Below are 57671 nucleotides of genomic sequence, written 5' to 3'. Positions count from 1 at the left end.
GGGCGCTGAGAAGCAGTAACAGGAAAAATGCAACCAGATAACGCATAAAGGCAGTCTATGGTTGGCCTGTCAGCGAGTCAAGGCGACCCGGGCAGATGTTATCTGGGCGTGATAAATCACTCGATACCAATAGAACCCGTTGGCTAAATAGTGCCCAGTTTGTGTTAGAATACGCCAGCGCCCGGGGCCGCTGCCACTGGGTGAAAACCAATAACTCTAACGATGTACGAGTGTTTCATGTCACCGATCGATGAAGAACCTTTGCCCAGCGGCACCCTGACCCTGCAGACTCTGGCCATGCCCGGGGATACCAACCCCCAGGGAGATGTTTACGCCGGCTGGCTGATGTCGCAAATGGATCTCGCCGGTGCCATTCTTGCACAGACCATTGCCCGCGGCCGGGTGACCACGGTGGCCACGGGCAATATGGTGTTTTTACGGCCGGTGCCGGTGGGTTCCACCGTCAGTTGCTATGCCGAGGCGATGGAAGTGGGGCGCTCGTCGATCCGCACCATGGTGGAGGTCTGGCTGACCCGGGTGGATTCCGGTGAGCAGGTGAAGGTGACAGAGGGGGAGTTTATATTTGTGGCTATTGATGACCATGGCCATACCCGGCCCCTTCCAAACTAGCGCCTCGCCTCTGCTTTGGGGGCGGTATGGCGTCCAGCCCTTCCGCCCGCTTTATCCAGCGACCCCTGCGTTTGCTAATCCTCCGCTGAGTCCTCCCCCGAAATGGCGCGGGTCTGGTAATAGGCTTCCTCGCTGATCTGGTGATAGGGGACCACCTGGGACTGGAATTCCTGCAGGGCCTTATAGATACGCGCGAACTCCGGGTCTTCCGCCGCAGTTTCGTCCAGGATCTGGGCATTGACGTTTTTCAGGTGCGCGATCACATCGTCGGGCAGACGGCGTAGCTGCACGCCGTGCTTTTCCACCAGCTCCCTCAGTGCGCGGTTGTTGCGCGCGGTATATTCATCCAGCATATCCTGGTTTGCGTCCCGGGCCGCAGTGCGAACTATTTCCTGCAGATCCGCCGGCAGTTTTTCAAAGGCGCTTTTATTGACGATAAATTCGAGGATAGAGCCCGGCTCGTGCCAGCCCGGGTAGTAATAATATTTGGCAATCTGGTGAAAGCCGAACGCCAGGTCGTTGTAGGGCCCAACCCATTCGGTGGCGTCAATCACACCGGTTTGCAGGGCGGTGTACAGCTCTCCGCCGGGGATGGTGACAGCGGTACCACCGGCGCGGTTCAGAACCTCGCCGCCGATGCCGGGGATGCGCATCTTGAGGCCCTGCAGGTCCTCGACGGAATTGATCTCCTTGTTGAACCAGCCGGCCATTTGCACCCCGGTGGAACCGCCGGCCATGGGGATCAGGTTGAATGGGGCGTAGATTTCCTCCCACAGCTCCAGCCCCCCACCATAGTGCAGCCAGCCGTTCATTTCCTGGGCGTTCAGGCCGAAGGGTACGGCGGTAAAAAACTGCGCTGCGGGCAGCTTGCCCTTCCAGTAGTAAGCGGCGCCGTGGCCCATCTGCGCGGCGCCCTCGGAAACCGCCCCAAATACGCCCAGCGCGGGAACCAGCTCCCCGGCGCCGTAGACTTTTACTTTCAGCCGCCCGCCGGACATGGCCTCTACTGTTTGCGCGAAACGCTCAGGTGCGCTGCCCAGGCCGGGGAAATTCTTTGGCCAGGTAGTGACGAGTTTCCAGCTAAAGGTCTCGCTGCCAGCCTCCCCTCCCAGCCGCTGAACCGGGCCCTGGGATGCGCGGGAAAGCACCAATGCGCCAAAGGTGGCCACCAGCAGGGCGAGGAGTGTGAGGATAACCAGGGGATACCAGTAAGTTCGTTTCATAATATTCAGATCGCAGACGACTTCTGTTCAGGCCAGTGTCATTCTTTTTCGGTGTACCGGGCAGGCGGGCGATGGCTGCAGGTCCAGGGCTTTCGCCGGCCGGGACGATAATAAATAAATCAACGCCGGCAGATTACGATATAAAGCGACATTCGTACACTGCTGTCGAAGCCGGATACCACTGCTGACAGATATCGGGGTTCCAGAATGCCACCATCAAGCGGCCGCAACCCCCGGTCCGACATTCTCCACAGAGGCTCCTGCCGTTCAGAGGATGGGGTATAGCGAGGCCTGGCTGCTGCGTGGGACCTGGGATTCGCAGTATTGGGTCGTTGTGGACCAGTGGTTGTATACCCCCGGTTAATACGTCCATAGAGGCCACACCCAATATCATTTTTAGGGATAGCGCTGTTGTCGACTCGGGGGGGAATCGTTTCCGTCACCTCTGCTATTGATTGTGTGGCCACAGGTATGGCGAAGGGGCGGTCAGTGGATGTCCAGGGAAGCACTAGCAGGTTGTTGAAAAAGGCATCCTGCCTGTTTCAAAACACGAAAAATGTGATTTTCACTTTTCTCCCAAAATCAACGACTTAGGCGTCGTTGATTTGCCGGAACATCCATATTCCGGTACCAGGCGTCGAAATTCTTTGAATTTCAACAGCCTGCTAGTCGTCAAATAAAGTGAGCCTGCCGAGCCAAATAAAACTTATGTGTACGGATACGCAAAAGCATATATAAATAAACCAAAAAATATCTCGATTAATAAAAAGAATTTCGGGAGGAGCAATATGATTAAACAGGTGCCGATTTTAACCGCCGTAGGCGCACTACAGTCAGGTTAATAACAGGATTCAGTAAAATTTCATTTGAGCCATAGTCAAAATTCCCTATAAGGTTGCAATGCTGTTTGAGGTACTACCATTCAACTAAAAAAGGGGTGTTACTATGAAATTCTTAGCAAAAGTATTGCTTGCCTCAGCTGCAGTTTGTTTTTCATCCATGAGTTCGGCCGACCCTATTCAAGATTTATCCATGAATTTGTATCAGGCGGGTTGGTATCCGAATTTTATCCAGGGCATAGGGCCTTTAACCTGTGTGAGAACCTGCGATATATGGGTTAACTCACGACCCGAGCGGGAAAATAGCAGCATCGTGGACCCGGACAGCCAGCAGGCAGCGGTATGTAAGATTACACGGGATGTCAGTATTATTGTCGAGGGTGTCAATGACCCCACATCCCATTGGATTTATGGCAATCAGTTTGATTCTGAGGCGGTATGTCATGTGGCCCATAGGGCCAATTGGGTGGAGCGCAGTGAATATTATATGTGCCTGTGTGTGCGCCCAAGTACATTGCCTCAACCGCTATAACACACGAAAGTTCAGTTCGTAGTATTGGGCTAAGTGTAGTCGATTCATCTATCAAACGATGACAATAGGGATAGGCTGGCAACGTTGCTTTTATTGGGTTGCCAGCCTGATCAATTGGCATAAAAGTACCCAGATCATACTCATGCATATTTATCTGCTTAGGTTAAAGTTTGAGTGCGGTCTGGAATCTGATTGGCGCCAGAGAGTTAGTCTGGCCTGTGAATGATCAGTTGGTCTTATGGCGCCGATAGCTTTATCAATATGTCAGGATTTGCGAAATCCGCTAGTCAGAAAATAACGATCACTCTAGTGAAATAAAAAAGATAATTTGCACAAATTTGACGAAAGTCAATCTAGGTGGAATTCCTTTGATAAGCTGGTTTGTCAATAAAGATGGCAGCGTGTACTGCTATTTTAAATCGTATCAGAAAAACTTCTGTTTCTTTAAAAAACAGTATAAAAAATCCCACGCCTAGAAAATATTTTTATAAATAAATTTTGTTTGGTTGTTCGCTGGTTAAAATAAATCGCGTAGAGCTAATTGGCTGTGTAATCTTATCCAGATTGCCAACAATGTCCCATATTTGTGCAAGTTTTTTGTTGAATTAGCTTTGTGCCATTCAGTAAGGTGGTGGGGCTGTTTGAGGTACCTCAATTACTATTCAGTAAAAAAGGAACTTTATCCATGAAATATATAATAAATGTAGTAATTGCCTCAGCGATGGCTTTTTTTTCACTGGGCAGTGTGGCCGATCCTATTCAGGATCTTTCGATGAATGCCTATAGGGCGGGCTGGTATCCCAACTTTTTCCAGGGCGGAGGCCCGTTGACTTGTGCGCAAACCTGTGAGGCATGGGTTGGTACGCGCGCCGAGCGGGAAAGAAGCACTAACGTGGATCCCGATAGCTTCGAAGCCGCTGTATGTAAAATTACCAACGATGACGTGATTATCATCGATCCGGTTAATGACATTACGTCGCACTGGATATATGGCAATCAGTTTGATGATGAACCGAGGTGTTATGCGGCCCACCGCGCTCTCTGGGTGGAGACCAGGTCACGCTATATGTGTTTGTGCGCGCGCCCTATCAATATAACCCCCGGTGATCCAATACCACTGGGCTGATCCTTCCACTAAGCAGGTCCAGGGACCTGTAGGGCACAGGGAGGTGCCGAGCCGGCGGTTGCACTACCGCTGCTGATCTGGCACAACAGAAGTGCTTTCCCATCAGCCAGCACAGGCTTGAATCTGCCCGCAACCAATTCGGTGTTATAGCTCAGCCGTCTTTTTTGTAGTGGAAGTCGAAGTGAATGCCAAGAAGCGGCGATACCCTAGCAGGTTGTTGAAAAAGGCATCCTGCCTGTTTCAAAACACGAAAAGCGAAAAATGTGATTTTCACTTTTCTCCCAAAATCGACGACGTAGGCGTCGCCGATTTTGCCGGAAGATCCATATTCCGGTAGCAGGCGTCGAAATTCTTCGAATTTCAGCAATCTACTAGACTTAGCCTTTCCGCAAAATCTCCCTTTATTAAACCTGCAAGCGAACAGCTGGCTCCTCTTGAATACCTGTATTGCGAGAGCTTGTGCCTGCCTTTGATACAAGATTCAGACAGCCAGTTTGTTGTGGAATTAATATGAGTTGTTAACGGGTCAACTGGTAGTTGATTGCCTGACGGATAGGCCTGAAATTGTTGCTGATACGCAAAACCGCCTTGCGCAGTAATTTGGCCGGTGCCCGATTATTGGTAAACAGGTTCACGATCAGGTTGGTGCCACGGTAGATCGGCCGTGACTCGAGGCGGTGTTGAAGCTGGAAGAGTCCCAGGGCTTTGTTCAGAGGTTTTCCATCAACCAAGCCGCTTAGCCTGGCCAGTTGCGCGGCCAAGGTGTTGGCACTGGCAATCCCCAAATTAAAGCCGTGGGCAGTCACCGGGTGCATTCCAACCGCAGCGTCGCCCACCAATGCCAGTCTCTGTGCGTAAAAGCGCCGGGCGTACACGGCCACCAGCGGATAGCAGAAACGCGGGCTGGCGCTGGTTACACTGCCCAGAATGCCACTGCTGGCGCGCGTCACATAATTGGCAAATTCCTCGTCGGACAATGCCATCACCCCCTGGGCGCTATCGCTGGCTACTGTTACCACTGCCGATGACTCCTGGGGCTGCGCCAACGGCAACAGTGCCAGGGTAGCGCCATAGCCGAAACACTCCTGTGCGATCCCCCTGTGGGGCAGGCTGGTGTGGATGCGTCCGACGATGGCACTGCGCCCGAAGTCATGCATCTCGGCGCCGATCCCGGCCATACGGCGGACTTCGGAGAAGCGGCTGTCGGAGGCAACCACCAGGGAGGCACTTACAGTTTGCTCGTCTTGCAGGGACAGGTGACGGCAGTCCCCATCCAGTTCCATATGGGTTACGGTGGAGTCGGCACAAATCTGGATGCCCTGCTGCTCGCTCACCACCTGGTGGAGCGCGCGGCGGATTGCCGAATTGGCGACAATGTAACCCAGGGGTTTGTCGGCACTACCACGATCATCACTGAATTTCAGGCAGTAGGGTGAAGCCCCGTCGGTCACATGAGCGGACTGGAGAGGACCGATTTCACCGGTGCTCAAATGCTGCCAGGCGCCCAGGCTTTGCAGCAGGCGCACGGATTTATGAGTCAGCGCTATTTCCCGTCCATCGTCCTCCGGCACCGCCAGGCACTCTCCGGGCTGGCGGTCTAGCACCCTGACCCGAAAACCCAGCCGGGCGGCGAAAGCGGCGCAGGCCAGGCCCGCAGGGCCGGCTCCCACTATGGCGATGTCGGTTTTAGACATACTGACCTCTTTAGGTTGTTTACGGCTGGCGGATCTCAGCCCCGCCCCTGCCGCAACCACTCCTGGATTCGGACCCGATGCGGCTCTGGAGTTATGGTGCTCAATGGACTCCGCGTGCGCGCACCACCTGGTAATTGCGGCGGAAGTACTGTACAGGGACGCTCCATACATGCACCAGGCGGCTGAAGGGGAACAGCAGGAACAGGGTCATGCCCAGCAGGATATGCAGCTTGTAGATGATATTGACATCGGCGATGGCTGCGGCAGCGGAGACACCGTCAAAAGTGACGATGGACTGGGCCCAGGCCATCAGCTTGAGCATCTCGGCACCGTCCATATGGCCGGCGGAAACCGGGATACTGATCAGGCCAAGGATTAACTGGGCGTAGAGCATCAGCAAGATGGTGAGGTCCATTTTAGAAGTGGTGGCGCGCACCCGCGGGTTGGTGAGACGGCGTTTGATCAGGATGGTGAGACCGATAAAACAGATCACCCCGAAGAAACCGCCGATACCCATTGCCATCATCTGCTTGGTGGAAGCCTCGATGCCGAGGAAGTGCCACACCGCTTTGGGCGTGAGCAGGCCGACAAAATGTCCCAGGAGGATAGCAATCACCCCGATATGAAACAGGTAACTGCCGATGCGCAATTGTTTACGCTCCAATAACTGACTGGAGCCGGTGCGCCAGGTGTACTGGTCGCGGTCGTAGCGGATCAGGCTTCCCACCAGGAACACTGTGAGGGCGATAAACGGATAGATGGCGAAGAGCAGCGTATTCAAATAATGCATAGTGTTACTCCTGTGGTGCAGGCTGGGCAGGATTCTGCGCGGTATCTTTGGAGGGGGCCCAGGTGAGGGGCTGGCCATCGCGCAGCTGCGCAGCGCTGGGCCGCGTTATGGACTGGTCGCATTTACCGGTAAAGCTGACCACTTCTTCCTCCCAGATTTTGTCCAGCGCTTGTGGGGTGTCGTCGCGTTCCTCATCGGCAACCTCTTGTTGGAGGGCCGACAAGTCGACAGATACCCCGGCCATCTGCAGCAGTGCATCCATCAGCAGGTGATAGGGACTCTCGCGTTTGGACAGACGCGCGCTGAGCAGGGCGATCACATGGGTGATGTCGTGGACCCATTCATAGGCGCCTTCGCCCTGGGTGGCACAGAATTCCAGATAGATAGGCAAATAATCCGGCAGCTCGCGCTGGCTCAGTGCCAGGCCGGCGGCCCGGTAGCGTTCCAGCAGATCCACCATGGCCTGGCCGCGATCGCGGGATTCGCCGTGAATATGTTCGAACAAGTGCAGGGACACAGCGCGTCCGCGCTCGAACAGACCGTCGTACTCGCTCTGCCAGTCCAGCGCATCCATACACTCGTAGTGGGAGATAAACGCAAGCAGCCTGTCGCGTAGAGGCGCATCCAGTTCGTCGGACTCTGCCACCCAGTTGGTGAGTTCATTCAGGTTGCGCACCAGTTCGTCGGACGGATAGTCCAGCAGCCGCGAAATCACATTTAACACTTTCATCGGTTTTCTCCCCCGCCTCAATCGATTAGCTTGGCCGGGATCACTTCACGCACCGTCTGCTTTTTGCCACCAAAGATATTGGTGCTGTCGTTGCCGGTGCTGCAGCCGTTGCCGAAACTGAAGCCGCAAGCGGATTTGATATCGTAGGCGTTTTCGGCGTAGGCCTTGTGGCTGGTGGGTACCACGAAGCGGTCCTCGTAGTTGGCCAGGGCCATATAGCGGTACATCTCTTCTACCTGGGCTACGGTCAGGTCAGCCTCTTCCAGCAGTTCGCGTTCCTGTATGCCATCCACATGGATGCCGCGCATATAGGCGCGCATCACAATCATGCGCTCCAGGGCGCGGGCCACTGGCTTCTCATCCCCGGCGGTAAGCAGGTTGGCCAGATACTGCAGCGGAATACGCAGGGTGGAGAGATCCGGGATCTCGGCACCGCGGCCCACGGTAACCGTCTCCACCTGGCCGGCCTGCACTGCGTTCTGGATTGGTGACAATGGCGGCACATACCAGACCATGGGCAATGTGCGGTACTCCGGGTGCAGCGGCAGGGCGATCTGCCAGTCGATGGCCATCTTGTACACCGGGGAGTTCTGCGCAGCTTCGAGCCAGGCTTCGGGGATACCCTCGGCGCGGGCAGCTTCCTGGACCTTGGGATCGCTGGGGTCGAGGAAAATATCGCACTGGGCCTGGTAGAGGGCTTTTTCGTCTTCTACCGCAGCGGCTTCTTCGATGCGGTCGGCGTCATAGAGCAGCACCCCCAGGTAGCGAATACGGCCCACACAGGTTTCGGAACAGATGGTGGGCTGGCCCGCCTCTATCCGCGGGTAGCAGAAGATACACTTCTCAGATTTACCGGTTTTCCAGTTGTAGTAGATTTTTTTGTAAGGGCAGGCGGACACACACATGCGCCAGCCGCGGCACTTGTCCTGGTCGATCAGGACAATGCCGTCCTCCTCACGCTTGTAGATGGCGCCGCTTGGGCAGCCCGCCACACAGGCGGGGTTGAGGCAGTGCTCGCAAAGCCGCGGCAGGTACATCATAAAGGTGTTTTCGAACTCACCGTAGATATTGGCCTGCACCTGCTCGAAGTTTTTGTCCTTTTTGCGCTTGTCGAATTCGGTACCGAGAATCTCCTCCCAGTTGGGACCCCATTCGATCTTCTCCATGCGCTCGCCGCTGATCAGCGAACGTGGGCGGGCCACCGGCTGGTGCTTCTGCTCCGGCGCCTTGTGCAATGTCTGGTAGTCGAAGTCGAAGGGCTCGTAGTAGTCGTCGATTTCCGGCATATCCGGGTTGGCAAAAATATTTGCCAGTACCCGGTGCTTGCTGCCGATCTTCGGCTGCAACTTGCCGTTTTTCTTGCGCTCCCAGCCGCCGTTCCACTTGTCCTGGTTTTCCCATTCCTTGGGATAGCCGACACCGGGTTTGGTCTCGACGTTATTGAACCAGGCGTACTCGACCCCCTCGCGGGAGGTCCAGACGTTTTTACAGGTCACCGAGCAGGTGTGGCAGCCGATACATTTATCGAGGTTCAGCACCATGCCGATCTGGGCTCTAACTTTCATTGCTACACCTCCTCTCGCGCCGGCGCTTTGGCATCTTCGCCATCCAGCCAGTCCACCTTGTTCATTTTTCTCACCACCACAAACTCATCCCGGTTACAGCCCACGGTGCCGTAGTAGTTAAAACCGTAGGACTGCTGGGCATAGCCGCCGATCATATGGGTGGGTTTCATCACCGCACGGGTTACGGAGTTGTGGATACCGCCGCGGGTGCCGGTGGTTTCCGCTCCCGGTGTATTCACGATGCGCTCCTGGGCGTGGTACATCATGGCCATGCCGTCCGGCACCCGCTGGGACACCACCGCGCGGGCGGCAATGGCGCCGTTGACGTTGAAGATTTCGATCCAGTCGTTGTCTTCAATAGCCGCTTGCTTGGCGTCGTTCTCACTCATCCACACGATGGGTCCTCCGCGGGACAGGGTGAGCATCAGCAGGTTGTCGGAGTAGGTGCTGTGGATGCCCCACTTCTGGTGCGGGGTGATCCAGTTCAGCAGGATCTCCTTGTTGCCATTCGGCTTCTGGTTCAGCACCGGCTGTACGGTTTTCAGGTTGATGGGCGGCTTGTACACACACATGGTCTCACCGAAGTCGCGCATCCACTCGTGATCCTGGTAGAACTGCTGGCGGCCGGTGATGGTGCGCCAGGGGATCAGCTCGTGCACATTGGTGTAGCCGGCGTTGTAGCTCACATGCTCATCTTCCAGGCCGGACCAGGTGGGCGAGGAAATGATCTTGCGGGGCTGCGCCACGATATCGGCGAAGCGGATCTTCTCGTCTTCCTTGGGCTTGGCCAGGTGAGTGTGATCGAGGCCGGTAATCTTGCCCAGGGCTTCCCAGGCCTTCACCGCCACCTGGCCGTTGGTTTCGGGGGCCAGTGACAGAATCATTTCGGCGGCATCCACGGCGCTGTCGATACGAGCGCGGCCGTCGCGGCTTGAATCCTCAGACCAGGTTCGGTTGAGCTTCTTGAGGAAGTCCACCTCGTCATCGGTATTCCAGCTGATACCCTTGCCGCCATTACCGAGTTTTTCCAGCAGCGGGCCGATAGAGGTAAAGCGGTTGTAAGTGTTGGGATAGTCCCGCTCCACCTCGATCATGCTCGGCGCGGTAACGCCGGGGATCAGGTCACACTCGCCCTTCCACCAGGCCTTCACCCCAAAGGGCTGGGCGATTTCGGTGGGGGTATCGTGGTGGATTGGCAGGGTCACCAAGTCCTTCTCCACCCCCAGGTGGCCGTCGGTCAGTTCGGAGAATTTCTTCGCCACACCTTTGAAGATGTCCCAGTCGCTGCGCGCTTCCCAGGCCGGGTCCACTGCTTTGGTGAGCGGGTGGATAAAGGGGTGCATGTCGGAGGTATTGAGATCGTCCTTCTCGTACCAGGTAGCCGTTGGCAGCACAATGTCGGAGTAGAGACAGGTGGTGGACATACGGAAGTCCAGTGTCACCAGCAGGTCCACCTTGCCCTCACTGGGGGTGTCATGCCAGGCCACATCTTTCGGCTTCTTGCCGCCGGCTTCGCCCAGGTCCTTACCCATCAGGCCGTGCTTGGTGCCGAGCAGGTGGCGCAGCATATACTCGTGGCCCTTACCGGAGGAACCCAGCAGGTTGGAGCGCCAGATAAACAGATTGCGCGGATAGTTCTGCGGGTTATCCGGGTCCTGGTTGGCGAACTTGAGCGCGCCGCGCTTGAGCTGCTGCACCGTGTAATCCTTGGCGGACATACCCACAGCGGTGGCATCTTTGGTCAGCTGCAGAGGGTTCATACCCAGCTGCGGCGCTGAGGGCAGCCAGCCCATACGCTCGGCGCGGCTGTTGTAATCGATAATAGAAGCCTGCCATTTGCTCTTGTCGGCCAATGGCGAAACCACTTCGTCCATCTCCAACTTCTCGTAGCGCCATTGGCTGGCGTGGTTGTAGAAGAAGGAGGTGCCGTTCATATGGCGCGGCGGACGCTGCCAGTCGAGGCCGAAAGCGAGGGGGGTCCAGCCGGTTTGCGGGCGCAGTTTTTCCTGCCCCACATAGTGGGCCCAGCCACCGCCGCTCTGGCCGATACAACCGCACATCATCAACATATTGATGAGGCCACGGTAGTTCATATCCATGTGGTACCAGTGGTTGAGGGCGGCACCCACAATCACCATGGAGCGTCCACGGGTTTTGTCAGCGGTGTTGGCGAACTCGCGCGCTACCTGGATGACATTCTCGCGACGACAGCCGGTCACCTTTTCCTGCCAGGCGGGTGTGTAGGGCTTGTCTTCGTCGTAGCTGTGAGCGCAGTTGGGGTCGTCGAGACCGTGCTCTACGCCGTAGTTGGCCAGGGTCAGATCGTAGACGCTAGCGACTTTGAGTACCTCGCCGTCTTTGTTCTGCACAAACTTCACCGGCACCTTGTAGTCGATCACATCGCTGTGGTCGGTGTGCTGGAAATAGTCGTGCTCGTGGGTCTGGCCACCAAAGTATGGGAAGGCCACCTGGGCGATCTCATCGGCGCAGTCTTTCAGGCTGAGTTTCAACTCCACTTCTTCGCCACTGAGTCCATCGCGCTGTTCGATATTCCATTTTCCCTGCTCGCCCCAGCGGTAACCTACGGAACCCTGGGGGGAAACCAGTTGGCCATCGCAATTGACGGCGATAGTCTTCCATTCCGGATTGTTGTCCTGGCCGAGGTCATCCGCCAGGTCGGAGGCGCGCAGGAAGCGGCCCTGTGTCAGCTTGCCGTTGTGCTCTTCCAGGGTCACCAGCATCGGCATATCGGTGGTGGTGCGCACATACTCGGTGAAGTAGGCGCTGGGCTTGTCGACGTGGAATTCTTTCAGGATCACATGGCCGAAGGCCATGGCCAGGGCCGCATCGGTACCCTGGCGCGGTGCCAGCCAGGTGTCGCCAAACTTGGAGCACTCGGAGTAGTCGGAGGTGATTACGCAGGTCTTGGCACCCTTGTATCGCACCTCGCTGAGGAAGTGCGCATCCGGGGTACGGGTCTGGGGCACATTGGAACCCCACACGATCAGGTAGTTGGAGTTGTACCAGTCGGCGGATTCGGGCACGTCGGTCTGCTCGCCCCAAATCTGCGGAGAGGCGGGCGGCAGGTCGCAGTACCAATCGTAGAAACTCAGGCAATTGCCACCGATCAATGACAGATAGCGGGCACCGGCGGCGTAGGAGACCATGGACATGGCGGGAATCGGCGAGAAGCCGGTTACCCGGTCGGGTCCGTATTGCTTGGTGGTGTAGACGTTGGCAGCGGCGATCAGCTCATTGGCTTCATCCCATTTGATCCGCACAAAGCCACCCATTCCCCGGCGCTCTTTGTAGGACCTGGCCTTGGCCGGGTCCTCCACAATGCTGGCCCAGGCTTCTACCGGATCACTGTGCCTTAACTTGGCTTCGCGCCAGAGTTTTACCAGGCGTTTGCGGATCTTCGGGTACTTGAGGCGGTTGGCCGAGTACATGTACCAGGAGTAGCTGGCACCGCGCGGGCAGCCTCGGGGCTCGTGGTTGGGCAGGTCTGGGCGGGTGCGCGGATAATCGGTCTGCTGGGTTTCCCAAGTGACCAGGCCGTCTTTCACATAAATTTTCCAGCTGCAGGAACCGGTACAGTTCACCCCGTGGGTGGAGCGCACTATCTTGTCAAACTGCCAGCGGCGGCGGTAGCCATCTTCCCAGCTGCGGTCATCGTCGGTTTTTTCACCGTGTTCCCCGGAAAAGGGCTCTTTGTGTTTTTTCAGGTATTTCAGTTGGTCCAGGAAATGGCTCATGCGGTACTCCCAGGGCATCGAAATGCGGTTAAAGCATCGGTTTGGGGGGAATATAAAAGGCCCCCCGGAGGGGATCACCTGACCAAAAAGGGGTAGAAATGCGGCCAACTACCCCCGAGGAGGTAGTGAAAGTGGGTTGGTGGACGACCGGTATTGTGTTGGGAGCCACTATTGGCAAGAGCGGCGATCAAAAAACAGCCTAAAGGTCGATTTTTGTGCGAAACTGGCGGTCTTTGGTGGTACTCACTACTTTGAACCGCTGCGGGCGGCACAATAGGAATCTCCGACCACAGCCGCCCGGGAGCAGAGTGAAGCGGATATGCTGAACCGAATCCGACAATCCATCGTCTACCGCATCGGCACGCTTATGCTGCTCACCGTGCTGGTGGCCCTGAGTTCCATGATGGCCTCGTATATTATTTCCGATGCCGCCGGGAATGACGCCGCTGTGGTGAACCTGGCCGGCTCCCTGCGCGCCATGAGCTACCGGCTGGCAGCTACCGCACCTTCCGGCGACATACAGGCCACCGATGAGCTGGCGGACGAGGTGGCACAGCGCCTGGCAAGGGTGCTGAGCATTTCCGATTTCAGTACCGGCGACAATCTGCGCGCAGCGCGTCACTACAACAAGGTGATGCATAGCTGGGAGGAAGAAATACGGCCGCTGCTGCACTCGGTCGCGGGCGGCCACACCGATATGGACTCCCTGCAACTGGCCAGCCGCCTGGAACCCTTTATTGACGACGTAAACACCCTGGTGTTCGACTACCAGACTATCGCCGAAGAGAAGATCAATTTGCTCCGCCTGGTACAGGTGGCTTCCCTCTTCGCCATAGTGGCATTGGTGTACCTGTCCCTGTATATACTCCACCGCTCGGTGGAACAGCCCCTCAAGCAACTCACCAACCGTTCCCTGAGTATTGCCCAGGGAGATTTCAATCAGCACCGACTGGAAATCGACAGCAAGGACGAGCTGGGCGTGCTGGCACGCACCATCAACTATATGAGTGACGAGATCCACGCTACCCAGCGGGACCTGGCCCACCGGGTCGAACTGAAGACCGCGCAACTGCAAAAGAGCCACGAGGCGCTGGACTTCCAGTACCGACTCGCGCGGCGTATCGGCGAAGGGCCCCTGGCCGGGGCGGAATTGGAGCAGTGGCTGAAGGAGTTCGCGAGTGTGGCCGATCTGGACAACCTGGACCTGTGTCTGATGACCCCGGAGGGCGAGTCCCCTTACGAGCATCTGGTGCAGGGGCACGGCAGCAGCCAGTGCACAGGTAGTGATTGCACCTCGTGTGTAAGCCACTGTGGCGCTTCTGATGATGGTGAATTCCGCGTCTACCGCTTTCCCCTGGAAGTGGACAGGCGCAACTACGGCGTGCTGATGTGTACTCTGCCGAGTGGCAACAGTCTGGACGATGAACAACAGCAGCGCCTGGGCACTTTCTCCGACAGTGTTACCGCCGCCATCGCCATTAACGAGCGCGAGGCCCAGGAAAGGCGCGTTGCCCTGCTGGATGAGCGCGCCATTATCGCGCGGGAACTGCACGATTCTCTGGCGCAGTCTCTCTCCTACCTGAAAATCCAGGTAACCCGGCTCAACCGCGCCAACCGCCGCGAGCAAGTGGACAGGGTTGCAGTGGAGGAAATCATCGCGGAACTGAAACAGGGTCTGGATGCCTCCTACCGCCAGTTGCGCGAGCTGCTCACCACCTTCCGCCTGCAGATAGGCCCCGGTGGCCTGCGCGATATCCTGGAGCAATCCATCCTCGCCTATCGCGAACAGCACCCGCAAATTACTGTCCTGCTGGACTATCACCTGGACGAGGTGCCCCTCACCCCCCACGAGGAAATCCACCTGCTGCAACTGGTGCGCGAAGCCTCGCAAAATGCGGTCTATCACTCCCAGGGGAACATGGTGCAGATCAGCCTGACCCAGGCCGAAGACCAGTCCCTGAATGTCCGCATCCGCGACAATGGCATCGGTATCAGCAGTGCGCCGGAAAAGCGTAACCACTTCGGCATGTCTATCATGCAGGAACGTGCCAGCAACCTGAGCGGTGAGTTGGAAATCTGCCGGCGCGCTGAAGGTGGCACTGAGGTGCGGTTCAATTTTATTCCTCACTATGCCCGCGAGCGGGAGCTGGTGTGGCGGCAGCAGGGCCAACTCAGTTAGTGTCAACAGGCCCTAAGACTTTTCGTTGCGCAATATCAGCTCCAACGACACCTTGGCAGCGTCGGAGCTTTGGCAAAAGCCCTTTTCGGATTTCCGGTCATCTGGAGCAACCTATACGGCTGGCTGCGGTCAGAGTTTTGAGCCCCTTCTCATGTTGACGTCCCAAGACCACAGTCTAGGGCATAGCTAAATTTTCGTTAGATTTCAATTTCTGCATTTCTAGAGGCCACGCCCACACCTCCGGCTTTGAGTTTTTTGATTACTTTCCCCTCTCTCGACAAAACCACCTTTATACAGCTGGGAGAAGCTGGCTGCATTGAGTACCCCTGCTCAATATAGAATATTTCTTTATTCAATTTCATTTGGTCATGCAGAAAACATGCAAGAGGGCCCGCGGCCATACCTGTGGCTGACTCCTCTTTAATGCCGTAATGCGGCGCAAACATCCGTGTACTCGCATCCCTGTTGCTGCTATTGGTTTCCAGGCTAAAAATATAGAAACCAATGAGGTTGTATTTTTCAGACATCTCTGCAATCTTTGTGTAAGATGGAGTGAGGCTCTGTAAGTCTTTGAGCGTTTTTGTTCCTAAAATTAAAAAAGAATTCCCTGTGCTTACAATGGCAGGAGGTGAGATTGTGCGACTCTCATTTATACCTAAAATTTGGCATATGTCGGATATGTTGGGAGCTGTGTCAGCATATTTTGGTTTCGCTTGCTCCATATAAACGAAATCTCCCAACACCTCTATAGCTCTGTTTCCATCAATTGTTTCTTTAGAGGTCTGTTGGTTTTTCACCAGGCCAAGCTGAGATAGAAGGCTAAATGTTGCGATGGTTGCATGCCCACAATGGGCTATTTGTTTATGCGGTGTATAAAAATCAAGTTTAAAATCAGCGCTATCTGATTTTGAAACAAAAGCGGTTTCAGAGAGACCTACTTGGCGGGCTAGCTCAAGTTTCTGCTTGCCAGACAGTCGGTCAGCATCGAGAACCACGCCAGCAGGATTGCCTCCTTTTCTGCCATCCACAAAAGCATTCACGATTATAACCTTTACTTTCATTTATCCACTCCTGTCAATAAGATGAAAATAAGGTTAGCAATCTAGACTATGCTCTATGTCAAGCGCTTTTAAGTCTAAAAATTTTGTTTTCTGTAACTGCTATGTAGTGTTCAATATTCTCTTGCTGTGCAAGCAGGTGTTTCAAGTGTTCTTTCAGGAGCGCTACACAGGCAGCGTTTTCATTTGCATAGAAAGCTTTTGTGTACTCTTTAATTTTATTCAAAGACATCCCTGAGCTTTTCATGCAAGAGATCCAGTTCAGTATCTCCAAATCCCTGGAGTCATAGGTTCTGTGGCCACTCGTATCCTTGGCAGGTTTTTTGATTAAACCTTGTTTTTCATAATATCTGATCGTATGAATACCCAGGCCTGTCTTGCTGCTCACTGTCCCTATTTTCATTATGATCTCACCTTCGGATTAGCACCATGCTCATAGCGAGCGCTTGATCCTAAACAACCCGTTTGGCAAAGGTTACTGTGGCTTTATTTAGATTTTCTTGTCCACGCTGCTTCCCAGGGCCTGATCGTATTAGTTATTGTACCCATTATTGGCGCGAAAAATGTTTTTCAATATAGGCTCTGACACTATTGCTTGCCTTGGTGCTAGCAATCCAGCAGATCGCACAGAGAAGGCGGCATTATAGGGTTGCTGGTCGGCGGAAGCCCGTGACAACCAACCAGCTGCCCCATACAGTTGCGCCAGGGTTTTCAGAATGACTACCTTAGCGGGCGTGGAAGCCCGCTTCGGTAATGGAGCAATTCCATCTTCGACTAAGTCGAACAGCACCCGCAGGCCATCAGCTTGCAGGATTATCCTCTGGCGAGGTGCCTCTCCCAACGCAAGGAAGTCCATTTGCCGCAGTTATTGCGGGCCTCACGGTAACCACCAATCATCCCGATTAGTGAAAAAACACATTGAACAGCAGGCCGGCGAGAATCGCCATACCAAAGATCACCAGCAGGAAGGCCACGATCATGGGTTTGCGGAACAGCGACTTCAGCAGAATCACTTCGGTCAGGCTGGCGCCGGCGCTACCGATGATCAGCGCCATCACGGCTCCCATTCCCATACCTTTTGCCAGCAGCGCCGCGGACAGGGGAATCACCGCTTCCGCGCGTATGTACAGCGGCACACCGATCACCGCGGCCAGGGGCACCGCCAGCGGGTTGTCCGCCCCGGCGTATTTGGCGATCAGCTCGGCGGGCATAAAACCGTAGGTAAAGGCGCCGATGGAAATCCCCAGCAGCAGGTAGGGCATTACCCCCTTGAACTGGCTCCAGGTCTCGGCCCAGACCCGCGCCCAGCGGTTGTCCGGTGCGGCGATCGCGGCGGCACCGCCGCCACAGGCAGTGGCTGAGCCGGTTGTGTCCCTACCCTCACCACAGCTCGACACGGGTGCGGCACTATCCGCTGCGCCATTGGCGCCGCCACAACCGGTGGCAGTTTTGCCGTTCAATAACTCCGGGCGTATATAGCGGGCGAAGCGCATTTTCTCCAGCAGGTAACCGGCGGTTACGGAAACCGTCAGGGCGATGGCTGCATAAGCCAGCGTGACGTTTAGACCGAAGGTGGCCAGGAACAGCCCGATGATAATGGGGTTCAGCAGCGGCGAGGTGAACAGGAAGGTGACCGTGGGTCCAAATCCGGCACGGGCCTTCAGCAAGCCGGTCAGCATGGGAATGGTGGAGCAACTGCAAAAGGGGGTTACACCACCGAGCAGGGCAGCGGAGAAGTAGCCCCTGCCGTTCTTGGAACTCAGGATCGACTGGATTTTACCCGCGGGCAACAGCTCCTGGATTACACCGACAATAAAGCTGATCACCAGAAACAGCGCGGTCAGTTCGACCCCCAGAAGGGCGAACATTCCCAGCGCTTCCTCCAGCATCGCAAGGGTCTCGGGAGACATGACAATACCTCGATATTTCTAGACTAATGGAAATATATTATCGCAGTCTTTTTGCCGATGCAAGATACTTCTGGTAATGTCGAAATATACCGATTGACCGGGGATTCCCTATGCAGGCCGAAACCGTCGCCACACGCTTCGCGGAGCTGGGCCATATCACCCGCCTGGAGATATTCCGTTTGCTGGTCAGGGGCGGGCGGCAGGGGATACCCGTGGGTGAGATTCAGGCGGCCCTGGGCGTGCCTGGCTCCACCCTATCCCACCATATCAACCGGCTGGTATCTGTGGGCCTGGTGGAGCAGCGGCGGGAGGGGCGAACCCTGTATTGTGTGCCCCAGTACCAGGCCCTGTTCGGACTGATTGAGTTTCTGCAGGAGGAGTGCTGTGTGGATGAAAGGCCCGGGCGGGACCAGTGAGTCGCGGTGCTTTGTCCCCACGGGCAGACACCTCCCCGGCCCTCTGGTTCGCGGCTCAGCGCCGCTCCACCCGACTACCCACAATGAACCCGGCTGCTCGCTTGTGGCAGTAATGACGGCCGCTTATATTGGCGGTTGTTTTTTGCGAGTCGGCAACCGCCGGCCGCACTGAGCTGACTCCGCTGCAACCGGGGGGAGAGCCGTTTGGACTGGTTGAAAACACTGCACGTTACCCTGGCCGGGGCGTCCTTTGCAGGCTTTCTGCTGCGCACCGGTGGCGCGCTGGCAGCGGCTGCCTGGGTACGGGCGCGGTTCGCACGCACTGTGCCCCACCTGCTGGATACGGCACTTTTTATCTCGGCGCTGGCGCTGCTTGCCCGCCTGCACTGGCTTCCACTGCAGCAGCCGTGGCTGCTGGCAAAGCTGGGCGCATTGGTGGGATATATTATCTTTGGGGTTATCACTCTGCGCGCCGCCACCAACAACCGGGTGCGGCTGCTGGCGGCGCTCGCCGCCTGTGGCTGTTTCCTGTATATGCTGGGGGCGGCAATAACCAAATCGCCCTGGCCGTTTAGCTGAAGCGTCGCTATGGCCAGGCCGTTGCGCAGGCGCAAACCGGACAGGGTCAGTGCCATGCGCGCCCTTATCGGCAGGGCCCGCAGTAGCTTCCCCTTCTCCCTCCCCGCGGCGCAGCTGTGCGCCGGACCCTGCCGTGGCTGTGCGAAAAAACTTCTGGAATTTATCGATCTGGAGCTGTGGCACTGGGAGCAGCGCCTGGCTGCGGGCGAGGTGCCGAGCTTCGGTGACCTGGCCGCGCTGGGCAAGTGCTGCCGCCGCGTCCAGGCGGCGCTGGCGGCGAACGGTTTGCTGACACTGTCACCCGGGGCCGGTGAAAATGTGGCGGCCGGCTGACCGCTCAGGTCAAAGCTCAGCCCGGATGGCCGTCCGGGCGCGCCCGAAACAGCATTGGGGTGTAATAGCGCAGAAACAGGGCGTAACCCAGCACCCAGGCCGCCACCGCCAGGAGGAAACCCGCCGGGGCCGGGGCCCAGAAGATGCGCGCCAGGGCCGAGATCACCAGGGCGGCGAATGCGACCGGCATCAGGGCCGGTGCCGACAGCTTGTGGCCTGTGTGGCCCAGGCTGACGCGGCTGATCATGGACAGAATCAGGCCGCCGATGCCACCCACTGCGAAAGCGTGTATTGCTGCACTCTGGGTACCGGGCCCCACCCCGCTCCAGGCCGAAGCGGCGAGAAAAAAGCCCAGTATCACCAGCCAGTAACTGACCTGCAGTGACCACACCAGTGGTTCGCGCCAGATCTCGCGGCAATACCAGCGGTATGCGCGCACCAGTTGCAGTAGCCCCAGCACCAATGCCAGCAGCGCCCAGACTGGCTTGGGCAGACCGCCGGCCACCGCAAGTAGCAGGAGCACCATTGCCAACTGTGTGCCCGTCTCGACCACCGCCAGCTTGTCCGCCTGCACCACTTGGAAGCGCCGCGCGGTAAAGAAGGGGATCACCCGTCCCCCGATCACCAGGATAATTCCCGTCACCAGCAGCAGGGTTAACAGGGCCGCGTGTCCCTGCCGGGCCGGCAGCAGCCAGTGGTAGGCGGCCAGTCCGGCAAAAGCCAGCAGGGCCGGCAGCACAAACAGGTTGCGCCACTGTCTGACGCGTAAAACCCGCCCTCCCAGCATGACCGCCGCAAGCAGGAAAAAAGTGCTCTCCGCCACCACCGGCATCCAGATGGGCACTGGTGCAAACAGGTAGCCCAGCCGCGCTAGCAGCCACAGAGCCACCAGCAGAATCAGCTGGGTGCCCCGGGGGGAGGGAATGCCGGTCCAGGTCTGCATGGCGGTGCCGAGAAACCCCACCACCACTGCGGCGGCAAAGCCGAACAGCATTTCATGCGCATGCCATGTGATGCCGCCGCGCAGTGCCGGCAGATGCCAGCCGGAGAGTTGTGCCTGCCATACGATCAGCGCGAAGATACTCCACGCGGCGGCACTCCAGAAAAACGGTCGAAACGGCATACGCCAGATCGGCGCTATGGCCTCTTCGCGACCGCGATCAAGGATTTGCATCATTCCTGTCCTCTCTCTGGCCCGGAAAAACAAACGGAGAGGCAGAGCCTCCCCGAAAACGCCCTGGGCTGCAAGCTGCACCGGTCACGGATTGTAGAATTCCCCGTTGCGGCGCAGGTAGTACCAGTAGTTGATCACCAGGCACAGAGCGTAAAAGACCGCAAAGCCCACCAGCGCATACTCGGGGGTAGTGGCCTTGATCTGTTCGCCGAACACCTTGGGGATATAAAAGGCACCATAGGCGGCCACCGCGGAGGTCCATCCCAGTACCGGGCCCGCCTGTTCCTTCGGAAAGACCATGGCGATGGTGCGGAAAGTCGAGCCGTTGCCGATACCGGTGGCCGCGAACAGCACCAGGAACAACAGGAAGAAGGGCAGGAAAAACTCTTCCGGAGTGGCTGAGTTGTAAGCCGCCTTCATGTAGTAGGCCGCAGCCAGAGCGCTCACCACCATGGCTATGGCGCATACCTGGGTGACCAGGGCACCGCCGATGCGGTCGGCGATCCAGCCACCTACCGGGCGGATGAGGGCGCCGATAAAGGGGCCCATCCAGGCGTACATCAACGCGCTGGGACCATTATCGTTGATGGTATCGTGGGTCATGACACCATCCACCATCACGTGGCTGTATCCGAAGATCACCTTGATGGCCAGCGGGAAAGCTGCCGCAAAGCCGATGAAGCTGCCGAAAGTCATGGTGTAGATGACGCTCATGGCCCAGGTGTGTTTATTGTTGAAAATACGGTACTGGCGATTGAGGCTGGATCGGATGTCGCCGGGGATCAGCTTGAGGCCGAATACTGTGGCCGCTATCACCAGCACCAGTACGATTTCCTTGGGCACTCCCCAGCCGGAACCGTTGGCCGCCTGCGGCAGCAACAGCCACAAACCGACAATAGCAGTGACGAAGCCAATACCCAGCATCAGGGTCATCTTGACCATGGACATCAGCGCATTGCCCACGTCCGGGGAGACTTCCTCGGTGCGCAGATTGTTCATCCCCAGCCAGCCCACCACCGCCAGCGGGACAAGCAACAGCAGCCATACAAAACCGGCGTTCTGAATCCAGGCATCGGAGCCCGCCGGCACCTTGCCGATCAGGGAGCCGGAACTGCTCACCAGAGTCATGGGATCACCGCCGGCCGCGCCAAAGGCACCGAAGGTCATAAACAGAGGTACCAGGATCTGCATGGTGGTTACGCCGAAGTTGCCCAGACCCGCATTCAGGCCAAGCGCCAGCCCCTGTTTTTCCTTGGGAAAAAAGAAACTGATGTTGGACATGGAGCTGGCGAAGTTGCCGCCGCCGATACCGGACAGCAGCGCCAGCAGTTGGAAAACCCACAGCGGAGTCTCTTTGTTTTGCAGCGCAATACCGGCGCCCAGAGCGGGAATCATCAGCAGCGCGGTGGTGAATACGATGGTGTTGCGGCCGCCGAACAGGCGAATGAAAAAACTGCTGGGAATACGCAGTGTCGCGCCGGTCAGGCCGGCAATTGCCATCAGTGTGAACAGACCTGCCTTGGCGAAGGGAAAGCCGAGGTTCAGCATCTGGACCGTGATAATGCCCCAGTAAAGCCATACGGCGAAGCCGCACAGCAGGCTCGGAATAGAGATCCACAGATTGCGGTTAGCAATTTTTTTGCCCCTGGACTGCCAGAAGCGGCTGTCTTCAGGGCTCCATTCGTATATGTCGGACACAGTGGCCACTCCTGTCGAAAGTTTTTGTGCTGCCACTATGATCCGCCTTCGGCCACCCCTCAATTACCATCAGTAAGTAACCCTTTTTGCCCTAGTCGACTGCGGCTTAATCCTTTGTGGGTAGGCACGAATACGGGTTGCCTGTGGTAAAGTCATCAGTCGAATCGATTAACCCGGCGCTCGAATCAACTGTCGGGTTACCAGCACAGGTTTTGCAGGTACCGCCATGTCCCAAGCCGCAACTGTCATGATGGTTGATGACCATCCGCTGTTTCGCAAAGGTCTGAAGCAATTGTTCGCCATGGAGCCCTGTCTGGAACTGGTCGCGGAGGCCAGTAGTGGCGAAGAGGCACTGGAGCTGGCCGGGCGCTACGAGCCCGACATCATCTTGCTGGATCTGAATATGCGCGGTATGGATGGTCTCGACACACTCCGCGCCATGCGCGCCGCCGACATCACCTCGCGCATAGTGATGCTGACGGTGTCCGACAATAATGCCGACGTGGTGTCCTGTATCCGCGCCGGTGCCGATGGCTATCTGCTCAAGGACATGGAACCCGAGGACATTCTCGACCAGGTCATAGAGGCCACCCACGGCAGACTCGCCATCAGCCAAAGGCTCACTGAAATTCTGGCTTCGGCGCTGCGCAAGCCGGATAACTCCGGTGCCGATGCCCTTTCCACCCTCACCAGCCGCGAATACCAGATACTGCAATTAATTGCCGATGGTCTCAGCAACAAATTGATCGCCCGCGAATTGGGCATCAGCGATGCCACGGTGAAAGTGCACGTAAAACACCTGTTGAAAAAACTCGGTATGCGCTCCCGGGTGGAAGCGGCCGTATGGATGGTCAACCAGAAACGGCCCGAATCCGATTGACCGGGGAGCAACCGATGGCAGATTGCTGTAGCCAAACGGGCCTGATGCCAATTGAGTCCGCCCGCGCCAGACTGCTGGACTCGCTGACTGCTGTCGACGGAACCGAAACGGTGCCGCTGGACCGGGCCCCGGGCCGTATCCTGACCCGACCCATTCAATCTGCCGTCGACCTGCCCCCCGGTGACAACTCGGCGATGGACGGCTATGCGGTGCAGTATGCGGATCTCAGCCATCGCAAACCCCTGGAGCTGATTGGCCGCGCCTTTGCCGGTGAACCCTACGCCGGCAGGGTCAATCCCGGAACCTGTGTGCGCATCATGACCGGCGCGCTGGTGCCGGCTGGCGCCGATACCATTGTGATGCAGGAGCAGGTGGAGGCCGACGCCGAATCGATTTTTGTGAGCGGTGAGGTTCGCCAGGGCGATCACATCCGTCGCCGCGGCGAGGATGTGGGTCGGGGCCAGGAACTACTGGCCGCCGGCACACGCATATCCGTAGCCCATGTCGCCCTGCTGGCCGCCGCCGGTATCGGCGCCGTCGAGGTAAGGCGCAGGCCGGTAATCGCGCTCCTCTCCACCGGCGATGAGTTGTGTCAACCGGGAGAAACCCTGGCTGAGGGGCATATTTACGACAGCAACCGTATCGCTTTGAGGGCGGCGCTGGCGGAAATGGGCCTGGAGGTTCTGGACCTGGGTATAGTGCCGGACGACAGGCCGGCCATAGGTGCCGCCTTGGAGCGCGCGGCCCGGGAGGCCGACGCCGTCATCACCTCCGGCGGTGTATCCGTGGGCCAGGCGGACTATACCCGGGAACTGTTGCAGGAGCTGGGCCAGATCGATTTCTGGAAAGTGGCGATGAAACCCGGCAAACCCTTTGCCTTCGGGCACCTGATGGGCAAACCCCTGTTCGGCTTGCCGGGCAATCCGGTATCGGCGCTGGTCACCTTTTACCAGCTGGTTGTGCCCGCCCTGACCCTGATGCAGGGTGGCCGCTGGAAGGGCCCCGCGACCCTGGCCGCCAAATTGCTCAAGCCGCTGAAGAAAAAGCCCGGGCGCACGGACTTCCAGCGCGGCAGCTTTCACAGCGACGCCTGCGGAAGCCTGCTGGTGGAACCGGTGGCAACCCAGGGCAGCCACATACTCTCAGGGCTGGCCGCCGCTAACTGCTTTATCGTGCTGGGCCGGGACAGCGGCAATGCGGAAGCCGGCGAAATTGTCTCCATCGAACCCTTTCGGGCGCCGCTGGGCTGAATCCCGGCAGTCGGTCAAGGTATAGGCGCCTTTTTCTTCCATTCTCCCACCAAAGAAACTGCCCTTTTCAGCCATAGACGTGTCCAGGGACTAAACTGCTTGCGCATCAAGTTTGATCCGCATTATGAACACAGAGCTTGTAATCGGCGGTATTGCCGTCGCACCCGGTGAGAGCCGACAAATAGACCTGCCGGTGGTGCATCTGTATACCGGTACAGGCATGGCCATCCCGGTTTACGTGCAGCGGGGAAAGAAGCCCGGGCCGACAATTTTTGTCTGCGCCGCCCTTCACGGCGATGAACTCAACGGCATCGAAATAGTCAGCCGGTTGATCGGCAGTCGCGGTTTGAAATCGCTGCGCGGCACCCTGATTGCCGTGCCGGTGGTCAATGTCTACGGCGTGTTGGAGCAGTCCCGCTATCTGCCCGACCGTCGCGACCTGAATCGCTCCTTTCCCGGTTCGGCCAAAGGCTCCCTGGCGGCGCGTATGGCCCACGTATTCCTGCAGGAGATAGTGTCCAAGTGTGACTATGGTATCGACCTGCACACAGGTGCCGAGCACCGCAGCAACCTGCCGCAGATCCGCGCCAATCTCGATGATGAAAAAACCAATGCCATGGCGCGCGCATTCGGCGTGCCGGTACTGCTCAACTCCACTTTGCGCGATGGCTCCCTGCGACAGGCGGCGGCCGACCTGGGTACCTGTATCCTGCTGTATGAAGCCGGCGAAGCATTGCGCTTCGACGAATTGAGTATCCGCGCCGGCGTCAAAGGGATAATGAATGTGCTGCGGCATTTGGACATGCTGCCCCCGGGGCGCGGCAAGCGCGTGGTCGAACCCTTCGCCGCCCGGAGCAGTGGCTGGTTGCGCGCCACCGACAGCGGTATCGTCAAACACCGAAAAGCACTCGGGGATCATGTTATCCGGGGAGAGCTTTTGGCTACCATCACCAATCTCTACGGTCAGGAGATCAACCGGGTCGTCTGCAACACCGATGGCATCATTATCGGGCGGCAGACTATACCCCTGGTCCAGGAGGGCGAGGCCATGTACCACATCGCCTACTTTCACGAGCCCCACGAAGTGGCCGAAAACCTAGAAATACTGCAGGACAGCTTACTGCCCGATGCGAACTTCTAATGACATCCAGCCGGGCATCTACACTGCCAGGCCAACAAGGGGTCGCGAAGTTCGGGGTTGTTCTGGACTAGGACCAGCTCGGTTAATGTCAACAGGTCCTAGCCAAAACCTCTAGCGGCAGAGGACAGGGGCCACCGGCATAGCGTCTACTCAACTAAAAAGATGCTTGAGGCGCCAATTATGCTACAGAGTTCCTCCAATAGGGTGACGTGGCGCACCTTTACTTGTACCCTTCCCTGGTATGTGAGTTTCTTTTAAATAGTTTGAATTAATCGAATATTCGGCGTTTTATCCCTTGGAAGAATCGAATAATTAAATGCGTCGCTTTGCACTGGGGTTACATACAAGTGCGCCCTCCAGTTTCAAAAAGTAAAAAGAGTCATTGACCTTGGCACGGATTCCTAAATCAATACTCAGCCCGATTGGATTGCTGGTACTTTTCACCCTTAGCCAGAATACACTAGGTTCCCAGACAATCACCGCTGATGCTGAACATTGCATGGCGCAGGAATCAAAAAGTGGACTCACCCTTATAGAGGGCACAACGGAAAATACCTCTGAGCTTTGCTTCACTCGTTTTAACGAGTTGTCCGCCGGGTTAGCGCAAATAATCCCTGTGCACATTTCAGCGGTTCCGCTACGTAATGGGCGTGAGCAACGCATACTGAATATCCCCCGCCAGCAGTTGAAAACCAAGCAGTTCCTCAAGCAGAGGCCGCTGCTGATCTTTTCGGCTCCTCACGAGCGATACGCATTGGCACAGCTTTGTCATGAATTAATCCGCGCAGGATTCGAACTGCCCAAAATATTGATTGGCGAGCGCCCCAATCGATTTGCACAAGTTGACCATGCCCCTGTTAAAGCAGAAGACTTTCTAGTGGAGCTGAGCCATTTTGGGGCCATAACCATCGCTTCTAATGAGGAAATTGCACAAGCGCTGGCCGAACTTGGTATCCCCGCCATTCAGGGCGAAATTAATTCGACTGAGGCAATGATGGCGCGCAGTGCCCATACCAACTATTCGCTAAATGGGTATCTGCCAGTTTTTTTAGTGACCGAATCCGCTCGGGAGCAGGGGGTACAATCCCAATTGCGACAATCCCTGCCCGATGAAGCCTTTGTAGTGGCTGGTGGAGTCAGTGCCATCAGAGGCGCACTTAAGAATAGCGCAGCTGGTGCTGTTAAACGAATGAGCCCTGAGGAGATGCCTGGCTGTGCTGGTTAAGAAAAAGCTCGTTTCTCAGCTAGCAGTATCCACTGTTGCCATGCTGTTGCTGATTGTTGGAGCTGTGTGGCTATTTGGGCCGGTTCCAGAGGTAAAGGGAAATTACGATATCGCGAAGACCATTCGCTATAGTTTCCAGGTAACCAATAACTCCAGTCAACATATTGATGCCGCGAGTTTCAGCGTATTTGCCCCGGTAAAGCAGAATGCCTTCCAAATGACGAGGATGCTAAGGGCAAACCTGCCTTTTACATTGGACACAGACCAGTCCGGTAACCAGGCGCTGGTATTCGAATTAAAGGATCTCGCTCCCTTTGCGAGTCAGGTAGTGAACATCACGGCTCAGGTCAATCTGGCCAGTACACCGCAGCCCTTTGGACCGAACCCAGATTCGTTGTTGGGGGAAGAAGAGGGTATTGAAACCAGCGCACCGGAAATCAATGTATTGGTGGAAAGGTTAGCCGGGCAACCGGAGCAAATTAACAGCTGGCTGTACAGCAATATTACTGATATCGGGTATGTGATGGAAGACAGAGGTGCCCGCTATGCGGTGACGGAAAAGCGGGGGGACTGCACTGAGTTCGCTTCGGCCTTTGTCGCTCTGGCCCGTGCTTCCAATATCCCCGCTAGAATGATTGGCGGCTTTACCGTCAGCCATTCGGGTCGCCTGCGGGCGGAAAACTATCATAATTGGGCGGAATTTCGGCGGCATGAGCGCTGGAATATCGCGGACCCACAAAATAATAATTTCGATTCGAATTATGGGTCCTATATCGCTTTTTATAACTTTGACCAACACTCACGTCTTGAAAATAGCCAGCGATTTCTCGCCTATGATAGGCGATTGAGTGTGCAAATGAATTAAATACTCAGGTGCCAATAAAGGGTATATATAAGTTTTTCGTACCTGATGTAAAACTGAAATATCGTTTATATTCGGCTTAATTTGTCGAATCTTTTAGGGGGAAATGTGAAGAACGTTTTATTTGTATTGGCCGCATTAGTGGCCACTTTTGCGAGTCCCGCCTATACAAGCGATATTCCAGATTTAACCCTCCAGCAATCAGATACCGTTATCATAAGTAACGATACTTATATAGCTGCAGATAATCATACCTTTGATAATAAGCATATTCTAATTGATGGATCTGTGCTGACGGTGGACGGTTCTCATGTTTTCTCGAGCCTGGTTCTGGAAAACAATGCAAGCCTAACTCACTCAATCGCCTCGCCGGAATTGTTGTCGCTAACAATTGAGGGAAATTTAGCAATACAAGATGGCTCAAAGATCGATGTAAGCGAATTGGGTAATTTGGCGTCATCAAAAAATTGTGCAGGCTGTGGCGGGGCTTATGCGAGCTTTGGAGGAGGGCAGGGGGAGGATCCTTATGGCGACTATAAAAAGCCTATCGATCTGGGTATGGGTGGATCACATTCTTTGTCTGGTGCAGACGGTACTAGGGGTGGTGGTCGTATTTACCTAAGCGCCAAAAAAATCCTTCTAAATGGGGATATATTGGCTAACGGTGAATCCCGGACAGGTTATGTCGATGGCGGTTACTCCGGTGCAGGAGCTGGTGGTTCCATATTTCTAGTGGCCGAGAGTATAGAAGGAAATGGCGACGTTAGGGCAAGCGGTGGTTCAGGAAATGGCTCATATTCCAATGGTGGATCCGGTGGGCGGGTTGCGATTTATATAAATTCCGGCAATAAGTTCGATTTCTGGAGCAGAGTCGCAGCTAAAGGAGGTACGGGGAAAGTCTATGGCGGGCCTGGAAGTGTGTTTTTTCACGACGGTGCTATTGTTAATCTAACTCTCGAAAATTCCGGGGCGGAGTTTGGTAATTTAAAGCACTGGGAAATTGAAGAGGGTACTCCAGGGGTTAGAGGTGGCTATCCATATCCATCAACCTTCGGTGGTGTTTACTATTTAAATGGCTACTCCAGTAGTGGAAGCTCTGTAATTTCACAGAACATTAATTTGGAGAGGATCGAATTTTCTGATAGCGATTTATTGGCGAATGCAGTAGAAGTATCCGTAGAATGGTTGCAATCTTCATACTACACAGAAAATGAAGGCGAGTTGTCTTTTCGCTTTCTGGATGGTAATGGTGAAGTTATTTCCGAAATTGCTAGCGGCCTTACCAGTACCGCTGACCGAGTATGGGAGCCCAGATATTTTTCAGCAAAAGTTCCCGCGGGATCGAGATCGGTAGATTTATTGGTTAAAGCTTCACGTCAAGATGGCAAGGGCAGTAGTGCATATTTTGATAATATCGATGCAAAAATTCATATGGCTGGGCACGACCCTCTGACTGAAGAGGATTTTGCCGGAATCTTGCTCATAGACAATAGAGCTTCGAATGCCAGGGCGGAATCTTTCCTTCTGAATCACAACGAAGCAACTGAAATACTATTGAGAGATGCTTCAGTAGATATTTCCTCTGATGTTAATTTTTCTAACTTTAGAGTGCGCGGCAATCACAATGCGGTGGTCAATCTTCCAGGTGAAATTGAACTGGCTGAAGGGGATATAGTTATAGATGGCTATAAGCTTGTTGCCGTAGGGTCAAACAACCTGCAGGGCGCGCTGGCACTGGTGAATAGAGCTGAATTAACTAGCGTGGTATACGGAGAAACCGACAAGCCATTGGAGATTCTGGCAGAAAATATATTTATATCGAATAACTCTATCATAGATGTCAGTGCCAAAGGAAAATTTCCTTTGGGTGGAGGCTCTTTTTTGTCCGGCGGTAGCTACGGAGGTCTGGGCGGTAGGGGCTCAGATGGGAACCCGGCTAGTCCCATATTTGGTGATTTTAAATCGCCATTTGAATTTGGAGTTGGTGGCTACGGTGCTAACGCTAGCGGTGAAGAGACGCGAGGTGGTGGTGCAGTCAAGCTGGTTGCGCGTCAAAAATTGGAAGCTTATGGAAGACTGAGTGCCAACGGTGGATCACTGAGCAATATCGGGGGCGGAAGTGGCGGCTCCATTTGGATTGAGGCCGGTGAACTTGTGGGAAGCAGTTCCTTACATATAGAAGCAAACGGAGCTTCCGCCTCCGGTGCCGCAACTGGAGGTGGGGGCCGGATCGCCATTTATTATGACTCGATTTCAGGCTTTAACCCCAGAAATGAAATATTTGCGCCAGCAGGCTCCGGCAGTTATGCGACGGCCCATGGTGGCCCCGGAACAATTTATTTGTTTGATCGATCTGCGGAGATAAATCCTGGCCGTCTACAGATTAATAATCGTGGTACCAGTCAAAGCTATGAGCCATATATTCTTTCCGGTGAGGTCAATATTCCACATTATTTTGATGATGTTCGGGTAGTCATCGAAGAAGCTGTGCACCTAGCTGCACCTATTTCTGGAAGCGACCATGGGCAGGTATTTATTGCGGCAAACGGTGAATTCACCACTAATGATGATAGCCTGACTGTTGATGGATTTACTCTGGAGTTATCGCAGGACTATAGTTTTGAAACGATTACCATACAGAACGCCGGAAAAATCACAACTGCAGTTGCTTCGGAAGATTTTTCTGCTGGCATAACTTTGAGTGCTACCGACTTCTATATAAGTTCCAATTCTTATATTGATGTAAGCAATAAGGGTCGTTTCCCGGATTCCGGTGAACACTGGAAGTCCGGCGGAAGCTATGGCGGTTTAGGAGGAGTTGACCCGGTTTCTGGTACGGTTTCCTCTACCTTTGGTAGCCTGGAAGGCCCTACAGATTTTGGCGTGGGTGGTTATGGTGCAGATGAAACAATCCGGGGCAGCCGTGGGGGCGGTGCTATCAAGCTGGTGGCCAGTAATAGACTTGAAGTTTACGGTGATATTTTGGCCAATGGTCAAAGTCGGGTCTATCAGGTGGGCGCGGGCAGTGGCGGGTCTATTTGGATCGAAGCGAAGACATTAATCGGCAATAGTTATACCTTGATTGAATCCTCGGGCGGAAATGGATATCAAGCAGGAACCGGCGGTGGTGGCCGTATAGCGATCTACTACGAGTCTATTTCCGGTTTTAATACCAGACACTCTGTATTTTCCAGAGCCGGAAGAAATTACTCTTCCGCTACTGGGTATGGTGCCCCGGGAACAGTTTATCTGTATGACCGCACCTTGCCAGAAAATAATGCACGTATGCAAATTATCAATCAGGGAACTGGGGATATTTACAATCCATATATATTGACGGGCGCTGTCGATATCCCTATTTATTTTGAAGATATACAGGTAACAATCGACCAAAATATTGATCTGTCTGCACCCCTAAACTTCAAAGATTCAAAGGTATTACTGAAAGATGGTGTGCACCTGGGAAGCCCTATTTCCGGTTCCGGATACGGTTCAGTATATATTATTGCAGAAGGTGATTTTACAGTAAAGGATGCTGAGCTGGTCGTAGACGGGTACACTCTGGAGATGCCGCAGGATTACAATTTCGATTCCATTAGAGTGCAAAACAGCGGCAAGATTACAACACCAGAAGCCTCTGATAGCTTTACATCCGGAATTACCTTAAGCACTACCAACTTTTATATCAGTTCCAATTCCTATATTGATGTCAATTCGAAAGGAAGGAAACCGATAGAAGGAGAGCATTGGAAGTCTGGAGGAAGTCACGGCGGCCCCGGAGGTATAGATCCCGCTTCCGGATCCACCAATTCGACCTTTGGTGACTACAAGCTTCCTGGCGAATTCGGCGTAGGGGGCTATGGCTCCGATATGTCCGTAGAAGGAACCCGTGGCGGTGGGGCGATCAAACTTATTGCTACTGAAAGATTTGAACTCTATGGTGATATTTATGCAAATGGTGAATATAAGGCCTATATAGGTGGTGGTAGTGGAGGTTCCATCTGGATTGAAGCTGGTGAACTAGTAGGAGGTAGCTATACCACAATTCAAGCCTATGGTGGAGATGCCTATTATTCGGCATCGGGTGGTGGTGGGAGAATTGCGATTTATTATGATGTGCTCTCCGGATTCGATCCAAAGACAAACCCCAGAAGCTATATATACGCTAGGCCAGGCAATGGAGGCTCTGCAACTGCGCGAGGTGGCGCAGGTAGTATTTATCTTCATGACCGCTCCCAGGTTAGCAACCCTGGGCTGTTGCAAATTCTGAATGAATCCACATCCAGTGTATATACACCGTTTCTGATCGATGGATTGATAGATAGCCCGATACAGCTAGCATATATTTACGCGGAAATAGTCGATGGCGCGCATCTTGCAAACCCAATTTATGGCTATGGATTTAATAATACCTATATTAAGGCAGAGGGGGATTTCTCCGTTGCCAATGGTGAGCTTGTAGTTGATGGTTTTAGTTTAGAGCTGCCTCAGGATTACAACTTTGAAAATATCTCCATTCGCAATAGTGGCAAGATTACAACCCCGGCAGCATCGGAGAATTTTACTTCAGGTATTACTTTGAGCGCGACCGATTTTTATATCAGTTCCAATTCCTTCATTGATGTGAGTGCCAAGGGACTTGGCCCTCTCGATGGGCAGCACTGGAAATCCGGAGGCAGCTATGGTGGTTTGGGAGGGCGGGATCCCCTGACAGGAAATTCTGATCCCATCTTTGGATCTATCGAGGCGCCAGTGGATTTTGGTCGGGGTGGCTACGGTATTGATGATACCGTTGAAGGGAGTCGTGGTGGTGGAGCGATTAAGCTGGTGGCCTCCAACCGATTTGAAGTTTATGGAGATATCCTAGCACATGGTCAGGGTCGCCCTTATCGCATTGGCGCGGGAAGTGGTGGTTCTATCTGGATTGAGACTAAAGAGCTTATTGGTAACAGTAATACCCTAATAGAAGCCTCCGGCGGAAGAGGGTATCAGGCTGGTACTGGTGGTGGCGGGCGGATCGCCATTTATTATGATTCGCTATCGGGCTTTGCACCTCGAGATAAAGTATTAGCCATGGCAGGCTATAATTATTCAGCGGCAACTGCTTATGGTGGGCCAGGGACGGTTTATTTGTATGACCGATCCTTATCAGCTAATAATGGTAAGCTGCTGATAACCAACAGGGGGGTCTCCGGTAATTACGAGCCCTTTCGAATTACAGGGCAGATGATCACACCTCTGAACTTTTATAATACGAATGTAGAGATTGACGCTGGAGCACATTTAGGTGCTTCAATTTCCGGTTCTGGCTATAGCAATTCCTATGTGAAGGCAGTGGGCGACTTCACGGTTGCCAATAACGTTTTAGCTGTAGATGGTTTTACGTTAGAGCTGCCGCAAGATTACAGTTTTGAGACCATAAGGGTGGAAAACAGTGGCAAGATCACAACTCCTCTGGCTTCCGATAGATTTACCTCAGGTATTACCCTGAGCGCGACCGATTTTTATATCAGCTCCAATTCCTTCATTGATGTGAGTGCCAAGGGGCTTGGCCCCCTCGATGGGCAATACTGGAAATCTGGGGGCAGCTATGGCGGCTTGGGGGGACGGGATCCCCTGACAGGTACTTCTGATCCCACCTTTGGATCTATCGAGGCGCCAGTGGATTTTGGTCGGGGTGGTTACGGAATTGATGAAACCGTTGAAGGCAGTCGAGGTGGTGGGGCCATAAAATTGGCCGCTAGTAATCGTTTCGAAGTATATGGAAGTATACTTAGTGATGGTTCACAAGATTATTTGAAGGGAGGTGGTAGTGGTGGTTCAATTTGGATTGAGGCTAGAGAGTTTATAGGTGGAACAAACACAAAAATACGTGCTGAAGGGGGAGATGGGCACTCTTCTGCGACCGGGGGCGGGGGTAGGATCGCAGTCTACTTCGATACCATTTCAGGGATCGATACAGTCTCACAAATTTTAGCTAGATCGGGCAGTAATTGGAGGACAGTAACGGCCTATGGAGGTCCTGGGTCTGTCTACCTCTATGATCGCTCTCTTGCTTCTAAGAATGAATTAATTCAAATCAAGAACCATAGCTCATCAAGTTCCTATGAGCCATATAGATTGAGTGGGCAAGTTGATAAGCCGTTATATTTTTCGAATGTTCGAGCGATAATTGAGACTGGAGCACATTTAGCTGCTTCAATTTCCGGTTCTGGCTATAGCAATACCTATGTAAAGGCATTGGGCGACTTCACGGTCGCCAACAACGCTTTAACTGTGGATGGTTTTACGCTGGAGTTACCGCAGGATTATAGTTTTGAGACCATAAGGGTGCAAAACAGCGGCAAGATCACAACTCCCCTGGCCTCCGATACATTCACCTCAGGTATTACTCTGAGCGCAACCGATTTTTATATCAGTTCCAATTCTTTTATTGATGTAAGTGCCAAGGGGCTTGGTCCCCTCGATGGGCAGCACTGGAAATCCGGGGGCAGCTATGGTGGTTTGGGGGGGCGGGATCCCCTGACAGGTACTTCTGATCCTATCTTTGGGTCTATCGATGCGCCAGTGGATTTTGGTCGGGGTGGTTACGGGATTGATGAAACCGTTGAAGGGAGTCGTGGTGGTGGAGCGATTAAGCTGGTGGCCTCGAATCGATTTGAAGTTTATGGAGATATCTTAGCGCATGGTCAAGATCGCCCTTATCGCATTGGCGCGGGCAGTGGTGGTTCCATTTGGATTGAGACCAAAGAGCTTATTGGCAACAGTAATACCCTGATAGAAGCCTCCGGCGGAAAGGGGTATCAGGCTGCTGCCGGTGGCGGTGGCCGTATAGCAATCTACTATGAATCCTTAACTGGATTTAACCCTCAGCATGAAATTTTCTCCCGCTCCGGGGGTAATTATTCCTCTGTAACGGCCTATGGTGGTGCGGGAACCGTCTACCTTTATGATAAATCATTGCCAGCAAATAACGCCCATATCCAAGTTATCAATCGAAGTAACAGTAGTCTGTATGAACCCTATATTATTTCCGGAAACCTTGATATTCCGTTGTACCTTGAAGATGTAAGGCTGACTATCGAGGCGGGTGCTCAACTTAATGCCGCTATAAGAGGTGAAACTTATTCTTCTGTATATGTTAAGGCTGAAGGGAATTTTACTGCTGCCGACGATGCTTTAATTGTGGATGGTTTTACACTGGAACTACCCCAGGATTACGGTTTTGAGAACATAAGGGTGCAAAACAGCGGCAAAATTACTACACCCGTTGCTTCCGATACCTTTACTTCTGGCGTTACCCTGAGTGCATCCGATTTTTATATTAGTCCTAATTCCTATGTTGATGTCAGCGGTAAGGGATTCCTGCCAAGTGAAGAGGTCGACTATTTATCCGGTGGTAGTTATGGAGGCCTGGGCGGCCTGGTAGATGGTAACGAGACCAATCCAATCTACGGCAGCGCCGTCGCGCCAATCGATTTTGGTACCGGTGGTCGCTATAGGGACGATAGCCAGCCGGGTTCTCGTGGTGGTGGTGCAATAAAGATAGTGGCGGAAAGGCTACAGCACTATGGCTATATCTATTCGTCGGGAGCTGGCAACTATAGCTATCGGGGTGGTGGCAGCGGAGGTTCGATTTGGTTAGACATCGGCGAGTTGATTATTGGCAGCTATGGGTATATTCATGCCGATGGTGGTTATGGAAGCTATGCGGGGCCCGGTGGAGGCGGTCGCATAGCGGTATATTATGAATCCTTGGATGGAAATATTTCATCGAAAACGCGAGCTAATAGCGGTGGACGGCATGGTCCCGCTGTTGCCGGTGAGCCAGGTACAGTTCACGTTGCACAAAAAACTGCCGCTTTAAGGGTTCGTTCGGTCACCCCGGATGGTAACCATGGGGAGCTTATTTCCGGTGTCATTGTGCAGTTCAATGTGGGCGTAAGCACTGATTCTTTGGATATAAACGATTTCCAATTATTGGATGAAGAGAACGGGCCGGTTGCAGTCATTGCCGTTACGTCTATTGATGATATTCGTTATCAAGTTGACTTTGAGAAAATCTTGCCCGAGGGCTCATACATATTGTCTATTGGACCGGATATTTTTGGCGCCAATGGACTGGGCATGGACCAAGATCAGGACGGCATCGAGCAGGAAGTCGAAGACGATCGCTTTGTAACCACAATTATTCTTGATGTCACCCCTCCCCAGTCTCTCACACTGAACCAGCCGCTTGCCCCGGCAGTGATCAGTTCCAATAGTAGATGGGTGATCCTGTCTGGGAATAGGGAAGACAACACTTCAATTGTTGTAAATGGCAGTGAGATTGTTGCCGCGGGTTCGGGAAGCTGGTCTGGGAACTACTATGTATCCGAGGGGCAATCCACAGTAGAAGTCGTTGCCCGGGACCTCAGTGGCAACCTGTCTGACCCGGTACTGCTGATTTTTAATATAGATAGTAAGGCACCGAGCATATCCGCTGCCAACCCTACCGGCAGTATTAATATTGCGCCTCCTTTTGTAACCCTGGTGGTCACGGAAGAGGGTAGTGGTATTGATCTGGAGAATAGCCAACTGATAGTTAAGCGCAACAGCGTCCCCCTATCCGGTAGGATTGCATTGTTCGAGGGCCAGGTACAGTTCACTCCCGAAGCACCATTCCTGGATGGTAATTATGAAATCGTTGCGCAGATCGCCGATAAGTTGGGTAATCTTTCCTCAAGACGCACTTACACCTTTACCCTGGATTACACGCCTCCAGCTGCACCGGTTTTAAACCCCTACCCACAGGTTACCACGGTTAACGCCCAGGTCTTCGGCGGTACCAAGGAAGCCGGCAGTGCGGTATTGGTGAATGGCAGCCTTGCGGTATTGAATTCACCCGATACCGATTGGAGTACCCAGGTGGCGTTGCTGCAGGGGGATAACACTATTTCATTCACCGTGCGTGATGCGGCGGGAAATGTGAGTGATGCCGCGGTAGCACAGATTCACTATGACAATACGCCACCAGGTCCCGTAGATCTGTCCATCAACTCCAATGGTAGTGGCACTGAGTTGATTCTGGACTGGAGTAACTATAGCGAGTTCGACAATGGCAATGATATTGCGGAGTATCGCATCTATCAGAGTGCCACCGGTTTTTTCGATATCGCCGGCAAGGCTCCCGTGGCAGTTGTGCCCCAGGGAAGCAAGCAGTATCGATTGGAAGGGTTGCCCCGCGGTGCATTGATGCACTTTGCGGTGGTGGCCTACGATTCCCAGGGATTATTTAATCCCTCAGTCAATTCCACAGCGGCGACGCCGGTGGATACCGAAGCACCGGACGAAGTAAGCAACCTGGTGGTGATTCCCGGAGCGGATAATCTGGTATTGCGCTGGAGCCCTTCTGCAGATTCTGCCGATGATCTGGCGGGCTACCGGGTAGTCTTTACGGAGGATCCAGCGGGCCGGGTGGATGATATTCCTTTGACATCCCTGGCCGACCCCCGGGCGATGGTAGAGTATCAAGTAACGGATTTGAGTCCAGCCACCGCCTACCCGTTACGGGTTTCTGCTTACGATAATGACGGCAATACCTCCAATGGCATTGCGGATTCCGGAACCACTCTTCTGTCAAATCCTACCTCTGTAATTGCGGAGGCCGGAAGCAGCCGTATTGATATTCGCTGGTCCAGCGTTGTTCCTTATGCGCTGCTTAAAAATTATGCGGTCTATGTCCAGGAAAGTAATTTCAGCAGTATTACCGGTCTGCAATATAAGTCGCTGCGCAGTAAGGGGAATGAGTCGGATGCCGAGCACAACTGGTCCCTGGCGGGCCTGGAAAACGACAGGACATATTATGTCGCTGTGGTATCAGTCAACAATTCCGGGGGCTCTGAACAGCTAGTGACACCGGTGGCGGTAACCCCGGTGGCGGATTCCGAAGGCCCGCAAATTACCGCAGCGCAATACCGGCAGGACAGTCAAGTGCTGGATCTCAGTATTGTCCCCGAATTGTCTCAGGATGGTGATTTCAATATCACTGCAACTGATGATTCCGGTGTTGCCCGTGTGGAATTTTATCTGGACGGCCAGTTACTGGGTACTAAATACGCTCCCAGGGGGGATGCCTTTGCCCATGATATTGCCCTGCTGGGTGTTGCCGATGGGGATCACACCCTGACGGTGAAAGTCTACGATGTCTGGGAAAACGTGACCATCGCGCAATACTCCTTTAGCGTGGCCCTGGCCTCGCCTCTTGCACCGCAAATTACCAGTCCGGTGGAGGGGTGGCTGACCAATAAGGCACTGGTCACCATTGCCGGCACGGCGGAAAAACAAACCCGGGTCCAGGTTTACCGCAACGGCGCGCCTGTAGCCAATCCGGGTGCCGTGGACAGCTATGGCAGGTTCCAGGTGGAAATCTCCTTGGAAGAGGGGGACAACCAGATTACAGCGGCGGCGGAATACCCCGGCCGCAGTGGCTTCGGTGCCCAGAGTGCGGTGCGCAGCATCAGCCTGAATACCGCCATTCCCGATGCGCCCGCAAATGTCGCCGTGATCGAACGGGAGCTGGGGCAGATTTCCCTGTCCTGGGATGCGGTCACCAGCGATGACAGCGACAACCAGATCGCCGGCTATAACGTCTACCGCGCCGGTGCCCTATTCAGTTCGGTAGTGGAGGCACAGCGGATCAACGGGCAACTGTTGACGGAACTGAAATACAACGACCTGCCCGCGGACGACGGCCACTACTTCTACGGGGTAACGGCGGTGAATAGGGCCGCTACCGAAGGCAGCCTGTCCAGGCTGGTGGAAGCCGAAGCGGACAGCGAGGGGCCCCGTGCCCTGCAGGTGAGTTATCAGTCTGACGGTGTCGTGGACAGCACCACGGGCCGCCACGGGCCGGGCAGGGTAGAAGTGGCGGTGCAGTTTGATGAGCCATTGCGCAACAAACCCTATTTCGCCATGGCACCGGAGGGCGGCGTGCCTGTCGCGGTGGAACTCACTAAGGACTACAGTGATGACACCCTCTATACCGGCAGTTTTGTGATTGAGCCTGGTACACTCTCCGGCACAGCCTATGCGGTGATGTCAGCCCATGACCAGGTCGGCAACCGCGGCACCATTGTGGAACAGGGCACCAGTCTGTTGATCGATGCCCGGGGGCCGGAGGTGATCGCGCTTACGCTAAATCCCGGCGCGCCACTAAAAGTGCACGAGCAGGACGGTCTGCTTGTGGAGGTGGTGCTGCAGTTGAGTGATGAGGTAAAACCCGGCGACATGCCCAGATTGGTGCCACTGGTGGGTAACGCTACAGTGAGCGGCCTGGAGGACGGCATAGTACTTAGCCGGGATGCCCAGTCCACCCAGGGCCAGCCTTTATGGGTGGGCAGCTTTACCCTGCCAACTGCCGCCGGACAGGATGAAAGCGGCAACCCCACCGTGGAAAACCTACGTTTTGATTTCCAGGCGCTGGATGACCTGGAGAATCTGGGCGATAAAATCCGCGTGGCGAATAGTTTCCAGGTGTACCAGGGCGACCTGCCGCCCCTGGCAATTCCCCGAAACCTGCGCGCCACTGCACAGCCCGGCGCCGAAGTGACGCTGCAGTGGGAGGCAGTGGAGGACGCCCGCTATGTGGTTTACCGCAGGGCGGAAAACGATGGGGAATTTACTGAAATTCTGCGCCTGTCTGAGGCCAGTGCCCAGGATAACCTGCCCAGCGATGGCGATTACTACTACGGTATTGCCAGCGAGCGCCGCAGCAACGACCAGATTGCAGTCAGTGCCATGAGTGTGCCGGTCAAAGTGGGCGCCGACAGCATAGCGCCGGCCAAACCCACCGAACTGGCGCTGGAATTAAATGGGGCCGGCATCGTCGCCACCTGGCAGGCACCCAGTGCCGATGCCCAGGGTAATCCCGAGATGGTGGACGGGCTCAGTTACAACCTCTACCGCCTGGATCTGGCGCAAGGGGAAAATGCAACTGCGGAAACCCTGCAGGGAATTGTGCCGCTGCAAACCGGCATCCCGGACACCATTGCCCTGGATGCCAAGCCCAGCGAAAACGCGCATGCCTACGTAGTTACCGCGCTGGATGAAGCCGGTAATGAGTCCCTGCCCAGCGTCACCGCCTACCTCAATTTCGGCCTGCTGCCGGTGTCCGACCTGAGTATCCAGGTGGATAGCAGCGGCAGCCCGCGACTGCAGTGGAACCACAGTGGCACCGCCATCGCAGGTTACCGGGTCTATGTGGGGGAAGACGGCAGCCTGCAGGAAATTACCAGTGCCGTGATTCCCCACAGCGGCAATCCCACGACTTTTGTGGATAGTGACTACAGTGCGGCCGGGCAGGGGGTAAACACCGAGCGCCGCTACACCGTCGTTGCGGAAGACAGTCAGGGGGCTGCCAGTATCGGCCACAGCCTGTTGCTGCCGGCACTGTCAGTGGAAGTGGTGGATGCACTGGAGGGTGAGGCTGCCATTAGCCGCGGCGTGATGAATGAAGTGCGTTTCCGCGTGCAGAATCGTGGCAGTGGTGATGTCAGCGGGGTCAAACTGTTTGCCACTGTCAGTGACAATGGCACTGCCCGCCAGCACCAGTCGATACCCTTCAGTGTTGCCGCCGGCGACTTGGTGGAAGTCCCGATCATTATCGGTGGCTATAAAAAGCTGGACACCTTGAGTGATATCCAGCTGCGCCTGGAGCAGTCCCCCCTGCCTGGTGAGGCGATATTTATTCATACCGAAGATCAGGTACTGGTGGGTGATGCCGCGCTGCGCCTGGAGCTGGAAACAGACGCCCTCTATCGCGGGGGCGTCGGCAGAGTGCGCTTCACCATGGAAAACACTTCCACGGTGGAAACCGAAGTACTGGTGGCGCGCAGCAATGGCAGCGCCGCCTCCGACGAAGTGCGGGTGCGCATTGAGGACGTGGATGGCAACCTGCTTGCCCTGCATCCGGTGCAGCAGTTTACCGGCGACGTGATTACCGTGGCCAGTGGAGAAACAGTCGCCCGGTTGCAACCCGGGCAGACCTTCGTGTCCGACTGGGTTGAGGTGCCGGTGCCCGCCGCCGCCCCGGATGATGTGACGGTTGCGCTGGAAATCGATCATTTCCGTTACCATACCGGCAAAGCCACCCAGGTGGTGATCGAGGGCAATGGCACCCGCACCCAGGCCTCCCTGCAGGAAACTGCCTACCTGGGTGAGCTGGAAAGTGTAACCCCGGCACAGGTATACAATTCCGGGGACGCAGTCACCATCACCGGGCGTGCGGTGGATCGTCAAAGCGCCGCTCCCATGGGCAATGTCCCCCTCTCGCTGGTCATGGAACTGCGCGGTTTCGAGCGCAATGCCTCGGTCATTACCGATGGCTCCGGCAATTTCTCCTACAGCTTTGACCCGCAGGGGCAGAGCGGTAACTGGCGGGTTTCCGTGATCCACCCGGACAGCCTCGGCCGCCCGGGCCAGGGCGGGTTCGCCGTGCTGACTTCCTCGGTAACGCCCCGGCAACTGGATGTGAATATTCCGCGCAACTACACCCAGAAAATGCCGATCACAATTACCGCCGGCCACGGCACAGAGCTGACGGATGTGCGCCTGGTATCGGTGGCCGCGCCCGATGAGGAGCAGTTGCAGATTCCCGGTGGATTGCACCTGGATCTCGGTTCCACGATCGCACTTGCCGAACAGGAGAAAGGGGTGATCAACCTCTCCCTGTCCGGCGACAACCTGGCGCCGGAACAGGGCTATCTCTACTTCCGGGTGCTGGCTTCGGTCAACGGGGTCGAGCAGGTGCTGGAAAAACTCTCGCTGGAATACCGCCTGTCGGAAAGCCGCCCGGCGATTCAGTCCACGCCGTCCTTTCTGGATACGGGCGTCGCCCTCAACGGTACCACCACAGAAACCCTGAGGGTAAAAAACACCGGCTTCGATGCGCTGCGCAACACCACCCTCACCCTGGTGGACAGCGAGCAAAATCCCGCACCCGCCTGGGTACGTATTGACGGCACCGCCACTTTGGGGGAATTGGCCATTGGCGACAGCCGCGATGTCAATATCAGTTTCAGCCCGGATAACACTGTGCAGCAGGGGAATTATGAGTTTCACCTGTTGGTGCAGGGGGACGGTGGCCACAGTTTTGCCCTGCCGCTGTTTGTGGCAGTAGTGACCTCGGAGGTCGGCAATGCCTTCTTCCATATCAGCGATATCTACACCGCCACCCTGGATGAAGATAGCAAGCTGATTCCGGGGCTGGCCGGCGCTAGAGTCGAACTGCAAAACGAACAGGTTCTGTCGGAAACCCGCACCATCGACAGCGATGCCAATGGCGAGGCCTTCCTGCAGGACCTGCCGGCGGGTCGCTATGCCTACCGTGTCACCGCCTTCGATCATGAAAGCGTCTCCGGCCGCCTGTGGGTGAAACCCGGGGCTACGGTTGCGGAGGATGTATTCCTGATGAACCAGATAGTCAGCGTGGAATGGCAGGTGAATGAAATTAACTTGGAGGATCGTTACGAAATCAAACTGGAAGCCACCTTCGAAACCCAGGTCCCGGTCGCCGTGGTGATGCTGGATCCCATCAGCGTCACCCTGCCGGATATGCACAAGGGCGATGTGTTTACCGGGGAACTGAGCCTGACCAACTACGGCCTGATCCGCGCGGAAGAGGTCAGCGGCCGACTGCCCACCGGCAATGATGTAGTGTCTTTCGAGTTTCTCGCCCAGGTGCCGCAAACCCTGGAGGCCGGGGAGGTGGTGTATATCCCCTACCGCATCACGGCCCTGCGCGACTTCAATCCCAATGAGGAGGGTGAGGCCAGCGGTGCCGGCTGCGGTACCTATAACTACCAGTATCAGGTGGGCTACCAGAGCCAGTGTGCCAATGGGCAAATCGTACCCGGTGGCACCTCAACCTACTGGGCCACCGCCTCGCGGGGTTCCTGTGGCGGCGGTAGTGGCGGCGGTGGCGGTGGCGGCGGCTACTACTATGGTGGCGGTGGTGGCGGTGGCACAAGCTATGGTGGCGGCTACTCGCCCATCAGTGATGACGACACTCTGCGCTGTGCGCCGGACCCGGCCTGTGACGGCCCCTGTAACAAGGACAACAGCAGTCCCCAATAACCCGTGCGCGGTGCATCCTCATTCATTGCGGGAGCATCGCCCTTAAAAAACAAAACAAAACAAAACAGAACAAAACAGAACTTATTGGTGGATGTGGAGCATTCGCCCTTAGTAAAGACCAGGAAACTACCATGCAATTTTTTACCGGGGCATCCGCACAGGCATTAGCGGCAGGCTTGAAGGGCAAGGGCGGCGCAATACCAATCCCCCTGGCTCTGGCAGCGACACTTTGCCTCTGCATCTTACTGGGCACTCCCCAGGCTGTGGCCAGGCCGGGAATCAACAGCGATGGCGCCGCACCGAGGGCGGTGAATTCCGCCAATCGGGAAGACATGGAGGATATGCGGGTAAAAGTGCTCGGTGGCGATGTGCGCATGACTCGCCGCTGGACCCGCAGTGGTTGGGAGTGGAACAGCCGCTGGAACCCGATTCTTACCTACAGCGAATACAAATCCCAGCTGGATGCCCGGCAACAGGCCGATTTGAATACCGCCGAAAGCGAGGCCCGCATAGCTGCCCTGCGGCACTTCGGCAAAGGCGCCTTCAGGTCCGGTGGTGGCGGAGGTGGGCGCTTTGGCCTGGCCGCCCGGCAGAGTGTTCCTACAGAAAGCTGCAAGCTGCCCTATGAGCACTACCTGTTTCGCAATGGTCAGTCCTATCGCCCGGAAGAGTTTCTCGCTGGTTTTGGCTGTCCCACACCCGTTGGCGATGAGTATCACGCGCAGCTCCTGTTTACCATTACCAAACAGGATAACAACTACACCTGGCGGGACAGAAGGGGCAACCTGACTTTTTATGAAGCGGGCAGCCTGGCTTATTACGAGGACAGAAATGGTGTTCGCGTCTCACTGGAATATGAGGGCGGACGGGTTAAATCCGTTAAAGACCATCACGGCAATACCGTAATTAGCTACCACTGGCGCGAATTACAGGATCAGGTGGATGGGGAAACCGCCTCCACCTATGTGCTGGAAAAACTGGAAGACTACACCGGCCGCACAGTGATCTATCACTACGGCGAAGACAGTGCGGACAGCCTCAACTACCGTCAGTTGGTTGCTGTAACCGATATGCGCGGCCATAACTGGACCTACCAGTACCGCACCCTTTCGGATGGTGAACGCACCCTGAAAAGCCTGACCGATCCCAATGGCCGTATTATTACTTATTCCACCAATGCCGATGGCGATATCAGTGGCTCTGAAAATGCCGACGGAGCCGGTATCAGTTATAGCCACAGTTACGACCGCCAGGCGAAAACCTATATATTTACCAGGCGCGACAAATCCGGCGTAATTACCGAAACCTGGCATGATGCAGCCGGCATGCCCATCAAACAGTCCATTGGCGGCGAACTGCAATATACGATTGAATATCAGTATTCGGGCAATAATACCGCCGCGTCCCTGGCCGACCGTTATAGCTTCACAGGTGCAGCTCGCAGTGGTGGCGGGAGTGGCTCCTTCAGTGCCAATAATGACCCGGTGCGGCTGGTCAGCAGTATCACCACCGATGCCCGCGGTCTGCAAACCAAGCGCTATTACGATACCTTTCGCAATGTCACCCGCACCGAATATGCCGATGGCAGCGATACCACGACAGAGTGGAATACCAGGCTGACCCTGCCCCTGCGCGAAAAAGACCAGCGGGGCGTGATTACCGAATACGAATACGATGAGCGCGGCAATCTATTGACATTGACCGAAGCCGTGGGCACTTCAGAACAGCGAATCACCCGTTATACCTACGACCAGTACGGACAAGTACTCAGCCAGATTACCGGTGAATCCACCGCTGGCAATACCGCCCTGGCTACTACCACTTGGGAATACGACGCCCACGGAAACGTCACCAGGATGGTCAGTCCCGAGCAGGAAGTCACCGAATATCAGGATTACGATGTTAATGGCTACGCGCACACCGTACTGGATGCGCGCCTGAATACCTGGATCCGCGAATTCGATGCGGTGGGCAACCAGTTGTCCGACCTCAATCCCTACGGCCAGGGTTACAGCTACCAGTACGACGCTGCCGGCGACCTGGTAAAGGTCACCGATGCCAGTGGCAGCAGCCTGCATATCATTAATAATGCTGCCGGCCTGCCGCGCAGTGTGACCGACGACAGTGGCAATCAACTGGCCCTGGCGTATGACAAGGGCAATCGACTGGTCACTGTCACGGATGCCGAGGGAGCGAGCATCGGGTTGGAATACGACGGCCAGAACCGCTTGCAGGCCCTGGTGGATGGCGAGCAGAACCGCATCCAGTACAGCTACCAGCAGAATCTACTTTCTAAAATCCAGTACCCCACCTACGCCGAAGGGCTGGGCTACGACAAGCGCAATCGTATCGAGCAGAGCAAGCAGAACGCCAACAATCTGGAGTACCTGCGCACCTATGGTTATGACCTGGGGCAAAACCTGACCAGCGACACCGATGCCCTGGCGAACACTGAACAATACCAGTATGACGCGCTGAACAGGCTGGTGGCGATTATCGATCCGGTCAATGGCGAGGAAAAGAAAACCCGGTTTAGCTACGATGCCCGCGACAACCTGTTGCAGGTGCAAGACCCTGAAGGTCGCCTCACGGTCTACACCTACGACAAGGCCGACCGACTGAAAACCGAGACCAAGCACGACTTTATCGGTACCAACAAGCAGCGTGTCTACAACTACGATGCCAACGGCAATCTGGTGGAAGTGATCAATCCGCAGCAGGAAAAGCGCGGCTACTCCTATGACGACGCCAATCGCCTGAGCAAGCTGGAAGTGTTTGCGCATAAAGACAATGCGCAACCGGTGAAGGTGGTGGATTACCACTACAACACCAAGGCCCAGTACACCGGCTATACCCAGCAGCCCGGTGTCGATACCGCCAATGCGACCGCGGATATCGTCCATCATGGGGAAACCTATACCTACGATGCACTCAATCGTCTCGAATCCGTGTGGGTGGATTATTACGGAGAAGGTGCGCAGGCTGCGGAAATTACGTTCTCCAAAAGTTACAGCTACAGCTACTACGGCAATGGTCTGAAGAAGACCTATTCCAATCCGGAAGGTATTACCTATACCTACTACTACAACAAGAATAATCAGCTGGCTGCAGTACATGTGCCGGGGGAAGGGCAGCTGGCGTGGACCAACTTTAACTGGATGGCTCCACAGACCTTGTTATTACCCGGTGGTAACAAGATCACGCTGACCTACGACGATTTCCTGCGGGTAAAAGAGCGGATTCTGGAAGACTCTGCCGGTAACGATAAGGCCACTGCGGTGTACGAGTATGACCTTGAGAGCAATATCAAGGGGATTGACACCGAGCATGGGGCTTATGCGTTTGGTTATGACGATTTGTACCGGCTTACCGAGGCCGATTACCCGCTAGACAATGCGGCAAACGATGAGCAGTTTGGGTATGACGGGGTGGGCAACCGAACCGATTATGCGGCCGGTGAGGTTGCGGGGACGGAATTTATTTCGACCTCCTCTGAGGTGTTGGAATACAACGATCACAACCAACTGACGGGAATCACCGGGGATGATCCGGCAAGCTTCCAGTACAACGACAATGGTCACACCACGCAGAAGGTGCAGGGTGGGGTTACCTGGGATTATCGCTATAACCACGAAGAACGCCTGATCGCCGTCGATAAAAATACTCAGACGGTAGGTAAGTACCAGTACAACCCCTACGGCCAGCGGATTCGCAAGCAGGCCGATAGCGCGACTTACTTTCTTTACAACGAAGAGGGTATGGCTGCGGAATATGATGCGGGTGGGAATCTGATTAAGGAGTACCACTTCAAGCCGGGTATGCCGTGGATGACCGAGCCGCTGTTTCAGCGGGTGGCCTCCGGGGAGGTTTATTACTACCAGAATGATCATTTGGGTACGCCGCAGCGGATGGTGGATAAGTCTGGGGCTGTGGTTTGGGAGGCTCGGTATGAGGCTTTTGGTAAGGCTAAGGTTTTGGTTGGGGTTGTTGGGAATGATTTGAGGTTTCCGGGGCAGTATTTTGATGGAGAGAGTGGACTGCATCATAATTATATGCGGGATTACGATTCTTCAGGCGGTAGATACCTTCAGAGTGATCCTATTGGTTTATATGGAGGTGTTAATTTTTATTTGTACGCTCACTCGGACCCTATTTCTTTTTCTGACCCCAGCGGAGAAGCATTTTGGTTCTTGTTCTTGGTAAATACTGCTGCCTACGTTGACTGCTTCCAAAAGTGTAAAGGGAACGCTAGTTTGTCTGGCTTGGCGGCTAAGATACTGTGTGCGGTTGGCGATTTTGATGGTAATGCGATCTGTGCAGCGTATTGTCTAAAAGAATTCGTCAATCCTTTGAAGTATCTGAAAGCTGCTAAGAAAATATGGGATAAAGCTTCTCCAATGCTGAAGCGAAAAAACAAAGATGGGCTCCCCTCTCCAGAAAAAACTAAGCGTAAAAAGAAGAGAAAGGATCAGAAGGATTCTAGGAAGAAGAAAAGGAAAGAGCAGCAGAAATCCCGTAAGAAGAATAGAGGGAAGTGAGGCGAAAAAATGAAAACTTTGGAAGAGCTCGAGGAAGAGTTTGAGGTTGGTGATAAAGAGCGCGTTCTTCTGGAGGTAAGGCGAATTGCTGACTCGGGGAACTCTGAGGGAATGATGGTTTACGCCTCACTATTGGATGATTGGGCAGATGGGGATCCGCTATATTCACGAGATGTTATTAGTTATTTTCGTAATGCATTGGAACGAGGTGAAAGCGGGGCCGCCTTCCATTTGGGATCTATTTATCTTGAGGGTGCGTATGTAGAGCGGGATGAGGAGAAGGCTGTAAATTTTTTTCGGATTGGTGCTGATGGTGGTGATGCTGAGTGTATGGAGGCTATTGGCGACTTGATTTTGGAAGGAGAAAACTCGAAATTTAATGAAGCCTTTTCTTGGTACCTTTCCGCGGTGAATGCTGGGGGAAATTGCCGTGAAAAATGTATGCGTGTAGTGGTTGACGGTAGGTTGACTGGTGAAGAGGTTGAGCAATTCAAAGTCGGTGTGTTAGGTGATGCGAAAAGGCCTCTTCTGTTGGGAGGGACGATAGTCGCAATACTACTTTCTATCATAATTTGGTTGATCATCAAGTCATAATGCGCAATCGGTAAAGGGGACAGATCTATTTAAGACGCCCAAATAAACAAGGCAGGGAGTGACGCCGGGAAGGCTCGAGAAGAGCTATGCCAAGTAAGGCACGAATATTGGTGGCGAATATGCCACATCACGTTGTGCAGCGTGGGCACAATCGTGAGGCGCCAAAATAACTAAGTAGTCTCGCGGATGAGGATTATCAGTATTACCGGGACAACTTGTTCGAATGGAAGGATAAGTTGGAAATCAAGCTGTAAGCCTGGTGTTTGATGACCAACCATGTTCATCTGCTGGTGGGGCCGGGGGATCGGGCGGAATCGATTTCACTGTTGATGAAGCGGATTGCCGGTCGGCAGGCGGCTTATGTGAACAAGCTGGAGGGTCGTCGGGGGTCTCTGTGGGAAGGGCGCTTCAAGGCGAGTGTGGTGCAGGCGGAGTCGTATTTTCTGGCTTGTTGTCGGTATATCGAGCTGAACCCGGTGCGCGCCGGGATGGTGCGCGGGCCACGACAATATAAGTGGTCCAGCTATCGCGAGCGGGTTGGGGCTGATTTGAGCTGTTTACTCGACAGCCGCCCGGAGCTGTAGAGGCTCGGGCGCACTGGTGCCGAGCGGTTGGCAGCGTATAAAGAATTTGTGAAAGCCGGCGTGTCGTCTGACGAACTGGTTTTCTTGAATGGGGTCTGGTCTCGCAACCAGCTTACTGGCAACCGCCGGTCTGCAGATGAGATCGAACGCAGGGTAGGGCTTAGGATTGAACATCGCCGGCCCGGCAGGCTGCAAATGGAAATAGATTGACGTCGGGCTGCTATGGCAGCCTGGCGAACAAATAATTAAATGAAAGCATTACGACAATTAGGAACAGAAAACATGTTGCAGCGTTGGGGAATACTGACGGCATTTTGGATCTGCGCACTGAGTGTGCCTGCTATCGCTACAGCTCAGGAGGAGGCTCTCTGCGCGGAAGTGCGGATCGAGATACTGCAGGAGCTGACACTGGAGCGTCAGGGCTTTGAGGCCATCATGCGTATCACCAACAGCCTGGATACCTTTGCCATCGAGGATATCGCCATAACGGTGGATTTTACCGATGCCGAGGGCAACCGGGTCACGGCCACCTCCGACAGTTCCGCCAGCGACGCGGAATTCTTTATCCGTATCGATGACACCCGCAATATCGGTGCCCTGGTAATCGGCGAGGACGGCGCTGTGACCGATGGCGAAATCCCCGCCGGCAAGGTGGGGGAATTCCGTTGGCTGATCGTACCCACCGCCAATGCCGCCGGAGAGACCGACAATGGCCAGCTGTTTTTTGTCGGGGCCACCCTGTCTTATGCCTATGGGGGCAAGGAGGAAGTGGTGCAGGTGGCGCCGGACTCCATTGTGGTCAAACCCCAGCCCCTGCTGACCCTGGATTATTTCCTCACCGAACAGGTGGTGGGGGACGATGCCTTCACTACAGAAATCGAGCCCCCGGAGCCCTATACCCTGGGCGTGCGTATCGATAATAACGGCTACGGCACTGCGCGCTCGGTGAATATCGAATCCGCCCAGCCGCGGATAGTGGACAATGAGCAGGGCCTTGCGATCGACTTCGCCATCACCAGCAGCTTTGTGGAAAATCAGCCCGCAAGCCCAAGCCTGTTGATCAATTTCGGCGATATAGAGCCCCAGGCCATGAAGGCGGGGCGCTGGGTGATGGAATCCACACTGTCCGGGCAGTTTACCGATTTCGCCGCCAGCTTTACCCATGCCGATGAGTTGGGCGGTGAACTGACCTCACTAATCGATGCCACCCATGCCCACCTGCTGGTCGGGGATGTGCAGGTGGATCTGCCGGGGCGGGATTCGGTATTGGACTATCTCGCCTATGGCGGTGACGGTAATCTGACCCTCTACGAAAGTGAAAATACCGGTGCGGACCTGGCCCTGTGCCGCAGCTGTGCAGAGGTTACCACCCTGTCCTATTCCCTGGGCTCCGGAAGCGGCGGTGCCCGGACCCTGAGTGGCAGCGCTGCAGAGGGTTTTGGTTATATCCAGGTCAGCGACCCCTATGCCGGTGCAAAAGTATTACAGGGGGTGACAGGGGATGATGGCCGTGTACTGAATAGCAATAACTATTGGCTGTCGAAAAAACGCGCCGCCAATAAGGTGGATTTTGATTATTTTATCAATGTTTTCGATTTCAACGGCAGCGACAGCTATACGTTGCAGTTTGTCGATTCGGTGGCAGTGCCCCAGGCACCGGTAATCCAGGCAATTCTGGACCGCACCGGCCATGAAGGCGGCCAGGTTGGCTTTTTGGTGCAGTCCTCGGATCCCAACGGGACCGTGCCGCAACTGGCCGCCAGCAGCCTGCCCTCCGGGGCCGTTTTTGCCGACGGCGGTGACGGTACTGGAATTTTCCGCTGGGCGCCGTCCATCGGTCAGGCGGGCGATTATGTGGTTTCCTTTACCGCCAGCGATGGCGTTCTTTCCAGTAGCCGCAGCGTCAATCTGACGATCAATCCCGCCTCGGATATCGATGGTGATGGCCTCGACGACGCCTGGGAAATGGAACATTTCGGCAACCTGGACCGCGATGGCAGCGGTGATTATGACGAGGATGGCCGCACTGATGCCGAGGAGGAGGAGGCCGGTAGCGATCCCACGGTGCCGGAGGTGGCCCCAGGGGCGCCGCAGCTGACCAGCCCGCTGTTCGATGGGGAAATACTCGCGGGTGCCGTGGAACTGCTGCCGCAACTCACGGTGACCAACGGCGCGCACGCCGCGGATTTGTCTGTCGCCTATGAATTCGAAGTCTATGCCGACGAGGCCATGCTGACGCCGGTCGCCAGCTCAACCGTCGAGGAGGGGGCTGATTCCACCCTCTGGGCGGTGGTCGCTGATGACCTTTTGCCCGGTCGGGCATTTGAGGATAACAGCCTCTATTACTGGCGCGCCCGCGCGATTACGCGGGTGGAAGCCGGCAGCGGCGATGTCCCTGTGGCCTCCCGTTGGGAGACCAGCCGCTTCTTTATCAATACCGCCAACGACGCCCCCAGCGCGCCCGCGATCCAAGCTCCCCAGCGGGACGCCATAGTGGAGGATACCCGCCCGGAATTGATTGTGGCCCACGCCTTCGATGTGGACCGGGATGCGCTCACCTATGGTTTCGAGCTGTTCCACGAATCCGATCTGGACAATCCCAGCGCCCAGGTTTCCGGTCTTCTTCCCGGCGGCAATTTCCAGGTCCGCTGGCAGGTGCCGAATCCCCTGGCGGAAGACAGTGCCTACCTGTGGAAGGCCTGGGTGCAGGATGAACACGGATCGCGGACCGAGAGTGCCCTGGGCTCTTTCCTGGTCAGTGGTCTGAATCACGCACCCGCGGCGCCCTCTGTGCTGTTCCCCACTGGTACTGTGTCCGCCTGGCTGGCCAATAACGGAGTGGAATTGCGCCTGTCCAACGGCGCCGACCCGGAGCAGCAGCCCCTCACCTATTACTTTGAGCTGGATACCCGGGCCGGCTTCGACGGCGACAACAAACTGGTTTCCGGCCCGGTCAGCGAAGGGCAGGATGAGACCCGCTGGATCGCGGAGGGCTTGCAGGAGGACACTCCCTATTACTGGCGCGCCAAAGTCAGTGATGGCGAAGTGGAGAGCCAGTGGGTCGGCGCCAGCTTTACCGTGGATACGGACAACACAGCGCCGCCGCTGCCCAGTCTGCAAAACCCTGGATCCGGGGCTGTGGTGCAAAGCCTGCGCCCGCTGTTTGAAGTGAACCCGGTCACCGACCCCGACGGGGATACGGTGCAGTACCGTTTCGAGGTGTTTTCCGATGGGGATTTGACCCTGCTGGTGGCGAGCCAGGTACAGGCAGGTACCCAGTGGACTCCGGCGTTCGATTTTAACGACAACAGTCATTACTTCTGGCGTGTCCGCGCCGAGGATGCCAGGGGGGGTGTCAGCGGCTGGAGTGCCGTCAATGGATTCTTTATCAATGAAGATGGCATTGACGATGCGCCGCAGATCACCCTGGTATTGCCCGATAGCGCGGTTACCGTCAGTGAAGCGGAATTGCTGATTCAGTGGCAGGACAGCGATCCGGACAGCAATGCCAGTATCTCCCTTTACTATTTGTACGAGGGCGGAAGCAGAACCCTGATTGCCGGAGGTATTGCCGAAGACGAGGACGGCACCGCGGACCAGTACCGCTGGGATGTATCCGGTCTGCTCGCCGGCAACTACACCCTGGAGGTGGAAATCAGCGATGGGGAAACTACCGTAACCGCCAGTGGCTGCTGCATCATCGAGGTGCCCGAGCGGAGCAACCCCATTCGCGTGCAGGCGCTCACGGCGCTGGAGACCGATGAAGCGGGTACCGGTGTGGTCGCACTGGAAGTCAACCTGGAACAGGCCCTGCAGGCGGGCACCAGCCTGACCCTGAATATGTCGGTGTCGGACAGCACCGAAGCGCAGCTTCTCGGCGACCCCTATCTGCAGTTTACCGCAGATAACTGGCAGACCCCGCAGACCATTCAGTTATTGGGTCTGGATGATTGCCTGGTGGATGGGGATAGTGGTTACAGCCTGATATTCCAGCCGTCCCAGAGCGATGATCCAGCCTACAGCGGACAGCTGTTGGATAGTGTCGGCCTGATCAACCGGGACAATGAAGCCACTGGCCAGCTGTTGTTTATCTGTGAGTATTCCCCGGTGGACCAGGTGGTGGTCAACGGCGGTGCGGAGCTGGAATCCAGCTACCGGGTAGGTTTGGACAACCGCGGTCCGGGCCTGGTGGATGCCAGCGCAAGCCTCACTCTGTTGCCTTCACCGGACTTGAACTATTCCGCCACTGTTGTCAGTGGCGGCAGTCTGACGTTTACCGGTATTGCAGCGCAGGGCAGTGCTTTTAGCAACGAGCAGCTGGTGATCCGCCATCCCGCCGGGCAGCCGCTGGATTTTGCCAAATTCTCCTGGAGCATAGAGCCGGGGGACTCCATGACCAATGTGGAGGGCAATAACAGCAATAATACCCTGCAGGGGACAGAGCGCGCGGATACCATCGATGGCAAGGGCGGTAACGATACCATTTATGCCGGAGACGGCGATGATGTCATTATCGGCGGCAGCGGTGCCGACGCGCTCTATGGCCAGGGCGGTAACGATACCTTTATTGTGGAGGGCAATGACGGCAGCGCTGACCGCTTCGACGGCGGTGAGGGATTCGACCAGATACTGGGGGGCAGCGGCGACGATAGTATCCGTATCAGTGTGTTCAGTGGCAGTGCCACGGTGGAGCGTATTGATGGTGCCGGCGGCTACAATGCCATTTACGGAACCAGTGCCAACAACACCCTGGATTTCTCCAACACCGAACTGCTGAATATCGCCTTTATCGATGGCCTGGGAGGCAATGACACCATCTATGGCAGTCCCGGCAGCGATAAGATTATTGGCAACAGCGGCAGCGACAACCTCTACGGTAATGCGGGCGACGATATTTTTTATATCAGCGGTCTGGATTCGGGCGCAGACCGTGTCAGCGGCGGGGCCGGTTTCGACCGGGTGATCGGTGCCGAGGGGGACGACTGGTTCCGCTTTAGTGTATTCAGCGGTGATGCGCGGGTGGAAGCCATAGACGGTGGTGATGGTAGCAACCGGATCATTGGCACTTCGGCCAACAATACCCTGGATTTTCGCGGTGTCAGCCTGCTGAATATTGCGCGTCTGGATGCGGCGGAGGGCAACGACACTCTCTATGGCTCCAGTATCGCGGATGAAATTGTCGGTGGTTTGGGCAGCGACAGGTTGTATGGCGAAGGGGGCGATGACCGTTTTCTGCTGACCGGCGGTGATACCGGTTTTGATGTGTACAGTGGCGGTGAAGGGGACGACTGGCTGCTGGGCAGCCCCGGCGATGATATCTTCCGCTTGAGCGTTTTTTCCGGTGCAGCGACGGTGGAAGTGATCGATGGGGATGGTGGCGACAACCGGATCATTGGCAGCTCCGCCAATAACACCCTGGATTTTACCAACACCCGCTTGCTGTCCATCGAACGCATCGATGCTGCTGCGGGCAATGACACTGTTTACGGCTCCGCCGCGGTGGACAGGATTGAGGGCGGTGTCGGTTCCGACGTGCTGTACGGTAATGGCGGTGCGGATGTCTTTCTGCTGACCGCGGGTGATACCGGATTTGACCAGTATCGCGGCGGCGAGGGCAGCGACCGAATTCTGGGTAGCTCTGGGGGTGACGAAATCCGCCTGAGTGTATTCAGCGGTGATGCGCGGGTGGAAATTATCGACGGTGCCGGTGGCAACAACCGGATTCTCGGTTCCTCCGCCAATAACACTCTGGATTTTTCCGATACGCAGCTGGACAATATTTTTGCGATCGATGCCGGTGCCGGCAACGATACGGTATACGGTAGCCAGCAGGCGGATCGGATTATGGTGAGCGCCGGTTCCGATAATCTCTATGGCAGTGGCGGTGACGATACCTTTGTTCTGGGTGAGGGGGATACAGGCGTTAACCGCATTGATGGGGGCGCGGGTTTCGATAGGCTGCTGGCGGGTGACACCGACGACCAGATCAAATTTTCTGTATTCAGCGGTGCGGCCACCGTGGAGTTAATTGATGGTGGCGCCGGCACCAATACACTTCAGGGCACCAGTGCAAACAATAGCCTGGATTTTCGCGGCACCGAGCTGGCCCGGATTACATTGATCGACGGTGCTGCCGGCAATGATTTGATTTACGGTTCCTCTGGTGCCGATGTGATCGAGGGTGGCCTTGGCAGCGATAATCTCTACGGTGAGGGTGGCGATGATATTTTCCGGCTTACCCCCGGGGATACCGGCGCTGATACCTATCGCGGTGGCGAGGGGCGCGATACTCTGATGGGTACCGCATCCGATGATATTTTCACCTTCAGCGTGTTTGCCGGAGATGCCAGGGTGGAGGTGATCGACGGCCGGGGTGGCAGCGACAAGATAGTGGGCACCAATGCCAATAACACCCTGGATTTTTCTGCCACCGAGTTGGTGGGGATCGCCCGGATTGATGGTGCCGCCGGCAACGATGCCGTTTACGGTACCAGCGGGGCGGATACCATTATCGGCGGCCCGGGAAGCGATTACCTGTCCGGCGGCGACGGCGACGATACCTTTGTATTTACCCAAGGGGACAGGGGGGTGGATACCTATAGTGGTGGTCAGGGTCACGATCGTTTGCTGGGTACGGATGGAGATGATGATTTTATTTTCAGCAACTTTACCGGTGCCAATATTCTGGAGGAGATAGATGGCGGCAGTGGTGAAGATCGCATCCTAGGTACCAGTGCCAACAACTCTCTGGACTTCAGCGCGACACAGTTGAATGGCATTGCGCTGATTGACGGGGGCGCAGGCAACGATACCCTAAAGGGTTCCGCCAGCGGCGATCTGCTCGCCGGAGGTATGGGCAGCGATACGCTGTACGGCAATGGTGGCGATGACACTTTTCTGCTCACCGCGGGCGATAGCGGTTACGACCGCTATGAAGGGGGAGGCGGAGTCGACACCCTGCGGGGCGGAGATGCGGATGATGCATTTCATTTTAGTGTTTTCTCCGGCAGCGCCACTGTTGAGGTGATCGACGGGAAGGCGGGCGTGAACACCATTATTGGCAGCACCGCCAACAACACCCTGGACTTCCGCCATACCAACCTGATCAATATTGCGGCGATCAAGGGCGCTTCCGGCAACGATACCATCTACGGCTCCGTGGGGAATGACGTCATCGAGGGCGGCATCGGCAGCGACAACCTCTACGGAGAGAGTGGCGATGATATTTTCCTGGTCACCCCGGGAGACACCGGCTACGACCGCTATTCCGGTGGCGCGGGCAGCGATGAAGTGCATGGGACCGCCGCCGATGACCTGATCCGCCTGTCCGCCTATTCGGGAACTGCCACCGTGGAAGCCATTCGCGGCTTTGGGGGTGTGGATAAAATCCAGGGGACTACAGGCAACAATAGCCTGGATTTCTCCACCACTCTGCTGGATTCCATAGAGGAAATCAGTGGGGAAAAAGGCAATGACACCATTATAGGTTCCAATGCTGGGGACACTATCCGCGGCGGCGAGGGCAGTGACACCCTCAGGGGGGGCGCCGGCGATGACAACTATCTGTTTGCCCGCGGCGATGGCCTGGATGTCATCGCGGATAGCGGCAATAGCCCCGCGGATATTTTATTGCTTGAGGGTGCAATAGCACCGGAGGATCTCTGGTTGGTCATCAACGGCAATCACCTGGATATCTATCTGCTTGCCGGCACGGAAAAAATTCAGGTGCGCGACTGGCAGTCAAGCGAGAATGCCATTGAAACCATTGCCACGGCATCGGGAGCCCGGCTGCCAATCGCCAATATCCCCGCCCTTGCGGACCTGATGACGGCGATGGGCGTGCCAACCAGTGGTGTGATCAGCCTGACTGCGACGCAGCAATCGGTTCTAGGCACCGCCCGGGAGAACGCCTGGCAGTAACAACCTGGCAACTAAGGTAAGTTGCCAGGTTGTTAATACCGATTTTGCTGGGCTTGACCTTGCTAAGAGTGACATGGCGGATATTTCATTGTATGCTCGGTAGTAGCTGCTGCCCGCACAGGCTCTCACGCAAGCTGCCATAACTTCGTGACAATCACTTCAATCTTGTGGCGTTTGACTCCAAGCTTTGACCCTTCCCCTCCCAGATATGCGGGTGAACTCATTCAGTGGGAGCGGAGCCTGTTAAAGGAGTTGAGTCCAGAAAAAGCGCGGGTCAGGTGAAAAAAGTTTTGTACTTTTGGTCCGCAAAGCTATTCATGGAGTTGGCTGAATATGAGGCTATTATCAAGGTGGCGATCCACTCCGTGGGCGAGTATTTGAAACGCTACCTGTATAAGGATTACTTCAAGATTAAATTTCACTTCAGCGCATTGGTTAAAGAAGCTGTAATCAAAATAAGGGGAGTTTTTGTTAGATGTTTAAGCCACTTATTTATTTTATACTACTGCTGAAAATTTTATTTTTCTCGCCTTTACTTCATGCCAACTTTGATAAAGCCATGGAGATATATAATACTGGGAAATTTTATGAGGCAAAAACAGCCTTCGAAGCACTTACTGCTATTGGAGACAGATCCTCTTTATTTAACCTTGGTGTTATGTATTACCGCGGGGAATCTGTGGTAAAAAATCCGGTTAAAGCCTATGTTCTGATGCGAATCGCGAACGATGGAGTTGGTGACGAAAATTTTTCGCATGTTGCCAAATCTATATTTGCAAAGTTTGATGAAGCTCAAAGAATTGAGGCTGAGCAATTATTTGTCGAATTAAATACTATCTATAATGTTTCCGAGATTGAAAATAATATCTTTCCCAAACCCCTAAGTGATGCAGATTGTGTCCCGGAAACCACTCCTATCAAAAAAACTACACCACGATATCCTTCATCTGAGCTCAGCTCTGGTCGAATGGGGCTCGTTCATATGGAATTTACCATTTCTCCTGAAGGCTACCCCCGCGATATTATTGCAACCAGATCCACAAGTAAAGACTTCACAAAAGCAAGCGTAAAAGCCATTAAGCGCGATTTATATAAACGACCAGCGGATGGAAAGCCGATTTATAACCATAGAACTATATACACCTATAAGCTAGAGGGGGCTAGCGTTAAAGTCAGAACCAAGCAGCTTACTAGGGCCTGTTAACACTAATTTTGATAAAATCTGCGTTTATGGAAATCACAAAATCGCAATTCAAAATTATCGAACACCTGCTGCCTTTACAGCGAGGTAACGTCAAAATACCGAATATACAGGTCATAAACGCTGTTTTG

The 57671-nt window shown here is 55.1% G+C and carries 30 protein-coding genes (1 of these 30 running past the window's edge); 18 read left to right on the top strand and 12 right to left on the bottom strand.

Annotated elements, in window-relative coordinates:
• A protein-coding gene (locus AB1S50_RS09980; protein WP_367150483.1) for a hypothetical protein crosses the window boundary here: on the bottom strand, positions 1–46 show its beginning. It extends 323 nt beyond the left edge of the window; only the first 46 of its 369 coding nucleotides appear in the window; its start codon is at positions 44–46; its stop codon lies beyond the left edge, outside the window.
• A gap of 191 nt (positions 47–237) precedes the next feature.
• Between AB1S50_RS09980 and AB1S50_RS09975 the strand changes: the two genes are divergently transcribed.
• Positions 238–630 carry an acyl-CoA thioesterase gene (locus AB1S50_RS09975; RefSeq protein ID WP_367150482.1) on the top strand — a complete coding sequence of 131 codons (393 nt, stop codon included), beginning with the start codon at positions 238–240 and terminating at the stop codon, positions 628–630.
• A 74-nt stretch (positions 631–704) separates the two neighbouring features.
• Here AB1S50_RS09975 and AB1S50_RS09970 read toward each other — a convergent pair whose 3' ends face one another.
• Positions 705–1853: a TRAP transporter substrate-binding protein gene (locus AB1S50_RS09970; RefSeq protein ID WP_367150480.1), complete on the bottom strand. Its 1149-nt coding sequence runs from the start codon at positions 1851–1853 to the stop codon at positions 705–707.
• 945 nt (positions 1854–2798) lie between these two features.
• On the opposite strand from AB1S50_RS09970, the gene AB1S50_RS09965 reads away from it, so the two are divergent.
• Together AB1S50_RS09965 and AB1S50_RS09960 are read left to right on the top strand one after the other, a co-directional pair.
• Complete coding sequence (locus tag AB1S50_RS09965; protein WP_367150478.1) at positions 2799–3224, top strand: hypothetical protein; 426 nt, start codon at positions 2799–2801, stop codon at positions 3222–3224.
• A gap of 685 nt (positions 3225–3909) precedes the next feature.
• A complete protein-coding gene (locus AB1S50_RS09960; RefSeq protein WP_367150477.1) occupies positions 3910–4350 on the top strand; it encodes a hypothetical protein in 441 nt (146 codons plus the stop codon).
• A 518-nt stretch (positions 4351–4868) separates the two neighbouring features.
• On the opposite strand, the gene ubiM is transcribed toward AB1S50_RS09960, so the two are convergent.
• The 5 genes from ubiM to AB1S50_RS09935 all read right to left on the bottom strand — a co-directional run bounded on the left by ubiM (position 4869) and on the right by AB1S50_RS09935 (position 12884).
• Positions 4869–6044, bottom strand: a complete 1176-nt coding sequence (ubiM, locus tag AB1S50_RS09955) for a 5-demethoxyubiquinol-8 5-hydroxylase UbiM (protein ID WP_367150476.1) — start codon at positions 6042–6044, stop codon at positions 4869–4871.
• Positions 6045–6144: 100 nt separating this feature from the next.
• The gene (gene narI, locus AB1S50_RS09950; protein WP_367150475.1) at positions 6145–6834 is read right to left on the bottom strand and encodes a respiratory nitrate reductase subunit gamma; all 690 of its coding nucleotides are present in this window, start codon (positions 6832–6834) and stop codon (positions 6145–6147) included.
• A 4-nt stretch (positions 6835–6838) separates the two neighbouring features.
• Positions 6839–7564: a nitrate reductase molybdenum cofactor assembly chaperone gene (gene narJ, locus AB1S50_RS09945; RefSeq protein WP_367150474.1), complete on the bottom strand. Its 726-nt coding sequence runs from the start codon at positions 7562–7564 to the stop codon at positions 6839–6841.
• A gap of 17 nt (positions 7565–7581) precedes the next feature.
• The gene (gene narH / locus AB1S50_RS09940; RefSeq protein ID WP_367150472.1) at positions 7582–9129 is read right to left on the bottom strand and encodes a nitrate reductase subunit beta; all 1548 of its coding nucleotides are present in this window, start codon (positions 9127–9129) and stop codon (positions 7582–7584) included.
• 2 nt (positions 9130–9131) lie between these two features.
• Entirely contained in the window at positions 9132–12884 is a 3753-nt protein-coding gene (locus AB1S50_RS09935) for a nitrate reductase subunit alpha (protein WP_367150471.1), read from the bottom strand.
• Positions 12885–13203: 319 nt separating this feature from the next.
• Between AB1S50_RS09935 and AB1S50_RS09930 the strand changes: the two genes are divergently transcribed.
• Positions 13204–15063, top strand: a complete 1860-nt coding sequence (locus AB1S50_RS09930) for an ATP-binding protein (protein ID WP_367150470.1) — start codon at positions 13204–13206, stop codon at positions 15061–15063.
• A 197-nt stretch (positions 15064–15260) separates the two neighbouring features.
• Here the strand turns inward: AB1S50_RS09930 and AB1S50_RS09925 are convergent, their stop codons facing one another.
• The 3 genes from AB1S50_RS09925 to AB1S50_RS09915 form a co-directional block, all read right to left on the bottom strand.
• Complete coding sequence (locus AB1S50_RS09925) at positions 15261–16124, bottom strand: PhzF family phenazine biosynthesis protein (protein WP_367150469.1); 864 nt, start codon at positions 16122–16124, stop codon at positions 15261–15263.
• A gap of 58 nt (positions 16125–16182) precedes the next feature.
• Complete coding sequence (locus tag AB1S50_RS09920; RefSeq protein ID WP_367150468.1) at positions 16183–16524, bottom strand: MerR family transcriptional regulator; 342 nt, start codon at positions 16522–16524, stop codon at positions 16183–16185.
• Positions 16525–17023: 499 nt separating this feature from the next.
• Positions 17024–18031, bottom strand: coding sequence for a permease (locus AB1S50_RS09915; RefSeq protein WP_367150467.1), 1008 nt, complete (start codon positions 18029–18031; stop codon positions 17024–17026).
• Positions 18032–18141: 110 nt separating this feature from the next.
• Here AB1S50_RS09915 and AB1S50_RS09910 point away from each other — a divergent pair, with 110 nt between their 5' ends.
• From AB1S50_RS09910 to AB1S50_RS09900, 3 genes are all read left to right on the top strand, one after another.
• Positions 18142–18447: an ArsR/SmtB family transcription factor gene (locus AB1S50_RS09910; protein ID WP_367150466.1), complete on the top strand. Its 306-nt coding sequence runs from the start codon at positions 18142–18144 to the stop codon at positions 18445–18447.
• A 204-nt stretch (positions 18448–18651) separates the two neighbouring features.
• Positions 18652–19026 carry a SirB2 family protein gene (locus AB1S50_RS09905; protein WP_367150465.1) on the top strand — a complete coding sequence of 125 codons (375 nt, stop codon included), beginning with the start codon at positions 18652–18654 and terminating at the stop codon, positions 19024–19026.
• A 9-nt stretch (positions 19027–19035) separates the two neighbouring features.
• The gene (locus tag AB1S50_RS09900) at positions 19036–19359 is read left to right on the top strand and encodes a hypothetical protein (protein WP_367150464.1); all 324 of its coding nucleotides are present in this window, start codon (positions 19036–19038) and stop codon (positions 19357–19359) included.
• A 16-nt stretch (positions 19360–19375) separates the two neighbouring features.
• Here the strand turns inward: AB1S50_RS09900 and AB1S50_RS09895 are convergent, their stop codons facing one another.
• Both AB1S50_RS09895 and AB1S50_RS09890 read right to left on the bottom strand, forming a co-directional pair.
• Positions 19376–20536 (bottom strand): NnrS family protein, encoded by a 1161-nt coding sequence (locus AB1S50_RS09895; protein ID WP_367150463.1) that lies wholly within the window; start codon positions 20534–20536, stop codon positions 19376–19378.
• An 81-nt stretch (positions 20537–20617) separates the two neighbouring features.
• On the bottom strand, positions 20618–22231 hold the full coding sequence (locus tag AB1S50_RS09890) for an MFS transporter (RefSeq protein WP_367150462.1): 1614 nt from the start codon (positions 22229–22231) through the stop codon (positions 20618–20620).
• Positions 22232–22457: 226 nt separating this feature from the next.
• Here AB1S50_RS09890 and narL point away from each other — a divergent pair, with 226 nt between their 5' ends.
• From narL to AB1S50_RS09835, 11 genes are all read left to right on the top strand, one after another.
• Positions 22458–23111, top strand: coding sequence for a two-component system response regulator NarL (narL, locus tag AB1S50_RS09885; RefSeq protein WP_367150461.1), 654 nt, complete (start codon positions 22458–22460; stop codon positions 23109–23111).
• 14 nt (positions 23112–23125) lie between these two features.
• Positions 23126–24361, top strand: coding sequence for a molybdopterin molybdotransferase MoeA (gene moeA / locus AB1S50_RS09880; protein WP_367150460.1), 1236 nt, complete (start codon positions 23126–23128; stop codon positions 24359–24361).
• Positions 24362–24485: 124 nt separating this feature from the next.
• The gene (locus tag AB1S50_RS09875; protein WP_367150459.1) at positions 24486–25502 is read left to right on the top strand and encodes a succinylglutamate desuccinylase/aspartoacylase family protein; all 1017 of its coding nucleotides are present in this window, start codon (positions 24486–24488) and stop codon (positions 25500–25502) included.
• Positions 25503–25890: 388 nt separating this feature from the next.
• Positions 25891–26727, top strand: a complete 837-nt coding sequence (locus AB1S50_RS09870; protein ID WP_367150458.1) for a hypothetical protein — start codon at positions 25891–25893, stop codon at positions 26725–26727.
• The gene (locus AB1S50_RS09865) at positions 26717–27592 is read left to right on the top strand and encodes a transglutaminase-like domain-containing protein (RefSeq protein WP_367150457.1); all 876 of its coding nucleotides are present in this window, start codon (positions 26717–26719) and stop codon (positions 27590–27592) included. Before AB1S50_RS09870 ends, AB1S50_RS09865 begins: the two co-directional genes overlap by 11 nt.
• A gap of 105 nt (positions 27593–27697) precedes the next feature.
• On the top strand, positions 27698–42703 hold the full coding sequence (locus AB1S50_RS09860; RefSeq protein ID WP_367150456.1) for a fibronectin type III domain-containing protein: 15006 nt from the start codon (positions 27698–27700) through the stop codon (positions 42701–42703).
• 131 nt (positions 42704–42834) lie between these two features.
• Entirely contained in the window at positions 42835–47241 is a 4407-nt protein-coding gene (locus AB1S50_RS09855; RefSeq protein WP_367150455.1) for an RHS repeat domain-containing protein, read from the top strand.
• Positions 47242–47250: 9 nt separating this feature from the next.
• Positions 47251–47835, top strand: a complete 585-nt coding sequence (locus tag AB1S50_RS09850; RefSeq protein ID WP_367150454.1) for a tetratricopeptide repeat protein — start codon at positions 47251–47253, stop codon at positions 47833–47835.
• Positions 47836–48101: 266 nt separating this feature from the next.
• A complete protein-coding gene (locus AB1S50_RS09845) occupies positions 48102–48419 on the top strand; it encodes a transposase (protein ID WP_367150453.1) in 318 nt (105 codons plus the stop codon).
• A 282-nt stretch (positions 48420–48701) separates the two neighbouring features.
• Positions 48702–56339, top strand: coding sequence for a hypothetical protein (locus AB1S50_RS09840; protein WP_367150452.1), 7638 nt, complete (start codon positions 48702–48704; stop codon positions 56337–56339).
• Positions 56340–56814: 475 nt separating this feature from the next.
• Positions 56815–57543, top strand: coding sequence for an energy transducer TonB (locus AB1S50_RS09835; protein WP_367150451.1), 729 nt, complete (start codon positions 56815–56817; stop codon positions 57541–57543).
• The last annotated feature ends 128 nt before the right edge of the window (positions 57544–57671 follow it).

This window comes from Microbulbifer discodermiae, assembly GCF_040742695.1.
Classification (GTDB): Bacteria; Pseudomonadota; Gammaproteobacteria; order Pseudomonadales; family Cellvibrionaceae; genus Microbulbifer.
This window is presented reverse-complemented; position numbering and strand designations above follow the sequence as displayed.

Coding starts and splice junctions, on each gene's coding strand:
- AB1S50_RS09975 (WP_367150482.1), top strand. CDS start 238: ATGTCACCGATCGATGAAGAACCTTTGCCCAGCGGCACCCTGACCCTG.
- AB1S50_RS09970 (WP_367150480.1), bottom strand. CDS start 1,853: ATGAAACGAACTTACTGGTATCCCCTGGTTATCCTCACACTCCTCGCC.
- AB1S50_RS09965 (WP_367150478.1), top strand. CDS start 2,799: ATGAAATTCTTAGCAAAAGTATTGCTTGCCTCAGCTGCAGTTTGTTTT.
- AB1S50_RS09960 (WP_367150477.1), top strand. CDS start 3,910: ATGAAATATATAATAAATGTAGTAATTGCCTCAGCGATGGCTTTTTTT.
- ubiM (WP_367150476.1), bottom strand. CDS start 6,044: ATGTCTAAAACCGACATCGCCATAGTGGGAGCCGGCCCTGCGGGCCTG.
- narI (WP_367150475.1), bottom strand. CDS start 6,834: ATGCATTATTTGAATACGCTGCTCTTCGCCATCTATCCGTTTATCGCC.
- narJ (WP_367150474.1), bottom strand. CDS start 7,564: ATGAAAGTGTTAAATGTGATTTCGCGGCTGCTGGACTATCCGTCCGAC.
- narH (WP_367150472.1), bottom strand. CDS start 9,129: ATGAAAGTTAGAGCCCAGATCGGCATGGTGCTGAACCTCGATAAATGT.
- AB1S50_RS09935 (WP_367150471.1), bottom strand. CDS start 12,884: ATGAGCCATTTCCTGGACCAACTGAAATACCTGAAAAAACACAAAGAG.
- AB1S50_RS09930 (WP_367150470.1), top strand. CDS start 13,204: ATGCTGAACCGAATCCGACAATCCATCGTCTACCGCATCGGCACGCTT.
- AB1S50_RS09925 (WP_367150469.1), bottom strand. CDS start 16,124: ATGAAAGTAAAGGTTATAATCGTGAATGCTTTTGTGGATGGCAGAAAA.
- AB1S50_RS09920 (WP_367150468.1), bottom strand. CDS start 16,524: ATGAAAATAGGGACAGTGAGCAGCAAGACAGGCCTGGGTATTCATACG.
- AB1S50_RS09915 (WP_367150467.1), bottom strand. CDS start 18,031: ATGTCTCCCGAGACCCTTGCGATGCTGGAGGAAGCGCTGGGAATGTTC.
- AB1S50_RS09910 (WP_367150466.1), top strand. CDS start 18,142: ATGCAGGCCGAAACCGTCGCCACACGCTTCGCGGAGCTGGGCCATATC.
- AB1S50_RS09900 (WP_367150464.1), top strand. CDS start 19,036: ATGGCCAGGCCGTTGCGCAGGCGCAAACCGGACAGGGTCAGTGCCATG.
- AB1S50_RS09895 (WP_367150463.1), bottom strand. CDS start 20,536: ATGATGCAAATCCTTGATCGCGGTCGCGAAGAGGCCATAGCGCCGATC.
- narL (WP_367150461.1), top strand. CDS start 22,458: ATGTCCCAAGCCGCAACTGTCATGATGGTTGATGACCATCCGCTGTTT.
- moeA (WP_367150460.1), top strand. CDS start 23,126: ATGGCAGATTGCTGTAGCCAAACGGGCCTGATGCCAATTGAGTCCGCC.
- AB1S50_RS09875 (WP_367150459.1), top strand. CDS start 24,486: ATGAACACAGAGCTTGTAATCGGCGGTATTGCCGTCGCACCCGGTGAG.
- AB1S50_RS09855 (WP_367150455.1), top strand. CDS start 42,835: ATGCAATTTTTTACCGGGGCATCCGCACAGGCATTAGCGGCAGGCTTG.
- AB1S50_RS09850 (WP_367150454.1), top strand. CDS start 47,251: ATGAAAACTTTGGAAGAGCTCGAGGAAGAGTTTGAGGTTGGTGATAAA.
- AB1S50_RS09845 (WP_367150453.1), top strand. CDS start 48,102: ATGACCAACCATGTTCATCTGCTGGTGGGGCCGGGGGATCGGGCGGAA.
- AB1S50_RS09840 (WP_367150452.1), top strand. CDS start 48,702: ATGTTGCAGCGTTGGGGAATACTGACGGCATTTTGGATCTGCGCACTG.
- AB1S50_RS09835 (WP_367150451.1), top strand. CDS start 56,815: ATGTTTAAGCCACTTATTTATTTTATACTACTGCTGAAAATTTTATTT.